General features: G+C 67.3%; 51 protein-coding genes and 2 pseudogenes (1 of these 53 cut by a window edge). 29 read left to right on the top strand and 24 right to left on the bottom strand.

Going from position 1 to position 55,769, the window contains the following annotated elements; translation table 11 throughout:
- Positions 1–62 precede the first annotated feature (62 nt).
- Entirely contained in the window at positions 63–617 is a 555-nt protein-coding gene (locus OV287_RS54520) for a hypothetical protein (protein WP_267542013.1), read from the top strand.
- Between the two features lie 9 nt (positions 618–626).
- Here the strand turns inward: OV287_RS54520 and OV287_RS54515 are convergent, their stop codons facing one another.
- The 5 genes from OV287_RS54515 to OV287_RS54495 all read right to left on the bottom strand — a co-directional run bounded on the left by OV287_RS54515 (position 627) and on the right by OV287_RS54495 (position 3,666).
- A complete protein-coding gene (locus tag OV287_RS54515) occupies positions 627–1,778 on the bottom strand; it encodes a site-2 protease family protein (protein ID WP_267542012.1) in 1,152 nt (383 codons plus the stop codon).
- A gap of 152 nt (positions 1,779–1,930) precedes the next feature.
- Positions 1,931–2,338 (bottom strand): hypothetical protein, encoded by a 408-nt coding sequence (locus OV287_RS54510; protein WP_267542011.1) that lies wholly within the window; start codon positions 2,336–2,338, stop codon positions 1,931–1,933.
- A 29-nt stretch (positions 2,339–2,367) separates the two neighbouring features.
- A complete protein-coding gene (locus OV287_RS54505; RefSeq protein ID WP_267542010.1) occupies positions 2,368–2,802 on the bottom strand; it encodes a CBS domain-containing protein in 435 nt (144 codons plus the stop codon).
- A 159-nt stretch (positions 2,803–2,961) separates the two neighbouring features.
- Positions 2,962–3,111 (bottom strand): sensory rhodopsin transducer, encoded by a 150-nt coding sequence (locus OV287_RS54500; RefSeq protein WP_267542009.1) that lies wholly within the window; start codon positions 3,109–3,111, stop codon positions 2,962–2,964.
- A gap of 144 nt (positions 3,112–3,255) precedes the next feature.
- Entirely contained in the window at positions 3,256–3,666 is a 411-nt protein-coding gene (locus tag OV287_RS54495) for a hypothetical protein (protein WP_267542008.1), read from the bottom strand.
- A 338-nt stretch (positions 3,667–4,004) separates the two neighbouring features.
- Between OV287_RS54495 and OV287_RS54490 the strand changes: the two genes are divergently transcribed.
- From OV287_RS54490 to OV287_RS54475, 4 genes are all read left to right on the top strand, one after another.
- Positions 4,005–5,009, top strand: coding sequence for a hypothetical protein (locus OV287_RS54490; RefSeq protein WP_267542007.1), 1,005 nt, complete (start codon positions 4,005–4,007; stop codon positions 5,007–5,009).
- A gap of 41 nt (positions 5,010–5,050) precedes the next feature.
- Positions 5,051–5,605, top strand: a complete 555-nt coding sequence (locus OV287_RS54485) for an RNA polymerase sigma factor (protein WP_267542006.1) — start codon at positions 5,051–5,053, stop codon at positions 5,603–5,605.
- Positions 5,602–6,396 (top strand): hypothetical protein, encoded by a 795-nt coding sequence (locus tag OV287_RS54480; protein WP_267542005.1) that lies wholly within the window; start codon positions 5,602–5,604, stop codon positions 6,394–6,396. The genes OV287_RS54485 and OV287_RS54480 overlap by 4 nt, the downstream gene beginning before the upstream one ends.
- A gap of 203 nt (positions 6,397–6,599) precedes the next feature.
- Positions 6,600–7,526, top strand: a complete 927-nt coding sequence (locus OV287_RS54475) for a UbiA family prenyltransferase (protein ID WP_267542004.1) — start codon at positions 6,600–6,602, stop codon at positions 7,524–7,526.
- Between the two features lie 25 nt (positions 7,527–7,551).
- Here OV287_RS54475 and OV287_RS54470 read toward each other — a convergent pair whose 3' ends face one another.
- The 3 genes from OV287_RS54470 to OV287_RS54460 form a co-directional block, all read right to left on the bottom strand.
- Positions 7,552–8,286: a hypothetical protein gene (locus tag OV287_RS54470; RefSeq protein ID WP_267542003.1), complete on the bottom strand. Its 735-nt coding sequence runs from the start codon at positions 8,284–8,286 to the stop codon at positions 7,552–7,554.
- Positions 8,283–9,431 carry an AAA family ATPase gene (locus OV287_RS54465; RefSeq protein ID WP_267542002.1) on the bottom strand — a complete coding sequence of 383 codons (1,149 nt, stop codon included), beginning with the start codon at positions 9,429–9,431 and terminating at the stop codon, positions 8,283–8,285. Before OV287_RS54465 ends, OV287_RS54470 begins: the two co-directional genes overlap by 4 nt.
- A gap of 168 nt (positions 9,432–9,599) precedes the next feature.
- On the bottom strand, positions 9,600–10,160 hold the full coding sequence (locus OV287_RS54460; protein WP_267542001.1) for a hypothetical protein: 561 nt from the start codon (positions 10,158–10,160) through the stop codon (positions 9,600–9,602).
- 350 nt (positions 10,161–10,510) lie between these two features.
- Here OV287_RS54460 and OV287_RS54455 point away from each other — a divergent pair, with 350 nt between their 5' ends.
- From OV287_RS54455 to OV287_RS54405, 11 genes are read left to right on the top strand one after another with little or no spacing between them, the layout of a single operon-like run.
- Positions 10,511–11,158, top strand: a complete 648-nt coding sequence (locus OV287_RS54455; RefSeq protein ID WP_267542000.1) for a cytochrome c3 family protein — start codon at positions 10,511–10,513, stop codon at positions 11,156–11,158.
- Complete coding sequence (locus OV287_RS54450; RefSeq protein WP_267541999.1) at positions 11,146–14,163, top strand: TAT-variant-translocated molybdopterin oxidoreductase; 3,018 nt, start codon at positions 11,146–11,148, stop codon at positions 14,161–14,163. Before OV287_RS54455 ends, OV287_RS54450 begins: the two co-directional genes overlap by 13 nt.
- Positions 14,156–15,565 (top strand): NrfD/PsrC family molybdoenzyme membrane anchor subunit, encoded by a 1,410-nt coding sequence (gene nrfD, locus OV287_RS54445; RefSeq protein WP_267541998.1) that lies wholly within the window; start codon positions 14,156–14,158, stop codon positions 15,563–15,565. Before OV287_RS54450 ends, nrfD begins: the two co-directional genes overlap by 8 nt.
- A gap of 3 nt (positions 15,566–15,568) precedes the next feature.
- Positions 15,569–16,102, top strand: a complete 534-nt coding sequence (locus tag OV287_RS54440) for a DUF3341 domain-containing protein (RefSeq protein ID WP_267541997.1) — start codon at positions 15,569–15,571, stop codon at positions 16,100–16,102.
- Positions 16,099–16,689, top strand: a complete 591-nt coding sequence (locus OV287_RS54435; protein ID WP_267541996.1) for a c-type cytochrome — start codon at positions 16,099–16,101, stop codon at positions 16,687–16,689. Before OV287_RS54440 ends, OV287_RS54435 begins: the two co-directional genes overlap by 4 nt.
- The gene (locus OV287_RS54430; protein ID WP_267541995.1) at positions 16,686–17,864 is read left to right on the top strand and encodes a hypothetical protein; all 1,179 of its coding nucleotides are present in this window, start codon (positions 16,686–16,688) and stop codon (positions 17,862–17,864) included. Before OV287_RS54435 ends, OV287_RS54430 begins: the two co-directional genes overlap by 4 nt.
- A complete protein-coding gene (locus tag OV287_RS54425; protein ID WP_267541994.1) occupies positions 17,861–18,262 on the top strand; it encodes a hypothetical protein in 402 nt (133 codons plus the stop codon). Before OV287_RS54430 ends, OV287_RS54425 begins: the two co-directional genes overlap by 4 nt.
- 29 nt (positions 18,263–18,291) lie before the next feature.
- Positions 18,292–19,413 (top strand): cytochrome c oxidase subunit II, encoded by a 1,122-nt coding sequence (gene coxB, locus OV287_RS54420; RefSeq protein WP_267542600.1) that lies wholly within the window; start codon positions 18,292–18,294, stop codon positions 19,411–19,413.
- Complete coding sequence (locus tag OV287_RS54415) at positions 19,391–21,013, top strand: cbb3-type cytochrome c oxidase subunit I (RefSeq protein ID WP_267541993.1); 1,623 nt, start codon at positions 19,391–19,393, stop codon at positions 21,011–21,013. Before coxB ends, OV287_RS54415 begins: the two co-directional genes overlap by 23 nt.
- The gene (locus tag OV287_RS54410; protein ID WP_267541992.1) at positions 21,003–21,641 is read left to right on the top strand and encodes a cytochrome c oxidase subunit 3 family protein; all 639 of its coding nucleotides are present in this window, start codon (positions 21,003–21,005) and stop codon (positions 21,639–21,641) included. Before OV287_RS54415 ends, OV287_RS54410 begins: the two co-directional genes overlap by 11 nt.
- Positions 21,642–21,654: 13 nt before the next feature.
- On the top strand, positions 21,655–22,023 hold the full coding sequence (locus OV287_RS54405) for a cytochrome C oxidase subunit IV family protein (RefSeq protein ID WP_267541991.1): 369 nt from the start codon (positions 21,655–21,657) through the stop codon (positions 22,021–22,023).
- 133 nt (positions 22,024–22,156) lie between these two features.
- Here OV287_RS54405 and OV287_RS54400 read toward each other — a convergent pair whose 3' ends face one another.
- Both OV287_RS54400 and OV287_RS54395 read right to left on the bottom strand, forming a co-directional pair.
- The gene (locus OV287_RS54400; RefSeq protein ID WP_267541990.1) at positions 22,157–22,960 is read right to left on the bottom strand and encodes a hypothetical protein; all 804 of its coding nucleotides are present in this window, start codon (positions 22,958–22,960) and stop codon (positions 22,157–22,159) included.
- 86 nt (positions 22,961–23,046) lie between these two features.
- Positions 23,047–23,790 carry a hypothetical protein gene (locus OV287_RS54395; protein WP_267541989.1) on the bottom strand — a complete coding sequence of 248 codons (744 nt, stop codon included), beginning with the start codon at positions 23,788–23,790 and terminating at the stop codon, positions 23,047–23,049.
- A 396-nt stretch (positions 23,791–24,186) separates the two neighbouring features.
- Here OV287_RS54395 and OV287_RS54390 point away from each other — a divergent pair, with 396 nt between their 5' ends.
- Positions 24,187–25,428, top strand: a complete 1,242-nt coding sequence (locus OV287_RS54390) for a choice-of-anchor D domain-containing protein (protein WP_267541988.1) — start codon at positions 24,187–24,189, stop codon at positions 25,426–25,428.
- Positions 25,429–25,505: 77 nt separating this feature from the next.
- Here OV287_RS54390 and OV287_RS54385 read toward each other — a convergent pair whose 3' ends face one another.
- Complete coding sequence (locus OV287_RS54385; protein WP_267541987.1) at positions 25,506–26,516, bottom strand: hypothetical protein; 1,011 nt, start codon at positions 26,514–26,516, stop codon at positions 25,506–25,508.
- A 477-nt stretch (positions 26,517–26,993) separates the two neighbouring features.
- Entirely contained in the window at positions 26,994–27,884 is an 891-nt protein-coding gene (locus OV287_RS54380; protein WP_267541986.1) for a LysR family transcriptional regulator, read from the bottom strand.
- 79 nt (positions 27,885–27,963) lie between these two features.
- Between OV287_RS54380 and OV287_RS54375 the strand changes: the two genes are divergently transcribed.
- The 3 genes from OV287_RS54375 (at position 27,964) to OV287_RS54365 (ending at position 30,929) form a co-directional block, all read left to right on the top strand.
- Positions 27,964–28,770, top strand: coding sequence for an SDR family NAD(P)-dependent oxidoreductase (locus OV287_RS54375; RefSeq protein ID WP_267541985.1), 807 nt, complete (start codon positions 27,964–27,966; stop codon positions 28,768–28,770).
- Between the two features lie 192 nt (positions 28,771–28,962).
- Positions 28,963–30,324 (top strand): AHH domain-containing protein, encoded by a 1,362-nt coding sequence (locus OV287_RS54370; protein ID WP_267541984.1) that lies wholly within the window; start codon positions 28,963–28,965, stop codon positions 30,322–30,324.
- A 35-nt stretch (positions 30,325–30,359) separates the two neighbouring features.
- Positions 30,360–30,929, top strand: a complete 570-nt coding sequence (locus OV287_RS54365; RefSeq protein WP_267541983.1) for an imm11 family protein — start codon at positions 30,360–30,362, stop codon at positions 30,927–30,929.
- 66 nt (positions 30,930–30,995) lie between these two features.
- Here OV287_RS54365 and OV287_RS54360 read toward each other — a convergent pair whose 3' ends face one another.
- Entirely contained in the window at positions 30,996–31,472 is a 477-nt protein-coding gene (locus tag OV287_RS54360) for a hypothetical protein (RefSeq protein ID WP_267542623.1), read from the bottom strand.
- Positions 31,473–31,499: 27 nt separating this feature from the next.
- On the opposite strand from OV287_RS54360, the pseudogene OV287_RS56685 reads away from it, so the two are divergent.
- From OV287_RS56685 to OV287_RS54340, 4 genes and pseudogenes are all read left to right on the top strand, one after another.
- Positions 31,500–31,918, top strand: a pseudogene (locus OV287_RS56685) (transposase); the annotation flags it as partial.
- Positions 31,919–32,004: 86 nt separating this feature from the next.
- Positions 32,005–33,024 carry an SMEK domain-containing protein gene (locus OV287_RS54350; RefSeq protein WP_267541982.1) on the top strand — a complete coding sequence of 340 codons (1,020 nt, stop codon included), beginning with the start codon at positions 32,005–32,007 and terminating at the stop codon, positions 33,022–33,024.
- Positions 33,025–33,111: 87 nt separating this feature from the next.
- Positions 33,112–33,714, top strand: a complete 603-nt coding sequence (locus tag OV287_RS54345; protein ID WP_373371895.1) for an imm11 family protein — start codon at positions 33,112–33,114, stop codon at positions 33,712–33,714.
- Positions 33,715–33,914: 200 nt separating this feature from the next.
- Positions 33,915–34,790 carry a S41 family peptidase gene (locus OV287_RS54340; protein ID WP_267541980.1) on the top strand — a complete coding sequence of 292 codons (876 nt, stop codon included), beginning with the start codon at positions 33,915–33,917 and terminating at the stop codon, positions 34,788–34,790.
- A 187-nt stretch (positions 34,791–34,977) separates the two neighbouring features.
- Here OV287_RS54340 and OV287_RS54335 read toward each other — a convergent pair whose 3' ends face one another.
- Positions 34,978–36,216 (bottom strand): lipase family protein, encoded by a 1,239-nt coding sequence (locus tag OV287_RS54335; RefSeq protein WP_267541979.1) that lies wholly within the window; start codon positions 36,214–36,216, stop codon positions 34,978–34,980.
- Between the two features lie 365 nt (positions 36,217–36,581).
- On the opposite strand from OV287_RS54335, the gene OV287_RS54330 reads away from it, so the two are divergent.
- Entirely contained in the window at positions 36,582–37,607 is a 1,026-nt protein-coding gene (locus OV287_RS54330) for an SRPBCC domain-containing protein (protein ID WP_267541978.1), read from the top strand.
- Positions 37,608–37,658: 51 nt separating this feature from the next.
- Here OV287_RS54330 and OV287_RS54325 read toward each other — a convergent pair whose 3' ends face one another.
- On the bottom strand, positions 37,659–38,156 hold the full coding sequence (locus tag OV287_RS54325; protein WP_267541977.1) for a hypothetical protein: 498 nt from the start codon (positions 38,154–38,156) through the stop codon (positions 37,659–37,661).
- A gap of 185 nt (positions 38,157–38,341) precedes the next feature.
- On the opposite strand from OV287_RS54325, the gene OV287_RS54320 reads away from it, so the two are divergent.
- The 3 genes and pseudogenes from OV287_RS54320 (at position 38,342) to OV287_RS56770 (ending at position 40,706) form a co-directional block, all read left to right on the top strand.
- The gene (locus OV287_RS54320) at positions 38,342–39,001 is read left to right on the top strand and encodes a glutathione S-transferase family protein (protein WP_267541976.1); all 660 of its coding nucleotides are present in this window, start codon (positions 38,342–38,344) and stop codon (positions 38,999–39,001) included.
- 328 nt (positions 39,002–39,329) lie between these two features.
- Positions 39,330–40,070 (top strand): annotated as a pseudogene (locus OV287_RS56775) (AHH domain-containing protein); the annotation flags it as partial.
- A gap of 63 nt (positions 40,071–40,133) precedes the next feature.
- Complete coding sequence (locus tag OV287_RS56770; RefSeq protein ID WP_444546342.1) at positions 40,134–40,706, top strand: imm11 family protein; 573 nt, start codon at positions 40,134–40,136, stop codon at positions 40,704–40,706.
- Between the two features lie 86 nt (positions 40,707–40,792).
- Here OV287_RS56770 and OV287_RS54310 read toward each other — a convergent pair whose 3' ends face one another.
- From OV287_RS54310 to OV287_RS54290, 5 genes are all read right to left on the bottom strand, one after another.
- The gene (locus tag OV287_RS54310; protein ID WP_267541974.1) at positions 40,793–43,858 is read right to left on the bottom strand and encodes a serine/threonine-protein kinase; all 3,066 of its coding nucleotides are present in this window, start codon (positions 43,856–43,858) and stop codon (positions 40,793–40,795) included.
- Positions 43,855–44,751 carry a transcriptional regulator gene (locus OV287_RS54305; RefSeq protein ID WP_267541973.1) on the bottom strand — a complete coding sequence of 299 codons (897 nt, stop codon included), beginning with the start codon at positions 44,749–44,751 and terminating at the stop codon, positions 43,855–43,857. Before OV287_RS54305 ends, OV287_RS54310 begins: the two co-directional genes overlap by 4 nt.
- Before the next feature lie 140 nt (positions 44,752–44,891).
- A complete protein-coding gene (locus OV287_RS54300; protein ID WP_267541972.1) occupies positions 44,892–46,487 on the bottom strand; it encodes a cache domain-containing protein in 1,596 nt (531 codons plus the stop codon).
- A gap of 30 nt (positions 46,488–46,517) precedes the next feature.
- The gene (locus OV287_RS54295; RefSeq protein ID WP_267541971.1) at positions 46,518–50,561 is read right to left on the bottom strand and encodes a protein kinase domain-containing protein; all 4,044 of its coding nucleotides are present in this window, start codon (positions 50,559–50,561) and stop codon (positions 46,518–46,520) included.
- Positions 50,562–50,763: 202 nt separating this feature from the next.
- Positions 50,764–51,654, bottom strand: a complete 891-nt coding sequence (locus tag OV287_RS54290; RefSeq protein ID WP_267541970.1) for a LysR family transcriptional regulator — start codon at positions 51,652–51,654, stop codon at positions 50,764–50,766.
- 105 nt (positions 51,655–51,759) lie between these two features.
- Between OV287_RS54290 and OV287_RS54285 the strand changes: the two genes are divergently transcribed.
- Entirely contained in the window at positions 51,760–52,344 is a 585-nt protein-coding gene (locus OV287_RS54285) for a glutathione S-transferase family protein (protein WP_267541969.1), read from the top strand.
- Between the two features lie 23 nt (positions 52,345–52,367).
- Here OV287_RS54285 and OV287_RS54280 read toward each other — a convergent pair whose 3' ends face one another.
- The 4 genes from OV287_RS54280 to OV287_RS54265 form a co-directional block, all read right to left on the bottom strand.
- Positions 52,368–53,819, bottom strand: a complete 1,452-nt coding sequence (locus OV287_RS54280; RefSeq protein ID WP_267541968.1) for an NAD(P)/FAD-dependent oxidoreductase — start codon at positions 53,817–53,819, stop codon at positions 52,368–52,370.
- A gap of 112 nt (positions 53,820–53,931) precedes the next feature.
- Positions 53,932–54,087, bottom strand: coding sequence for a hypothetical protein (locus OV287_RS54275; RefSeq protein WP_267541967.1), 156 nt, complete (start codon positions 54,085–54,087; stop codon positions 53,932–53,934).
- The gene (locus OV287_RS54270; RefSeq protein ID WP_267541966.1) at positions 54,084–55,541 is read right to left on the bottom strand and encodes an aKG-HExxH-type peptide beta-hydroxylase; all 1,458 of its coding nucleotides are present in this window, start codon (positions 55,539–55,541) and stop codon (positions 54,084–54,086) included. The genes OV287_RS54275 and OV287_RS54270 overlap by 4 nt, the downstream gene beginning before the upstream one ends.
- A protein-coding gene (locus OV287_RS54265; protein WP_267541965.1) for an aKG-HExxH-type peptide beta-hydroxylase crosses the window boundary here: on the bottom strand, positions 55,538–55,769 show its 3' portion. Its footprint extends 1,271 nt past the window's final position; the window shows 232 of its 1,503 coding nt (coding positions 1,272–1,503); its start codon lies off the right edge, out of view — the gene reads right to left on this strand; it ends in the stop codon at positions 55,538–55,540. The genes OV287_RS54270 and OV287_RS54265 overlap by 4 nt, the downstream gene beginning before the upstream one ends.

The raw sequence follows: 55,769 nt of genomic DNA, 5'->3' as shown, positions 1-55,769 counted from the left end.
TGCCCGGAATGGACGTGGGCGGGGGGGCGGCTGGAAACCCAGACATGTCCAGGGGGGAGCACATGGACCACGGGGTCTGGCCAGTCCGATCGCGACCGGGGGACGCGCTGTCGTTCCTCGTCCAGCAGGAGGCGGCGAGCGAGGAAGCGCAGGCGGTGGTGCACGCCTTCCACCGGTGCGGCTTCACGCAGGAGGAGTGGCGGCTCCTCGAGGACGCGCCGCTGAGGGCCTTCCTGTGGGTGGCCACGGTGGACGGCCCGGTGCGCGAGCGCGAGCGCGAGGCGTGCAGGGCGGTGCTCGGGGCGGGCCGGTTCTCGCGCAGCCCGCTGGTGGGCCGCATCTGCGGCGAGTCCTTGCGCCAGCTTGACGCCCTGGGGCTGGAGCGCCTGAGTGAGGCGCCGGACCTGGAGCCGCTGCGTCCACTGGGCTCGCGAGTGGCGGAGCGGCTGGGACTGGGCGAGGCCGCGCGCTTCCACGGGTGCCTGCTGGAGGTGGGCTGGCGTGTGGCGAGGGCCTCCAACGGGTGGTTGGGGCGAGTGGGCCGGGTGCGCGCGGAGAAGCGGCTGGCGCTCGAGACGCTCACGGAGACGTTGGGGCACTCGAGCCCGGGAGGTTGAGCGGGCCGCTCAGGTCGGCGACTCGCGCTGGCCTGGGCCGAGCCCCCACGGGCCGTGGCGCTGGGAGTCCTCCAGCTCGCGCAGCTCCAGGCCGCGCATGATGTCCTCCTGGGTGACGGTGCCCACCAGCAGGCCGTCCTCCACCACGGGGAGCTGCGGCAGCCGGCGCTGGCCCATTTGACGCAGGGCCTCCCAGGCGGTGGTCCTGGGGGTGAGCTCGGACACGGGGAGGGCCACCTCTCGCACCCGTACCTGTCCGCGGCGTGGCGCGGGCATTTGCCGTACGGCCGCCAGCGTCACCACGCCCACCACGCGTCCGCCGTCCAGCACGGGCAGGGCCCGCCGTCGCTCGGATTGCATGCGCGTGGCCACCTCCTCCAGCGAGTCCTCCGCCGACACGGAGGAAGTGCGAGGCACCATCAGCTCGCGCACGAGCACCCGGTTGAGCAGCGACTGCATGAGCACCTCACGCGACTCGGCCTCGGCGCCCATGAAGACGAAGAAGGCGATGATGAGCAGGATGAAGTTGCCGCCGAAGAGGCCCAGCAGACCGAAGAGCAGGGCGAAGCCCTTGCCGATGGCTCCAGCCGTCTGGGTGGCGCGCACCCGGCCCAGCTTCCCGGTGAGGAGCGCGCGCAGCACGCGGCCGCCGTCCATGGGGAAGGCGGGCAGCAGGTTGAAGAGGCCGAGGAAGATATTGAGCGAGCCGAGGTAGAAGAAGGCGAAGCGCAGGTTGAAGGAGCGCGCGCCCTCCAGCAGCACGTAGATGCCCAGGAAGAGGCCGCCGAGCAGCAAGCTGGTGACGGGGCCGGCGAGGGCCATGAGGGCCTCGTGGCGGGGCCCATCGGGCATGCGGGTGATGCGCGACACACCGCCGATCATCAACAGGGTGATGTCGGAGACCTCGCCGCCCTTGCGCAGGGCATAGAAGGAGTGGGCCAGCTCGTGGATGAGCACGGAGAGGAAGAGGGCGACGGCGAGGCCCAGGCCCCACAGCATGGGGTGGCCGATGAGGCGTTCGGGGGGGATGTCGGCGGCGAGGGCCGCGCTGCGGAAGGCCTGGCCGAAGAGGAAGGCCAGGAAGGGCAGCACGAGCAGGAAGGAGTAGTGCACCCGGATGGGAATGCCCCGCAGGGTGGCGATTTTGAAGGCTCCGCGCACGGTGACACCTCGCTGGGGCAAAGGTGGGGACCGTCACGAACAGAACCATCCGGCGGGGGGACGACGGGCCGTCTCCCGGTCCGGCTCCGAGGAGGCGGACGGGCGCTTGCCTCGACAGGCTACTCTGGCCACTCCTGAGGCCGGGCCAGGCCTTACGTGCGAGCGCGGGCCTCGCGCCGGCCCAGCAGGGTCCACAGGCCGTAGATGCCGAGGGCGGTGCCGACGGGGAAGGAGAGCAGGGCCAGCGCGCTGAGGACGATGGCGGGAACGCGGGCCTGGGGGGCGTGACGGCGCAGCAGGTACCCCACGCCGCCGTAGGCGAGGGCGGACAGCAGGAGGGGGACCCAGAAGAAGGGGGGAACGGCTCCCTGGTACGGGGCGACGGTCAGGGCTACCCCCAAGACGATGACCTGGGCCACGGCCCAGGCGAGGAAGAGGCTGCCCAGCAAGCGCGGAGGGTCCTTCATGGGAGGCTCGTCGTTGAGGCTCGTCGTCGAGGCACGGCGGGCGGGCCGGTGGGGCTCGCGCGGTGGAACGGGGGCCAGGGGCCGGAGCGCCACGCGGACGCCGGCCCCTGAGGCCAGGCCCGTCAGAAGTTGGGGCTGGAGGGCTCGGAGATGCCCTCGAGGGTCTCGCCCACCTTCTGTTCGCTGACCTCGCCGGACAGGTCGCCCAGCGAGACGATGCCCACCAGCTTCTTGCTGCGGTCCACGACGATCATCCGGCGGATCTGCTTCGCCTTCATCCGGCGGAGCACATCATCGGTGTTGTCGTCGTCGAAGCAGTACTCGATGCCGGAGCTCATCGCGTCAGCGACCTGGGTGGAGTTGGGGTCGCGTCCGAGGGCAATGGCGCGCACGACGATGTCGCGGTCGGTAATCATTCCCAGGATGCGCTGGCCGTCGCAGACGGGGAGGGGACCGACGTTGAGGCTGCGCATCTTCTCGGCGGCATCGCGGAGGGTGTCATTGGGGTTGATGACCTCCACGTCGCCCGACATCACTTCACGAATCATCTTGGCCATGGCCGCTCCTTTGGGTTGCCGCACGTAGGTGCCGCGGTAGGGGTGCCGCGGGGCGCGCCGGGCACCGTCTCCTCCGGAGAACCGTGGGGAGCATCCCGGCGAGGGGCAACGCGGGCCGGGGCCGTCCACCCGGAGAGTGCGCGGTCGGCCGAGGGCCACTTAGGAGGGCACGGGGAAGGCCATGGTGGACAGGAGGGCGTTCTCGGCCTGCCGGGAGTCCAGCCGGGTGTGCTGCACGACGATGGGCACGTCCGAGGTGAAGACGCTCGAGTAGCCGGTGTCTCGCGGGACGGGCGCCGGGTGCTTCAAGTCATTGTGCGAGCAATTCCCTGGTGAAGTGGGAAGTGACCGCGAGGAGCGCAAGCAAGGCAGGAGAGGGCTCGCCCGCTGACTCCCTCTCCCTCTGGGAGAGGGCGGGGGTGAGGGTCTTCCCCCACCGAGCACCCGAGGACCTCAGGCCGGAGCGACCCACTGTCCGGGCTGGGGCGCGTCGCGCCAGACATGACGGCCGGAGTCCGGGTCCTTGTGGAAGCGCATGAAGTCTCCCAGCCCGGTGTCGAGCGCACGCGCATCCAACGCTTCGGCCACCTTGCCAATCAAATCGAGCACTTCATCGCCGGTGCCATGGACGATGAGCTTCACGCGAGGCGTTGGCTCCCAGGGGCCGAGCTCGAAGGTGATGGAGAAGCCGTCGCCGTGGAAGGAGCCCTCGGCGAGGTGGGGGAAGAAGATGCCGGGGAGGACCTCACGCAGCTTGCGGATGACGACCTCGCGGGGGCCGAGGGTCGGAGGCGACCAACCTTCGGGGAAATCCCTCACCGAATCGAAGCCCGCTGCGCCCATCAGGTAGATGATCCAGCTCATGCCGCACCTCGTGATCCACCAGCTTGATGAGAAACACAATACGCGGGGTGTCTGACGTTGCCGGATGAGGGGATTCAGGGCAGTTGAAGTGTTCGCTCGCCGCCGGACCCCCCGACTGTGGTGCAACCCCGCGATCCGACGCAGGAAATATCGATTCAGAAAGACACACGGGAGCCCCCATTCAGGAAGGAACCAGACACGAAATGCGGAGGGGTTCGCGGGGGTGTGCCATGCCGTGAGGAGGGCCGTGGCCTGCTGCTGGCGGAGAGAGGGGCATGGTGCTGCGCAGGACGCCGCCAGCGTCGCCTTGAGGCCCGGTGCGTGGTTTAAGGCCGCGCATGGGAGTGCTGTCGCGGTGTGGGGTGGTGTTGCTGTTGGCCAGTGGCCCGGCGCTGGCAGGGCCTGGCTCCGAGTCTCGCTGGGGACTGCGCTGGAACGCCGGGCCCGGGTGCATCCAGGCCGCGCCGCTGGCCCGAGCGGTGGAGGAGCGGCTGGGGCGCACGGTATTCGGGCCGGAGCCGGAGTACCTCGTGGACGGGGTGCTCGAGCGGGGAGGGCCCTCGGGGTGGAAGGCGAGGCTGTCGCTCGTGGACGTGCGCGGCAACGTGCTGGGCAGTCGCGAGGTGTCCACACGGGAGGAGGCCTGCTCCGCCATCGAGCCGCGCCTGCTGCTGGTGATGGCGCTGATGATCGACCCCACCGCGGCGCTCTCGGGCCCCGCTTCGACGAGCCCAGCCCCTGCGAGCCCTCCGGTGCAGGAGCCGCCACCCGAGCCATCACCACCCGAGTCACCGCGTCCACGGCCCGAGGCACCCGGTCCACGCATGGGTGGGAGGGCGAACACGCTGGCGGCGACGGTTTCGGCGGGAGCGGGCTTTGGGGTGGTGCCGGGGTTGGCGGGCACGGTCTGGTTCGTGCCTGGAGAGTGGACGTGGCTCGTTCGGATGAGCCTGTACCCCTACGAGTCCTACACGAAGGACGGAGGGCGACTGCTGCTGGTGAGCACGGGGGCGGAGACAGGCGTGTGCCCGGTGTCGGTGGGCGAGGGGGCCTGGTCCGTGTCGGGCTGCGCGACGGCGGGGTTCTCGCTCGTGTTCGCCTACAGCCAGGGATACGAGCAGGGCCGGATGGAGCCGCTGCTTCGGGGGGACCTCGGCTTGAGAGCCCGGCTGGAGAGGCGGCTGACGCATGGCACGGCGCTGCAGGTGGGCCTGGGGGCGGGGTATGGCTGGCTGCGGCCCACGGTGCGGCTGTTGAAGCCGGACGGGACGGCGGAGGACCTGGGGTTGGGGCTGCCCGTGCAGGGGAGCGTGGACGTCGGAGTGTCGTTCCTCGGCCCATGAAGGGGGATGGGATAGAGTCACGGGAGCAGGTTTCCCCGCCGATGCCGCCTTCCCCCTTGGCGACGCGCCCCTCCGCGCGGCCGACCCTTCCGAGCTTCCAGCAGGTGTACGCCGAGAGTGCGGCCTTCGTGTGGCGCACGCTGCGCCGGCTGGGCGTGAGGGACGCGGACCTGGAGGACGTGAGCCAGGAGACGTTCGTGGTGGTGCACCGGAAGCTGGCGGAGTTCGACGGCGGCGCGGCGGTGCGCACGTGGCTGTTCGGCATCTGCCGGCGGGTGGCGTCGGACTACCGGAGGAAGGCGCACGTCCTGCGGGAGACGACGGTGGCCGAGCTGCCGGAGGGGACACAGGCGCCGGAGCAGGTGGAGGTGGTGGCGAGGAGGCAAGCGCGAGCGCTGTTGGACCGGCTGCTGGACGAGCTGGACGAGGACAAGCGGGCGGTGTTCGTGCTCTTCGAGCTCGAGCAGTGGCCGATGGCGGAGGTGGCGCAGGCGGTGGGGTGCCCGGTGCAGACGGCGTATGCGCGGCTGTACGCGGCGCGCGAGTGGGTCCAGCGAGCGGTGGCCCGGGCTCGGGCGGAAGGAGGCGAGCGATGAATCCGCGCGAGCCGGTGCGACTGCTGGAGGAGGGCTCGGAGGCGTCGGCGGAGCTGCGGGCGCTGCTGGGGGCGGCGAGCCTGGACGAGCCGTCACCCGAGCAGCTCGCCGCGCTGGCGGGGAAGCTGGGGCCGCTGCTGGAAGCGCCGGAGGCCCCTGCGTCGAGCGCGGCATCGGAGCCCTCGAGTGACGTCGCTCCGATAACCGGGGGAGGGCTGAAGACGAAGGTCCTGGCCGGGCTGGCGGTGGCGGCCATCGCGGGAGGCAGCTTCCAGGCGGGCCGTGTCTTCGAGCGCGAGCGCGCCGTGGAGCGCCCGGTGGAGACGGTGGTGGTGGCACCCGTGCCCGTGGAGGCTCCCGCGCCAGCGCCGGCACGAGTGGAAGCCGCGCCGGCTCCAGCTCCAGCGGTGGCCGCCGAGACACCCGCGCCCGAGACGAAGGCCGTACCGGCGCCACGAGTCCCTCGCGCGCGTGCACCCGATGCTCCAGCAACCGCGCCGGCGATGGAGGCGCGGGAGACGATGGACGAAGAGCTCGCGCTGCTCGAGTCGGCGTACCAGGCGGTGAGGCGAGGGGATGCGGGAGGGGCGCTGGCGGAGGCGGAGCGGCACGCCACGCGTTTCCCGGAGGGGGCGCTGGCGCAGGAGCGCGAGGTGTTGGCCATCGACGCCCTGGTGAGACTGGGCCGGCGCACGGAGGCCGAGGCGCGAGCGGAGCGTTTCCGAGCGCACTATCCGACCTCGACGCATGGAGTCCGCATCCAGGGCCTGCTGTCAGGCACGAGGCCCTGAGAGGAGCCAAACGCGGCAGCCAGGGTGTGCACTTGCAGCGAGGCGGGAGCGGACTGCGAGTGCGACATCGGGATGTCTGAAAAGTCCCAGCGTCGCTGGATGCGGGGCTGACTGTTTGGCCATGAAGTACAGCCTTGTCGCACCTTGAGTTATGATTGGGCAAAGACTCGCACGGCCAGGGGGCGAGCCGGGGGGAGGCAACGATGCAGCCCAGACTCATGATGCGGAGCACGATCGAGGGGATGCACCTAGCCGAGCCGATGGCGTGGCCCCGGTTGATGATGCGAGAGCTCTGGGTGAGCTGGCGCTTCATCGGGGGAGACGTGTCGTCGGCGGTGATACCACCGCTGTTGTTCCTGGTGGCGGCGAGTGGCCATGAGGGATTGGGAGCACTCGAGGTGGCGTGGGGGCTGTGTCGGGGGCTGCTCTACTTCTGGCTGTTCACGTATGCGTTCAACCTGTCCAACCAGCTGGTGGGAGTGGAGGAGGATCGGGTGAACAAGCCGCACCGGCCGCTGGTGAGGGGCGAGGTGACGGTGAAAGGGACGCGGCGGCGCTGGTGGGTGAGCATGGCGCTGCTCTCGCTGGTGGGGTGGGGCTTTGGAGTCTGGGAGTGGGCGTTGCTGTGGCAGGTGCTGCTGGTGGTGCACAACGAGGCGGGAGCGGCGAAGCACTGGTGGGCGAAGAACCTGCTGATTGCTTTGGGGGTGGTGACGCAGCTGGCGGCGGCGTGGCAGCTGGTGGGGCCGTTGACGGCGGAGACGTGGCGGTGGATCGCGGTGCTGGCGAGCGTGGTGTTCCTGCTGGTGTCGTTGCAGGACCTGCGGGACCTGGAGGGAGACAGGGCGAGCGGTCGCAAGACGTTCCCGCTGGTATTCGGGGAGAAGCGGACGAGGTACGTGCTGGGGACGCTGTTCGGGGTGCTGCCGCTGATCATCCACGAGGCGCTGATGAAGCCGCAGGGGCTGACGCCGGTGGTGGCGGCATGTGACGCCGGGCTGGCGCTGGTGAGCTGGGTGATCGCAGTGCGAGTGGTGGGGTGGAGGACGAAGCAGGAGGACCACCGGACGTACCTGCTGTTCACCTACTGGTACTGCCTGGCGCTGCTGAGCACGATCGTCGTGCTGTGAGAGGAGCGGCGGGCCCGTGAGGGCTTCAGGAGGCTGACAGTCCAGCCTCCACGTCGTAGCGGCCACCCAGGGCGCTCCACGTGTCCCAGAGCAGGCGGAAGCTCGCGAGATGGGCTGGAGCATGAGCCGGGTCGAGGCACCGGTCGCGGAGGGCCGCGAGGTAGTTGGCCTCTACGGCGATGCCTGGCCGCTCCTTCGTGTACGACTGGCCGTGATGCCAGAAGACCTGGCGCAGGTACTCGTGGTGGAACCTCGCCCTCTCGAGCGGATGGCCCGAGGGGCAGCCCATCCGCTCCGGGTCATTCTGGGAGACGTCGTAGAAGCGTTTGAGCTCGGCGAGTTTGGCGTCGGCGGGTTGCCGGGGGACGAGCCTGCGGTGTCCCAGCAACCAGCTCTCGATGCAGCAGTCCGCGACGATGACGTGGACCTGGCCCCGGTACTGGAGTCCCTGGTGCTGCAGGACCGCGTTGGCGCTCGCCAGGATGCTGAGCACTTCCTCCCGCTTCTCGCTGTAGGAGCGCTCCTCAGAGTCGATGCAGATGAAGAGATGGTCGACGCCTTGCCGGGCGGAGTCCTCGAGCGAGCCGGGAATGCGCTGGAGGTAGGAGGGGTAGCCCAAGCCGGCGAGGATGAAGAAGGAATCCTCTGCCAGGTCCGCGGCCTTGGCGACTTCACGGAGCTGCGGGAAGCAGTAGCCCAGCCAGGCCTTGTAGAGCTTCTTCTCGGTGCGCCGGCCCTCGACGAGGAAGTAGAGCCTCACTCCATGCCCTCCTCGAACTCGGGCGAGTTGATGAGCCGGATGAAGTCGTCCTGGGCGGAGGGACCCTGCAAGGCGGGAATCTCCGAGGCGGGTGTGACGCGCACGGTGCTCCCCTTGCGACGCACGAGCTTCCAGTAGCTCTTGGGAATGTTGTTGATGATGTAGGGGTGGTGGCTGGTGATGATGAACTGCAGGTCATCGGCGCGCGACAGGATGAAGTCGGTCAGCGGGCCCATGCAGTTCACTCCGAGGCTGTTCTCGAACTCGTCGATCAAGAACACGGTCCCAGCGGGGGCGAGCATCAGGTCCACGAGGTGGTTGAGCGTGCGCGCCATTCCGGAGGAGATGTCCCTGGCCTCGATCCAGGTGGGAACACCCCGCTCCTTGAGCTTGAAGGAGAGGTACTCGCGAATTCGCCTCCCCAGTCCCATTGTTGCCCGGCGATCCACGCGCACATCTTCCACTGTGGGAAAGATATCGATGAAGAGCTGCTTGAAACGCTCGAACCGTTCAGCGGAACCTTCCTGCAGAATGAAGGCCTTCACGACGGGATGCAGGCCAGTAAGGCCGCGAAACGATTCGAGCGTAGGGAATCCCTTCGCGACCGGGCCCGGCGTCGTGTTGACAATCTCCGTCGAGCCTTGAGCCCCCATCGCGCTTGAAAAGTACTCCGCGAACGCCTGGCGCAGATGGTGGATGGAGGGCTCATCCAGGAGTTGAAGGGCGCTTGAGGAGCGATTGAGCGTCGGAAGTTCGGTACTCCTGAACAGGAACCTGTCCTGGTTTCGCTCGACGAGCAGTCCCTCGTCGCTGATGTGCAGGCGCTCTGAGAGAACAACCGAACTGCTGTCCTCGAGTGGGTCTCCTTCCTCGTCTTCGCCAGGAGCAAGGTCGCGAGCCGCGCTGTCGAATTGCCATGCGTAGTCTCGCTCCTCATGTTCGAACCGGACATCGAAGCGGACGCCTTGCTTGGGATACGGTTCGTCAACTCCACGACCGAGGTTACGGACGGTCTGAATCGCCCGCAGGATTCGTGTCTTGCCCACTCCCGAAGCGCCCACGAGGAGGTTGAAGCGATCCAGGCGCAGATTTTCCAGCCTCCAGCCGGTTCGCTTGTCCTCGAAGGTGAGACTCTTCAATCGCATCGTGGTGCTCCGCTCGACCCGTCTCCGCTGCCCGGGTTCACTCCTCGCTTCCCGCTTCTTCTAGCACCTGCTCCACGCGGAGACAGAAACGAACACGGGCTCCTTGTTCGTTCCCAGCTCTGAATACGGAGATGCCCGTCAGTGCTCGTGGACAGGGCCCGCGAGGGCTCAGCGAGGCTCCAGCGTGCGCACCATCTCATCGAGGACGACCTTGTTGCCCGCGTAGTCGAGCCCGCGCACGGCGAGGGTGCTGGCGCGGATGACGGAGTCCCCATCGCCGATGACGTAGAGGTACTCGCGGGTGCCTGGGGGCAGCAGCGGAGACTCGGAGGTGGCGCGCAGCTCCAGGCGCACGGCGGGGCGGCCGGCGAGGGTGAGCCGCTCCTGCTGGAGGATCTCATAGCTGGAGCCCGTGTTGCCCTGGACGAAGGTTGAGAGCGTCATGGGCTCGCGCTTCACGGAGACGGCGACGAGCGGCTCCTCGCTGTGGGGCTGCACCTCGAAGCGAGTGGGGTGGAAGAAGCGGCATGGCTCCACGCCATTGCCCGCGTTCGTCTTCCACGAGGAGGGATGACCAATCGAGTACCGGCCTGCGGGGTTGGAGCACCGGGTGAGCGAAGGCTCCTGAGGACGCGCCGACTCCAACTGCGGATGCACGCACCCACCCAAGGCGAGCACGGCGAGACACAGCGCGACCAGGGAGCACCGATTCGAGAGCACCATCCGCATGGCCACACTCCTGGCCCGAGGGCCGTATGGGGGGAAGGGGCATGGTAGGCGAGCACGCTCTGACGGGAAGCGTCCCGGAGGCGCTCGTCACGAAGTTGTCCAACAGTTGGACAAGTTTGGGAAGAACGCGCCAGACACCCCTCTCCCTTCGGGAGAGGGACGGGGTGAGGGTGCCACGGGCCCCGGGTTCCACCCTCGCGAGCCCCCGCGCGATTCCAGACAGTTGCCGTGCAGTCAGGGTTCACAACTGGAAGGCCACGAAACGCGGTGATTGTTGCACTGGCGGGTGCTCTCCTAGGGTCAAAAGCCCTGGGAACCGGGCGTTCGAGCGCGGTCATCCAGGGCGCTCTATGGCCTGGATCTTCACACCTCGCGCGAACACCGTGGCCCGAGTCGTTGCCGCGGGGTTGCTGGCCACACCGGTGCTCGGGGCACTGGGGCTCTGGGGGTACGCGCGCAGCCCGCTGGCGCAGAACCTGAGGCAGCCCGTCCCTCAGCCGGTGCAGTTCGACCACCGGCACCACGCGGGGGACGAGGCCATCGACTGCCGCTACTGCCACAGCACCGTGGAGGTCTCCTCCAGTGCGGGCTACCCCTCGCTGGCCACGTGCCTCGGGTGCCACGGACAAATCTGGAACCAGAGCCCGCTGTTGGAGCCGGTGCGCCAGTCCTACTTCGCGGACCGGCCGATTCCCTGGGGCCGGGTCCACGACCTGCCGGACTTCGTCTACTTCAACCACTCCATCCACGTGAGCAAGGGGGTGGGGTGCGTCACGTGCCACGGGCGGGTGGACCTGATGCCCACCATCGAGCAGGTGCAACCGCTGTCCATGGGGTGGTGCCTCGACTGCCACCGCAACCCGGTGCCGAACCTGCGTCCGCGGGAAGCCATCACCTCGCTGCGCTGGCAGAGGGGGCCGGAAGACCCGAGGCCCGAGGAGCTGGCGAGCCGCTACGACGTCCAACCGCGAACGAACTGCACGACATGCCACCGGTGACCGACCGCTACCCATTGCCCGTGCTCCAGGACTCGCCGAGGGCGGGAAGCGCGGAGCGTCCGCGAGCCTGGCGTAGCCTGGAGGAGCTCCAGGGCTCTCTGGAGCTGGAGAGGGCAGCTCATCGCGAGTTCCCCCCGGGAGCGGCCGAGCCCCCTCGAGGCCTGGACCGGCGCCGCTTCCTGCAACTGGCGGGGACGACGGCGGCGCTTGCGGGACTGGCCGCGTGCAAGAAGCCGGCGGAGAAGGTGATGCCGTACACGCACCAGCCGGCGGACGTGAAGCCGGGCCTGCCCAACACCTACGCGACGGCGTGGGAGCCAGAGGGCTACGCAGCGGGGCTGGTGGTGACGAGCTGGGAGGGCCGGCCGACGAAGGTGGAGGGCAACCCGGACCACCCGGCGAGCCTGGGGGCGACGAACCACGTAGCGCAGGCGCTGCTGGTGGACCTCTACGACACATCGCGAGTGCGAGGAGTGAAGCTGCGAGGCACGTCCCGCTCCTTCAAGGAATACCTCCAAGAACAGACGGAGCGAGCGAGGCGGCTGGAGACGAACGGAGGAGAGGGACTGTGGCTGCTGCTGGAGCCCTCGGCGTCGCCAACGAGACGCGAGCTGCTCGAACGCATCCGCCAGCGTTTCCCGAGGGCGCGAGTGGAGACGTACCACGCGCTCTCGCGGGACAACGTGCACGAGGGCGCGAGACTCGCATACGGCCGGCCGCTGGAGACGCGGGTGCGCTACGACCTGGCGCGCGTAGTGCTGTCGCTGGACGCGGACTTCCTCACCCAGGGCCCCTTCTCACTGAGCGAGGCGCGCGAGTTCTCCCGCTCGAGGACGCCGCTGCGAGGGGAGATGAGCCGGCTGTACGTGGCGGAGTCCCACTGCAGCGTGACAGGGATGAACGCGGACCACCGCTTCCGGATGAAGCCCTCGGAGGTGGAGCGCTTTGCCCTGGCGGTGCTGGGCGAGCTGTCGACAACGCACCACCTGGCCGGACTTGAACACTACGGAGAGCTGAAGCTCGGCTGGCCGGAGAGGGCGAGCGAGGTGCGAGCAGTCGCCGCGGACCTGGCGAGGAACGGGGCGCGAGCGGTGGTGGTGGTAGGCGAGAGACAACCGCCGAGGGTGCACGCGGTGGCGCACCTGCTCAACGAGACACTCGGGAGCCAGCGGCGCCTCATCACGTTGCACGAGCCCGGAGTGGAAGCAGGGCGGAGTGGGCCGGAGGTGCTGCGCGAACTGGCGGAGGCGGCGAGCGCGGGCCGGGTGGACACGCTGGTGGTGACGGCCTTCGACCCTGCGTACACGGCGCCAGTGGGAGTGACACTGGGGGCGGCACTGATGGCGGTGCCGAACACGGTGTACCTGGCCTTCCGCGAGGACGAGACGTCCAAGCACAGTGCCTGGGTGCTCCCGGCGGCGCACGTGCTGGAGTCCTGGGGGGACACGCGGGCGGTGGACGGGACGGCGAGCATCATCCAGCCGCTCATCGAGCCGCTCTTCCACGGGCTGACGGAGCTGGACGTGCTCTCCCCGTTCGCGGGAGTGGCGGAGCAGACCCCCTACCAACTGGTGAAGGCTCACTGGCAGCGGAGGGAGGGAGCCGCGGGAGCAGCCTTCAACGACACCTGGGACCAGTGGCTGGCGGTGGGGACGATTCCCGGCACCCAGAGCTCAGGTGTCACGCCCACGCTGGACACGAAAGCGCTGGATACGAGCCTCCAAGCCTTCGCACCCAAGTCTGCACAGGGCCTCGAGCTGAACCTGCTGCCTGGCTACAAGGTGCGAGACGGGCGGTACTTCCACAACGCGTGGCTACAGGAGATGCCGGACCCGCTGACGATGCTCTCCTGGAGCAACGCGGCGCTGCTGAGCCCGCGCACGGCCGAGCGTCTGTCCTTGAAGGCTCGGGACAAGGTGAAGCTGACGCTCCGGGGGCGCGAGCTGGAGGCCCCGGTGTACGTGCTGCCGGGGCACGCGGACGACACGGTGTCACTGGAGCTCGGCTGGGGGCGCGAGTGGGACGAAAGCCCGGAGCCGCCAGTGGAACTGGGAGTCAACGCATACCTGCTGAGGCACGCGGACGCGCCGTGGTTCGCGGAGGGGCTCCAGGTGGAGAAGGTGGAGGGGCGAGGGAGCTACGCGACATCGCAGGACCACTGGGCGATGGAGGGCCGGGAGATCGCCCTCCAGGACACGCTGGAGGACTTCGAGAAGAAGAAGCCCGAGTACCTGAAGCACCTGAAGGGCCCGGAGGCGGCGCTGTACGAGCCCTTCAAGTACGACAAACCCAACCAGTGGGCGATGGCGGTGGACCTGAACCGGTGCATCGGCTGTGGAGCCTGCGTGGTGGCGTGCCAGGCGGAGAACAACATCCCGGTGGTGGGGCGCGAGCAGGTGGAGCGAGGGCGGGAGATGTACTGGCTGCGGGTGGACCGGTACTTCGAGGGTTCGCCGGACGAGCCGCGGATGATTCCGCAGCCGATGATGTGCCAGCACTGCGAGGCGGCGCCATGCGAGTACGTGTGCCCGGTGAATGCGACGGTGCACTCGGACGAGGGCCTCAATGAGATGGTCTACAACCGGTGCATCGGTACGAGGTACTGCAGCAACAACTGCCCGTACAAGGTCCGCCGGTTCAACTACCTCGACTATCGGGGGACGGTGACGGAGCTGGAGAAGCTGGGCTTCAACCCGGACGTCACGGTGCGGATGCGGGGGGTGATGGAGAAGTGCACGTACTGCGTGCAACGGATTGAGCGAGCCCGCATCGAGGCGCGCAAGGAGCGGAGGCCCATCGACACGGAGGCGCTCGAGTCCGCGTGCGAGCAGGTATGCCCCACGGAGGCCATTACCTTCGGCTCGCTGCACGAGAGGGACTCGGAGGTGGCGCAGCGCCACGGGGACCCGAGGCACTACGCGGTGCTGCACGAGCTGGGGACGAAGCCGCGCACGGCGTACCTGGCGCGCATCAAGAACCCGAACCCGGAGCTCGAGCATGGCTGAGCGCGGGGCTTCGGAGACACCGACGCAGGACCCTCTGGAGCCCGTGCCGCTCATCGAGGGAGCGCAGAGCGCGGAGAGCCTGACGGGCTCGCTGCTGAAGCCCATCGAGCGAGCACCAGGCCGGGTGTGGTGGGCACTGTTCCTGCTGACGCTGGGAGGCACAGGCCTCTTCGCGCTGGCCATCACGGTGACGCTGGTGAAGGGAATTGGGGCGTGGGGCAACAACATCCCGGTGGGGTGGGCGTTCGGAATCATCGACTTCGTGTGGTGGATTGGCTTTGGCCACGCGGGGACGCTGATCTCCGCCATCCTGGTGCTCTTCCAGCAGAAGTGGAGGGCGTCGGTGAACCGCTTCGCCGAGGCGATGACGCTCTTCGCGGTGATGCAGGCGGCGCTGTTCCCGCTGCTGCACTTGGGGAGGCCATGGCTCTTCTACTGGCTGGTGCCGTACCCGAGCACCATGGACGTATGGCCTCAATTCAAGAGCGCGCTGCCGTGGGACATGGTGGCCATCACCACGTACTTCCTGGTGTCGCTGATGTTCTGGTACCTGGGCCTGCTGCCGGACCTGGCGGCGGCGAGGGACAGGGCGGCCACGCCGCGGAGACAGTTCTGGTACGGGCTGTTCTCACTGGGGTGGACGGGCTCGGCGAGACACTGGCACCACTGGCGCACGGCGTACCTGCTGCTAGCGGGGCTGGCGACGCCGCTGGTGCTGAGCGTGCACACCATCGTCAGTTTCGACTTCGCCATCTCGCAGGTGCCGGGGTGGCACTCGACCATCTTCCCGCCGTACTTCGTGGCGGGGGCCATCTTCTCGGGGCTGGCGCTGGTGCTGACGCTGCTGTTGCCGGTGCGCCGGCCGCTGGGCCTGCACCACGTGATTACGACCAGGCACGTGGACATCCTGACGAAGCTGCTGCTGGCCACGGGGCTGATGGTCTCGTACGGCTATCTGCAGGAGCACTTCTTCGCCTGGTACAGCGGCGACGAGTACGAGCTGGCCGCGTATGCCTTCAAGCGTACGGGGACGTGGGGCTGGCTCTTCTGGCTACAGATGTGCACGAACGTCCTGGTGCCGCAGCTCTTCTGGTTCCCGAAGCTGCGCGCGAACGTCGTGGTGGTGTGGTTCGCCGCGCTGGCGGTGGACGCGGGCATGTGGCTGGAGCGCTTCACCATCATCGTGCCGTCGCTGGCACATGACTACCTGCCGAAGAGCTGGGAGCACTACTCGCCCACGTGGGTGGACTTCGGGCTGCTGTTCGGCTCGGTGGGCTTCTTCGGGATGCTGTTCCTGCTCTTCCTGCGGTTCATCCCGCCGGTGCCCATCAGCGAGGTGAAGGAGCTGCACCACGAGCTGACCGAGGCGCTCGACCACCCTCTGCGGGAGAAGGAGGCCTGAGCCATGCGCTACTGGGTGGTGGGAGAGTTCGGCTCGGGGGACGAGGCGAAGAAGGCCCTGCGGAGACTGGGCGAGCTGGGCTACGCGAAGGAGACGCTGGATGCCTTCTCGCCCTACCCGGTGGAGGGAATCGAGGAGGTGCTGGAGCTGAAGCCCTCGCCGCTGCGTGGCTTTGCCTTGGTGGCGGGGCTGACAGGGGCTGCGTTCGCATACTGGCTGCAATGGTGGACGAGCGCGGTGGACTCCCCGCTCAACGTGGGCAACCGCCCGCCACATTCGGGGCCGACCTTCGTGCCCATCACCTTCGAGTCGATGGTGTTGTTCGCCGCGCTGTCGCTCTTCTTCGGGCTGATGTGGCTGTTCCGCTTCCCGAGGCCGCACCATCCACTCTTCGAGCTGGAGTCCTTCCGCACAGCCTCCACGGGGAGCTTCTGGGTGAGCGTCACCACGAAGCAGCGAGAAGAAGCGGAGCCAGTGCTGAGGCACCTGCGCGAGCTGGCGGCGAGGAACACCGCGGTGGTGGAGGAGAAGGAATGAGGTGCCTGCTCCTCATCCCGGTGGCATGGGTGCTGACCGGCTGCTCCGTGGACTTCCAGGGCTGGGGAGGGATGAAGCAGCAGCCGAAGGCGCTGCCCTACCGGGAGAGTGCCTTCTTCGCGGACGAGCGGGCGATGCGCCAGCCGCCGGTGGGGACGGTGCCGAGGGACAGGAGGGGAAAGGACCGGTTCCTCCTCACGGGCAAGGACGCGCCGGATGGCGGATACGTGGACTCAATCCCTCTCACGGTGACACGAGAGTTGGTGGAGAGCGGGGGTAGGTCCTTCGACATCTACTGCGCGACGTGCCACGGGGTGTTGGGGGACGGGGTGTCGCAGGTCGCGAAGAACATGGGCCTGCGCGAGCCACCGTCGCTGGTGGACATGCCGCCGTACCCGGACGGGTACTACTACGACGTCATCACGCAGGGGTTCGGGCTGATGCCGGCGTACGCGGAGAAACTGACGCCGGAGCAGCGGTGGGCGGTGGTGGCGTACGTGCGGGCGCTCCAAGAGAGCCAGCGAGCGAGGCTCGAAGACGTGCCGCCCGAGGCTCGGCCCCAGCTTGAGAAGGGGGGCCCTCCATGAAGGTGATGGAGCGCTTCACGGGAGGGCGAGGGCCCATGCTGGCCTCCGCGGCGGTGGGCGCGGTGGGGCTGGGGGTGACGGGAGTCGGCTTCGCGGTGGACACGCGGCGAACACTCTTCGGGTACCTGTTCGCCTTCGCGTACTGGGCGGGAATCGCCGTGGCGTCCCTGCTGCTGCTGGGGGCGTGGCACGCGTCGAAGGCGCGCTGGCCGGTGGTGCTGCGGCGCATGCTGGAGACGATGGCTGCGACGTTGCCGCTCTTCGCGCTGCTCTTCCTGCCCATCCTCGTGGGGGCGAGCCACCTCTACCCGTGGCTGGGCGAGCCGCCGTTGTCCGAGAAGGACCTGAAGAAGCTCGAGCACAAGCGGGCGTGGCTCAACCTGCCGTTCTGGGTGGGACGGTCGGCCGTGTACTTCGGCGTCTGGACTGCGGTGGGAGAGCTGCTGCTGCGCTGGTCGAGGCGACAGGACGAGACGGGCGAGCTGAAGCTCACACGGTGGCAGTGGTGGCTGGGGGCGGGGGCGCTGCCGGTGATGGGGCTGGCGATGTCGTTCGCGTCGCTGGACTGGCTGATGTCGCTGGAGCCGCTGTTCGTCTCGACGGTGTATGGGTTGTATTGGTTCTCGGGGGCGTTCGTGGGGGCGCTGGCGATGCTGACGCTGGCGACGAGCCTGGCGAGGGGGCCGAACCTGTATGGCGAGCTGGTCAATGACTCGCACCGGGCGAGCCTGGGCAAGTTCCTGTTCGCCTTCAGCATCTTCTGGGCCTACATGGCCTTCAGCCAGTTCTTCCTCATCTGGATAGCGGACCTGCCGCACGAGGTGCCCTGGTACGTGCTGCGCGCGAGGGGGGCCTGGGAGCCGGTGGCGTTGTTCATCGTCAGTGCGCGCTTCCTGCTCCCGTTCTTCGTGTTGCTGTCGAGGCCCTTCAAGCAGCACCGGCGGACGCTGACGGTGGCGGCGGTGTGGCTGCTGGTGGCGCACGCGGCGGACACCTGGTGGCTGGTGGTGCCGGTGGTGAGCCCGAAGGGCCCAGGGCCGCACTGGGCGGACGTGTCGGCCTTCCTGGGAGTGGGGGGAGCAGCGGTGGCCTTCACGCTGTGGAGGCTGAGGGGACACGCCACGGTGCCGGTGGGAGACCCCTACCTGCACGAGTCCCTGAGGTACAGCAAATGAGCGGCGAGGAGGGGCCCAAGGTGGAGTGGAAGACGCCCGAGCGCGACCCGCAGCCGGTGAGCGGGAGGTGGGTGAGCGGGGTGCTCGCCGGAGCGCTCATCGTCTTCACGGTCTTCGTGGTGATCACCTGGGTGCAGCTCCAGCGGCGCGAGAAGAACCTCAACCCGGCGGGCCCCTCGGAGCCCCAGGAGCTGGGCAAGGCGGAGCTCAACATCGTCAACACGGGGCTCTTCCCGTTGGACACCCGAGCGGAGGACGAGAAGGCCGAGCAACAGAAGAGACTGCACGGCTACGGCTGGGTGAACCGGGACGCGGGAGTGGTGCACATCCCCATCGAGCGGGGCATCGAGCGCGTCGTGAGCGAGCAGCAGCAGCGACGAGACGGGGGCGTGCGATGACTCCGGGAGAAGACTCCTTCGGGGGCACGGTGAACGAGGTGTTCCGGCGAATACTCTTCCTGCCGGAGCAGGCGTCCACCATCGCGAAGGACGTGGACTCCCTGCACTACGTCATCATCACGACGGCGATGGTGGTGGCCACGCTCGTCCTCGGCCTGTCGGCATACTTCATCATCCGGTTCCGGAGGCGTTCGGAGACGGACGTCACCCCCAAGATACAGACGACGCTCGGGTGGGAAGTGCTGTTCGTGGGAGTGCCGCTCACCACGTTCCTGGCGTGGTTCTTCATTGGCTTCCACGACTTCATCCGGATGCAGACGCCGCCGCCGGACGCGATGGACGTCTACGTGGTGGGCAAGCAGTGGATGTGGCAGTTCACCTATCCCGAGGGCCCCAACGCCATCGGCGTCCTCCGGGTGCCGGTGGGCAGACCGGTGAGGCTGCTGCTGACGAGCCGGGACGTCATCCATTCCTTCTACGTGCCGGCGTTCCGCATCAAGCAGGACGCATTGCCGGGCGCCTATACGCAGACGTGGTTCGAGGTGACGAAGCCGGGCAGCTACCGGGTGATGTGCGCGGAGTTCTGCGGACTGAAGCACTCGGAGATGTGGGCCGAGGTCGTGGCGCTCTCACCGGAGGACTACGAGGCATGGATGCAGGAGCAGCGGAGAGGCCCGGTGTCGCGCCGGGACGCGACGCCGAGCGCCCCCGAGCGGGAGGAGTCCCAGAAGCCCGCGCGGCAGGCGGTGCGTTACGACGCGCAGGAGCCGCACGGCGAAGTCATGTACGGCGAGAGGGGAACGCTGGCGGCGCGGGGCGAGCGCGTGGCGGCGGAGAGGGGTTGCCTGAAGTGCCACACGGTGGATGGGACGGCGCACATCGGGCCCACGTGGCTGGACCTGTACGGGAGACGAGAGCGGCTGGCGAGCGGGGAGACGGTGGTGGCGGACGAGGCGTACCTGACGGAGTCGATGATGAATCCGCGGGAGCAGGTGGTGGCGGGGTTCGAGCCGGTGATGCCGGCGTTCCTGGGAGTGCTGGAGGCGGCGGAGGTGGCGGCGCTGGTCGAGTACATCAAGACGCTGCGCAGCGCGCGGCTGGAGACCATCCGGTCGGAGGGGCCCGTGTATGAACCCATCGGCGGGAAGTAGTCAGCCGGAGGTCACCTATCTCAACCACGAGACGACGGTGGGCTCGTGGCTGCTGACGCGAGACCACAAGCGAATCGGGGTGATGTTCCTGGTGCTGGTCATCCTGGCGCTGCTGCTCGGGGGCGTCTTCGCGATGGTGCTGCGAATCGAACTGCTCACTCCGGGGCCGACCATCATCAGCGCGATGACGTACAACCGGATGTTCACCCTGCACGGGGTGACGATGGTGTGGCTGTTCATGATTCCGGCGATTCCCTCGGCGTTCGGCAACTTCGTGCTGCCCATCATGCTGGGGGCGAAGGACGTGGCGTTCCCGAGGCTGAACCTGGCCTCGGTGTACATCTACGTGGCGGGAGCGGCACTGACGCTGTTCGGCATGTTGTGGAGCGGAGCGGACACGGGGTGGACGTTCTACACGCCGTACAGCACGACCTCGCCGACGGCGGTGACCCCCATCCTGATGGGGGTGTTCGTCATCGGGTTCTCCACCATCATCACGGGACTGAACTTCATCACCACGGTGCACACGCTGAGGGCGCCGGGGATGCACTGGAGCCGCATTCCGCTCTTCGTCTGGGCGCTCTACGGCACCTCGGTCATCCAGGTGGTGGCGACGCCGGTGCTGGGGATGGTGCTGCTGCTGGTGTTCTTCGAGCGGGTGCTGGGAGTGGGCATCTTCGACCCCTCGAGGGGAGGAGACCCGGTGCTGTTCCAGCACATGTTCTGGTTCTACTCGCACCCGGCGGTCTACATCATGGTGCTGCCGGCGATGGGGGTCATCACCGAAGTGGTGTGTGCGTTCAGCCGGAAGAACATCTTCGGTTACAAGATGATTGCGGTGTCGACGTTTGGGATTGCCTTCGTGGGGTTCTTCTCGTGGGGGCACCACATGTTCGTGTCGGGGCAGTCGACGTTTGGCTCGGGGTTCTTCGGGGTGTTGAGCATGCTGGTGGCCATCTTCACGGCCATCAAGATCTTCAACTGGGTGGCGACGATGTACGGGGGAAGCATCGACCTACGAGTGCCGCTGCTCTACGTGCTGGGGTTCATCTTCCTGCTGATTTTCGGGGGGATGACGGGGGTGGCGGTGGCGACGACGTCACTGGACGTGCACTGGCACGACACGTACTTCATCGTGGCGCACTTCCACTACATCATGGTGGGGGCGGTGCTGATGGCGTTCCTGGCGGCGCTGCACTACTGGTGGCCGAAGATGTTCGGGAGGGTGTACCCGGAGCGCTGGTCGTTCCTGTCGGCCATCACCATCATCTTCGGCTTCATCGTGACGTTCCTGCCGCAGTTCCTGTTGGGGAACCTGGGGATGCCGAGGCGTTACTACCAGTACCCGGCGGAGATGCAGTGGCTGCACGTGCTGAGCACGGCGGGGGCGTCGCTGCTGGCATTCGGCTTCGGGCTGATCGCCATCTACCTGCTGTGGTCGCTGAGGTACGGCCCGGAGAGCACACCGAATCCCTGGGGCTCGAGGGGATACGAGTGGCACAGCGGCTCGCCGCCGGCGCCGCACAACTTCACACAGGCCCCGCGCTTCGAGCGCGAGGTCCACGACTACACCGTGCCCGAGGCGCCCCGTGTCTACTGAAACGTCGCCGTGGGAAGAGCACTTCGGGAGCAGGGAGAACCAGAGCCACGCGGCGCAGCTGGGGATGTGGATCTTCCTGGGCTCGGAGGTGCTGCTCTTCACGAACCTGTTCGTGGGGTACGCGGTGTACCGGTACTACTACCCGGAGGTGTTCGTCGAGGCGAGCAAGCACCTGGAGACGGGGTGGGCGACGGTGCAGACGCTGCTGTTGGTGACGAGCAGCCTGTTCGTGGCCTTGGCGGTGCACTCCATCCGGCAGGGAAAGCAATTCCTGACGGCGCTGGTGCTGCTGGTGGCGATAGGAATGGGAGTGGGCTTCCTGGTCATCAAGGGCTGGGAGTACTGGAAGCACTGGACGGACGGAGCGTTGCCCGGGGCGTACTACCGGCTCGAGGACCTGCCGGTGAGAGGGGGGAGCCTCTTCTTCACGCTCTATTTCCTGCTCACGGGGGTGCACGCCGTCCACATGCTGGTGGCGATGGGGTTATTGGGATGGCTGGTCTGGGGAGCGGTGGCTGGGAAATACACGGCCGAGTACCACATCCCAGTCGAGGTAGGAGGGTTGTACTGGCACCTGGTGGATGTCTTCTGGCTGTTCATCTACCCGCTGCTGTACCTGGTGGAGTGAAGGGGGGCGCACCATGGCGGAGAAGAAGAAGTCCACCTGGGGTTACGTGGCTGTGTGGATAGTGCTGGTAGTGCTGACAGTGCTGACGTGGGTGCTGGGGACGAAGGTGAAACCAGGCCCGTACTCGCTGCCGACGTCGCTGGGAATCGCGGTGGTAAAGACAGTGCTGGTGGCGATGTTCTTCATGCACCTGGTGGAGCAGCGAGGGGCGAGGAGGGTGGTGCTGCCAATCTCAGTGCTGTTCCTGGGCTTGCTGCTGGGAGTGTCGCTGCTGGAGGCGATGACACGAATCCGGATGGCGAGGCCGGACGGAATCCAAGAGGAGCTGGAGCCGAAACGACCTGCATCGACGAGAACAGCACCCCTCGGGTCAGACCACTGAGCCCAATCTCCCCTCGCCCTCCGGGAGCGGGACGGGGTGAGGGTTCCGGAAGGACGCGGGTTCGAATCCCGCCGCTGCCACTAGAGGCTGCCCGCCGCTTCGAGCCGTGCCCTCTCCTGTAGGGGGAGCCGCTCTAATACCGCCCCAGCTCCCTGTCCCAGTCCGACAACTGCGTGGACACCGCGTATTTGTAGGCGCTGGAGATATCCTCGAACTTCTTCGGGGGAAGCGCGGAGAGGCGCTCACGCAGAAAGTCCGGATTGCTGAGCACCTCGCGGTTCTTGAGATCGGTGTCCACCTCGACGATGCCAGAAATCACCCGGAGTACGGCCTCCATGCAATCCTCCCGGGTCGCGTGAGACATGCGCTCCACCGTCAGGGCCAGATGCTCGCGCACAGGGGCAGGGCCTCCGGGGCACCAGGCCTCCAGGGTCCTGCGGTAGATGTCATCCATGAGCTCCTCCAGCGTGTACTTCTGATCGAACGACCAGAACGCGTAGCGAAGGCCCTGGAGCACCTCCCAGAAGCGGAGCAAGGCGGCGAGCCGGTTCGCCATGCGCTCAGCGCTATGCGGCGGGGGCGGAGACACGACATGGTCGAGAGCCCCCCAAGGGGTGCTCAGACAGAAGGACTCGAAGGCGTCACTCATGCGCGGGCGCTCCTCCTTCGGGACGCCTTCATCCAAGCCCATGAAGACCTCGATGAACATGTGCATCCGCCAGCGGGGGTCGCCCGTGTCGAAGTCGGCCACCGAGTGCATCACCAGCACTTCGCCGGGTGACACCTGTCGCATCTGCCGGGGCTGGGGAAAAGCACCAGTCTTGAGATACTCCCGAGCCCACCAGTGTCCCTCGGCTCTCCCCTTGCGGAGGATGGCGGCTTTGGTGCCGTAGAGCCACGCTGGAAACTCGAGCACCTGGGAGTGTTCAGGGTTCATGGCCTTGCGCCCTACCATAGCGGTCAGATGTGCCTCAAGCGCCAGGCACTTCGCGCGCGCCAAGAGCGCAAACGCCGCCCGCCCGCTCAGCGGCATTCCGCGGGCAAATAGACCTGGCCCTGGAAACCCTTGGGGCGTTCGCATCCTTCATAGGCAGCCCGGATCGCCTGCTCGGCCAATTCGCCGCGCTGCTCTACCTCTTCCCTGGGCACCTCCTCTTCCTTCTGGGCCGCCCGCTCCTTCCAGGAGGCACCGGGCTTCTTGCACCGGTAGCTCCAGCGGTACAGCGTCACTCCGGGCTCTGGCGTGCGCCAGGACAACTTCCAGAGTGCTCCCCCATTCTCGAATTCGAGGAAGAGGGTCCCCTCGAAGCCGGTGCCTCTTACGAGTTGCTTGCCAGGGTCGACAGCCTCATTCAGGGCCGCCAGATAGCGCTCCACCTGCTCTCTCCCTTCACTGCGCGACTCTTCATCGTCCGGCTTGAGCTCGAACAGCACGAGGAGACGGGTATCGGTGATGTCCGGACGCAAGCGCCTCACGAACTCCGAAAGGCGCTCGGGGTCCCCCAATTTGCCCCTCTTCACAATGCTGTAGAGGTTGACGTTGTCGAGGAAGACGACGCTGGAGGGGTGCCGCACGCTGTACTCCCTGCCAATGGCGTAATGTGCGGCTCGGCCAAGGAACGCGTCCCAGGGCTCCCTGGAGTCTGGCTTACGGCCAGGGAGCTTGGATGAGGGCGGCTGCGCCTGGGCACCGAGGACCGCCACGAGCACCAGGAGAAAACCCGCCAGCCCCAAGGTGCTCATCGTCCTGCTTCCACTGCTTTTCATGGCCAGCATGCTCCTCCTGGTGCGGTGTGCCCGGCGGGCCCGGAGCATATCTACGAGGTGCAACTCGAGGACGCGGGAGTCAGCAGCGGGCCGCTCTACTTCATTTCGACGGCGGACGGGGGCTGCGTCGGGGGGAACACGAGGAGCTACCGGCAGCTCGGCGCGGAGGTGCCACACGAAACGTTCGGCAGGTTCGACGTCGAGCTCCGGTAGCTCAACGCCGACTGCCTCCACCCCGGCTCCGCCCCGGCTTGGGTGACGCGCCTCGAGCCCCTCGCCCCGGGACCTCCGAAAGCGCTTGGCCTCCGCACGAGGGCGGGTAGAACCCGCCACCTGTTCTCCCGTGGGGGCCGGCTCATGGGGCGGAGAGGGTGTGTGATGTCGAAGAGTGTGTTTTTGGAGCGTTGGCTTCTGGGACTCGTGTGCGTCGTGGTGGTGGCCGGGTGTGGGGGGGCGCTGCCTGGTGCGGGTGGCAACGGAAACGAGGGGGGAGAGAGCCTCCAGGATGCGGGCACCGGGAAGGACGGGGGCGGCACGGGGACGGGCGGGGACTCCCTCGAGGATGGGGGGACGGATACTTCGGAGCTGGCGCTGCTCGAGCTCACCGAGGCCTCCGGAGCCGGCGAGGACGCGACCTTCATCGGGAGCACATCCACGCAGTGGTTCTTCCTGCACAACCGGGGAACGGGCGCGGCGCAGCAGCTCGTGGTGACGCTGGAGGGCGCCGCCTTCTCGTTCACGGGTGGCGTCTTCCCGGGCCTGGGCGGCACGTGCGGGAGCGAGCTCGCCGCCGGGGCCTCGTGCGTGTTCCCGGTGTCTTTCGCGCCCACCGAGCGCGGGCCGGCGAGTGGAACGCTCTCGGTTCGGTTCGGCGGTGGGCCGCTGCAGGTGGCCCACGTCCGGAGGCTCTCCGGGACGGGGCGCGCGCGCGCGCAGGTGCTCGTCGCGCCAGCGACAGTCGATTTCGGCGGCGTGCTCCTGACGGTGAACGCCTGGAACACCGTGACCCTGACGAATACCGGCGACGTGGATGCGCTCCAGCTCTCGGCTCGCCTCCCTCCCGCGCCCTTCTCCTTCAAGGGAGGCCACCCGCCCGGGGCGGGGGGCACGTGCTGGAGCACCCTGGCCGCCGGGGAGAGCTGCACCCTCGTCCTGGGCTTCCTGCCCTTCGAGGCGGGGACGCATAAGACCACGGTGTCGCTCTCCTATGAGGATGGGCTCTCCTCCCGGAGCATCCCGCTCGTCCTCCAGGGAGAGGGGTTGCTCCCCGCGTCGATCGTCTTCGCCGAGGGCAGATCGTTCGACTTCGGTGCCGCCGCCGTCGGAACGGGGGTGGATCACACCTTCACGCTCACCAACCAGGGAGGGGTGGCCGCCACCCAGATGTCGGGACGGAATCCCGGGGGACCCTTTACCTTCAAGGGCGGGGCGTATCCCGGTACGGGCGGCACCTGTGGCACCGAGCTCGCGCGGGGTGCGAGCTGCACGGTGGTCGTGACGTTCGCACCGACCTCGGAAGGCCCGAGCCATTATGTGGTCGGGGTCGACTTCGCCGATGGGCGGGGCGGGCCGACGATGTCGTCGAGCGTCAACATCACCGGCACCGGGGTGAGCGCGCTGCAGGGCTTCCGCTGGTGAGCTGAGCGTCGGACGCCTGGTCCGGACACGGGGTAGGGGAGACCGTTCCTCCCCCCCTTGCGTGTCGTCCGAGGCGTTCAGGCCACGGGCCGGCGACGGACGCGCCACACGGTGAGCATCGCGCCCAGGAGTACCAGGAACGCCGTGCCCCGGGAGCCCCGCGCATCCTGGGCCACCGAGCATCCGAAGATGGAGCTCGGGGGCTCGACTTCCTCCTTCAGACAGACCGGCTCGCCCTCGCGTGCGTTCCCCGCGGAATCGATCACGCGCCAGGAGAAGCACGGGGTGTATTTGGCGTCATGCCGGGGCATCTCGAAGGTGGAGTCGGTGGGCTCGCCCGAGGTCTCCACCCCCCAGACGCCCCAGAGGACCTTGTGCTCCAGCTGCTGGTCCGGCTCGCCGAAGCGGTAGGGCGTGTTGTCCGCCACCCAGAGCTCGAATTCATAGGAGCCGAGGGAGCTTCCGCCCTGGACGCCGGGGACCCGGACCCGGGCGCGGGTGCTCACCTCCCGGCCGATCCTCTCGCAGGAACAGAGGCCGGGCGAGCAGTCGAACTTGTCCGTCTCGAAGGGCTCGAGCGCCACGTACAGCCCGCCGAGCAGCTCGAGTGGCGGAGACAGCTGCGCTCCGGTCGTGAAAGAGCCGCGCAGCTCCGTGGGTCCCTGGGCCCAATCGGGACGGGACTCACTCTGTTGCAGGGCCGCGACGAACGTGTAGCGCCGGTTCGGGAGCAACGGGGCGTCGGGCCGCCAGGCTTCACCCGCGGGGTAGCCCCACCAGGAGCGCACCCGTCCGGGAGCGGGCTCACCCGTGTCGGAGTCCGTCACGGTGACGGAGAGGACGTCGTGGACGGTGACGGGGACGGTCGCCAAGGTGCCGAGTGTCCAGGTTTGCGACGTGAACAGCACCACCGCGTCGAGAGGCACATTCGAGGCCCCGTCCGCGGGGAAGCTCTCGGTGAGTGTGTAATAGGAATGCTGTGTCCCGAGCGGATCGCAGGCCTCGGCGGGTGACGCGTGCAGTGACACCGCGAGGACCAGGGGCAATTGGAGCAGACAGGCAACGAACAGGAAGGGCTTGAGGCGCATCGGAGCTCCCGGTGGAAAGGATTGCGCCGGAGCGGCTGTGCAAGGCGCGAACCACACGCGCGCGGGGGGAGTCCCAGGGGGCGTGACGCGGAACCGCGACAAGGGCGTCAGGGAGGCCCCGGATTTGGACGTGTCCACCGGTGGCAGCATCCGCTTCACGGCCACGCCCTCCCCCTGCATCTCCAGACGGATTTCAGCAAACACCTCTCCGTCCGCAGGAATGCCTGCTTCTAGCCCACGTCATCCGATGGAGGTCGGGCAGGGCTGGCAGCTCTGTCGGGCTCGGCCTTCAGAAAGTTGTCCAACAGTTGGACAACTTTGCGCAGCGCGCGACCGGGAGGTCGGCCTGCCGTCGCTTCAGACGCAGTGCGGAGGCCACACGATTGTGTCGGGAACTTCTGCGCACCTGGCTTCCCTCGACACTCCCGGGTCAGACCACTGAGCACAATCACCCCTCGCCCTCCGGGGTGGGCGTGCTCAGCTCAGCGCGTGACGCAGCGCCGCTTCGAGCGCGCTCGCCACCACGCGGATGCGTGGCACCTGCCGCAGCTCGCGATGAAACACGAGGAACACCGGCACTGAGGGCAATGGCACATCCACGTCGAGTCTCACGAGGCCTTCGAGCTCGCGCCCCAGCGCTTCGGCCAGCAGACAGATGCCCTGACCACGCTCGGTGGCCGTCTGCAGGGCGAAGTCGGAATTGGAGCGGAACGGAAACCGCGTCGCACCCTGCTCCACCAACCATTGCTCCTGCGGCAGCGTGCGCAGCGGACCGTCGTAGCCGATGAAGTCGTGACGCTCGAAGTCTCCCGCCCGGAGCTGACCCCCGCGCAGTCTCCGCTCGACATAGCTCTGTGACGCGAAGAGCGCGAAGCGCAGCCGCCCCACGGACTTCTCCACCAGCACCGGTGACGAGGAACGCGTCTTACGGATTCCGATGTCGGCCTCGCGGCGCGAGAGGTCGCTCATGCGCGACTCGGAGATGAGCTCGAAGTGCATCTCCGGGTGTTTGCGGCGCAGCTCCGAAAGCAGCTGCGTCAGCGGGCGTACGAAGCCCTCACCCACCGAGAGGCGCACCGTGCCCGTGAGACTCGAGGTCGCATTCCCTTCATCTCGCCGCGCGGCTTCCAGCCCGTGCTCGAGCTGCTCGGCGAGGAACACCAGCTCGAGCGCGCCGGGTTCCACCGAGGTGCCTGCGCTGCCGCGGTGCACGAGCGGGCGACCCAGCGCTACTTCCAGCGCCTCGATGCGCCGAGCCACGGTGGAGGTGGACACGCCCAGCGCACGCCCTGCCGCCAGGAAGCTGTTGTTCCGGTGCAGGGCCAGCAGGACGCGGAGATCATCCCAGGTGGGCGCGAGGGTTTGCATGGATGGAAAACAGGTTACCAACAATGCCCGTTCCTGGGAACCGACCGGACTCGCATCATGGGCGCAGAAGGAGATACCCATGTTCGATTTCGCTGACAAGACAGTGGTGGTGACGGGCGGTTCCACGGGCATCGGAGCGGCGTTCGCTTCGGAACTGGCACGCCGCCGGGCGCGACTGGTGTTGGTGGCGCGAGGTGAGGAGCGGCTTCGGAGTCTGGCGGCCTCGCTGACGAAGGCGCACGGGGTGAAGGTGGAGGTGCTGGCCGAGGACCTGGCGAAGCCGGGCGCGGCGAAACGGGTTCGCGACGCGGTACACGGCCTGGGACTCACGGTCGATGTGTTGATCAACAACGCGGGCTTCGCGAGTTACGGGCCCTTCGAGGCGGTCTCCCTGGAGACTCAGCGGGAAGAGATCGATCTCAACATCGGCGCACTGGTCGAGTTGACGCATGTCTTCCTGCCCGACCTCGAGCGCCGCCAGGGAGGAGTCATCCAGGTGGCGTCGACGGCGGCCTTTCAGGCGGTACCGTTCATGGCGGTCTACGCGGCGAGCAAGGCCTTCGTGCTGTCGTTCAGCGAAGCGCTCTGGGCCGAATACCGCGAGCGCGGCGTGCGCGTGCTGGCGCTGTGCCCGGGTGCGACCGACACGCCGTTCTTCGCGCGAGCGGGTGAAGAGGCGGCGTTCGGCAAGAAGGCGTCGGCGGAGGATGTGGTGCGCGTGGGGCTCGAGGCGTTCGACGCGAATCGGTCACACGTGGTGCATGGCCTGGGCAACTACTTCACCGCGCTGTCGAGTCGCTGGTTCACGCGCGAGTTCGTGGCGCGTTTGTCCGCGCGGCTGATGCGTCCGCGCACGCCGAGCCTCGCGGCGCAGAACCCGCGCTGAAGGTGCGGTCAGGCTGCGTGCCTGGTCCACTCGCGGCGTTCACTCATTCTGGGCGGCGGGTTGGAGCAGGGCGGCGGAGGAGGCGGCGGCTGGGGCCAGCAAGGCCGAGCGCTGCGCAATTGACGGGGCCGAGCTGGGCCGGGTCTGATCCCCCTCCACCGCCCTGGCTTCGAAGGGCCGGAGGAGCCGGACATGGAGCCGAGAGTTGCTCACGCCTTCTGCCTGGCGTTGCTGGTGGCGCTGGGGGGCACACCAGCAAGGGCCAAGGACGAGCTGCCGGTGCCGGTGCTGGAGGAGGTGGGGGTGAGCGGGTACCAGGGGGACGAGGGGCAGGGGCTGAGGCTGAGCTTCAAGAGGTTGAAGCCGAACCCGGCGCTGGGGCTGTGGAGGAAGGAAGAGGCGAGGGAGGTGGTGGAGGCGCTGGAGGAGGAATTCCAGCAGGCGAGCAGGAGGAAGAAGGAGAAGCCGCACCCGGCGGCGATGTTGGCCCTGGCGGGCCATGTGCCAGCGGAGGAGGCGAGGCCCTCGGCGTTGGAGAGGAGGGTGAGGGAGGAGTACGAGGAGCTGCTGGGGCCGGCGCAGGTGCAACTGCCGGGGACACTGGAGAGTGCCAGGTGGTTTCAGGCGCTGAAGCTCTCGCCGCGCTACATGGGGGACGGAGTGAGGGAGGCGGCGCTGGAGCTGTTCAGCTCGCCCGCCGTCCTGCTGTCCGTGGGGACGTCCATGATGCTGTACATGCTGGCGTGGGCGGTACCGGAGCCGGTGTTCAGCAAGGCGTTGGCGGGAGCCGTCACGGTGGGACTGCTGCTGACGTACAGCGCGGCGGAGCTCTACAACGTGGGGCAGGCGTGCCTGAGGCTGTACCAGGAGGCGGAGGCGGCGAGGACGAGGGAGGAGTTGGAGGCGGTGGCCGAGAGGTTTGGGAAGGCGCTGGGAGGAGTGGGGCTGAGGGTGCTGGTGACGATGGCGGGGGCGAAGCTGGCGAGGAGATTGCCAGAGGTGCCGAAGGGAGGGCTATGGGCGAGCCTGTCACCGCCGCGCTTCGCCATGGCGGGAGGAGGGGCGAGGGGAATCGTGAGGGTGGTGGCGGGGACGAGGGCGCAGGTGAAGGTGGCGGATGGGACGGTGGTGCTGATGGGGGTGACGGGGAGCACGGCGGCTGCGGCGGTGACGTCGGCGGTGTCCGCTGCACGGACGACGGGGGCATGTGCCGAGTCGGGGCAGGACGGCCACCATCGCCACCACCTGTGCACCAACAAGAATGACATATCGGAGAGCAATGGTGGCCCTTGGACGCCTCGTTTCGAGGAGTTCTTCGAACGAGCGGGGATGACCCAGGATGACCCGGTGAACATCGTCTACCTGCGAGACCACAAGGGGCCCCACCCCGAGGCGTACCACCGTGAGATTTTCGAAGGATTGAGAGGCGTGCTTGGCACCTGCAGGACTCACGCTGAATGTCGAGCGAAGCTCGTGGATGAACTTGACAGGATCGCAAGGGAAGTCTGTACGCCAGGCTCCATTCTCAACAAGCTGGCCACGAGGACGCCATGACGGAGCAAGTAAGGTATTTCAAATTATATGATGACATGTACGTCCCAGGGCGCTGGCTGCTGAGGTTTCCTCTCTTCAAGGATGGAGGGGGCTCGGGCGCGCGTGAGGACGATGACGAGCGCGAGTTATTCGACACCTGGCGATTCAACGAGGGGCGAGTCCTGGAAATCGAGAGGCCGATTCGCTTGTCCATGAAGCCGGCGGGCGTCGCGCTCGAATTCAGCGAGGCCATGGGGATTCCTATCGTCCACCGGCGGGTGGTCTCACTCTTCGAGCGTCTGGGGCTCCAGAAGGAGGTGCAGTTCATCCCCGTGGAGGTGGAGGGGCAGACGCAGCCCTGGTTCATCCTCAACGCCCTGCAGGTCATCCGATGCGTCGACGATGCCCGGTGTGACGAGGTGTTTTATTGGGGACCAGAGGATGGGGAGCCAGACAGAGTAGGCGAATACCGGAATGTTCGAGGGCTGAAGGTGGACCCGGCGAAGATTGGGAGGGCCCATATCTTCCGGCCCTGGGGATGGCTGGTGGTCCTCATCGTCTCCGAGCACGTCAAGTCAGCCATGGAGGCCGAGGGCATCACCGGTATCAAATTCCTCGAGGTCTGAGCTCCGGGAATGAGTCGAAGGACTCGTACCGGCGCATTGCCCCTAGCGAGAGCCTGCTCGCGCCCTTTACTGCCCGAGTGACGAGGGCGGTGGCTTGGCACTGAACGAGGGTAGGTAGCACTCCCCTTGGTACTCGAAGAGGTCCTCCGGGCACGGGGCCTTGAGCTTGTGAGGTGCCCAGCAGCCGCCGACGAGCTCGACCTCGGTGTAGCGAGTGCAGGGAGGGCGCTTCTGTCCTTTGAAGGGCTCTTTCGGGAGAGGTCGGGCGAGCACGAGTTGCCCCGGGGGGGTGGTGTCCGCGAGCCATGAGCGGAAGTCCGACGTCTCGACTGCCGTGAGCACCTCGTGGCTCGGGGGCGCTGGTAGGGTGCTCGGGGGTTGGGACACAGGGGCCAGACGCATCAGCGCGAGGAGCAGGGCGCATACCGTGACGGCGCTCACCACGCCCCATCCCAGACGCCACCGGAAGCGGGGCTCGTGGGGGTCAGACACGGCGTGGATCATGCGCCGCGCTTCCTCGAGCACCCCCTCCAACGTGAGCATCAGCGACTCCGCCGACTGCCTGTCCTGAGCCCTGGCCCAGTCGGTGTGCTCCACGAGTGGCCCAAGCAGGAGAAGGCCCCGACGAAGTACTCGCTCTCGTCGCTTCCGGCGGACACGCCGCTCAAGGAGTTGGTGCGCTTGTCCAAGCTACGCTGGCGAGTGGAGCGTGGCTACCAGGAGTTGAAAGGCGAGGTGGGACTGGACCACTTCGAGGGGCGAACGTGGCGAGGCTTCCACCTCCATGCCACCCTCTGCATGGTGGCCCACGGCTTCCTCGCCCTGCGTCGGGCGCTTTTTCCCCGGAGCAGAACGCGGTGGCCCCTGCCCGAGGTGCGCCGCCGCCTTCAGCACCTACTGCTGCGTCGCATCGGCCACTGCCCGCTCTGCCTGCGCTCCATCGGCGCCCGCGCTCCTCCTCGAGGGCCATCACAGATCTGATCAGGTAGTGTTAGCCTGCTCGCGATTTACATGTAAGGGACGCCGGGCGGAGTGCTTACAGTTCAAGTTCGTGCCAACTACACAGGAGCCACAAATGCTTACTCGAGGTCATCTTATCGGTCAGATCGTTGATGACTTGGCGGGCATTGCAGCGCAGGCCAAGCAGCGGGCGCGGCTACACCTGTTCGACATCCACACGCATGTCGAAGGCTTCGCCAAGGAAGTGCTCAATCGGGTTCTCACCCTCGGGCTGTCCAACCTCAACGCCCAGCGTTCCAACAATCCCGGTCTTGATCTCGGAGACGCCACCAAGGGCTGGGCCTTCCAAGTCACCGCCGACAAGTCCGGTGCCAAGGTAAAGGAGACGCTGGAGAACATCGACGAGGAGCAGCGCGCGAGATATCCGAACATTCGCATTCTGATTATCGGGGAGAAGCAGGGCACCTACACCTTCACGGGTGAGCCCTATGAACGCTTCGGTTTCAAACCAGAGATGGTCTGGGACTTCAACGACGTCTGCAGCCACATCATGTCGCTTTCGATCGACGCCCTAAGGGACCTTGCCGGCTATGTGTCGAGCGAGACGCGCCGGGTTAGAATCGAGCTGGAGATACCCGACGACGAAGGTCGCTTCCCCACCAGCATCGACAATTTTATTGAAGCGCTTCCGAAGCCGCAGCTCTCGGATGCCTCTAAAATGGAGGCGCATTTTGCTGCCAAGAAAGAGCCGATAGATCGCGGCGAGGCGGAGAAGGCGATTGTCGAGCTGAGCGCCAAGCTTGCAGCGCTGCCTCGGCTGACGCGCGAGGTATTCAAGCTCCTCATTGAACGCCGGGACGAGGAATTGACGAGCTTCAGCGAGGACTTTCGGATCAGCGATCCCAAGCTGCGCCGCATCTATCATGGTGACGATCTCGACGGAGATCTGGCGCTTCTTTCGGAATCCGACCTGCTCGACTTCAACGAGCCACACGATTCGGGTGGTGCCTATTTTTGGCGCGTCCGTTTCCCCGGCCGAGGGAACGGCGTTCATCTGCTGTTCATCCAGTATGTTAAGGATCTGGGGCTCAACCTGCGCAAGTCGCTCGTCACTCTTGATTTCTCGGACTTCTAAATTCCGTGTCCATAGCGAAGAAGGAACCGAGTAGCCGATGCGCTTTGCGGTTCACGCTAGACTTCATGAGCTGGCCACGAGAAATCCATGACCGCACTGATGAAGTATTATGAATTATACGACGACGTATACATCCCAGGTCGTTGGCATTTGAGGATGCCTCTCTTCGAAGATGGCGAGGGTGAGGGCCTCCCTGAGAGCGAGCGCGAGTTGTTTGACACCTACCGGTTCAAGGAGGGACGAGTACTGGAAGTCGAGAGGCCCATCCGCTTGTCCATGAAGCCGGTGGGCAGTGCGCTCGAATTCAGTGAGGCTATGGGGACACCCATCGTCCATCGGCGGGTGGTCTCGCTCTTCGAGCGCCTGGGGCTCCAGAAGGAGGTGCAGTTCATCCCCGTGGAGGTGGAGGGGCAGACGCAGCCCTGGTTCATCCTCAATGCCTTGCGAATCATCCGGTGCATCGACGATGCCCGGTGTGAGGAGGTGCTCTACTGGCTGCCGGAGGACAACCGCCCGGACAAGGAGGGCCAGTACCGTAACGTCGCGGGGCTGAAGGTGGACGTGGAGAAGGTAGGGGACGCCCACGTCTTCCGCCCCTGGGGTTGGAAGGTCGTCCTCATCGTCTCCGAGCACGTCAAGTCAGCCATGGAGGCCGAGGGCATCACCGGTATCAAATTCCTCGAGGTCTGAGCTGGGGGCGGGAGGGGCCTGGCTGGAGGCGGCCCGCGCCTGGCTGCTCTCTGAGTGGGGGTGCTGTTGCTAAGCATTGAGGGCGCTGGATTCGAGACCTGGCCCGAGGAGCGTGTGCATCATTTCCCCGCTCGCTGGCTCACTCACCTCGGGGGTATACCCGCCCCCAACCCGAGAGGACTCCGAGCGACCTCCAGGCGGTGAGCAAGGACAAGCACCTGCGCATCCTCTACGCGCCCGCACAGCCCCCAGACCTGGAGCCCAACGCGCCCGGTGCCGCGGCCGCTCGCGAGAAGATGAACCGCGAGCTGGCGGCCATGAACTTCGGCTTCGCGAAGGTGGAGCAGCTCTCCGGGAACGTGGGTTACCTCGACCTGCGCGGCTTCGTCGGCGCGGAGCTGGCGGGGGAGACCGCCACCGCAGCCATGAACCTCCTGGCCCACTCCGACGCGGTGATCATCGACCTGCGCCAGAACGGCGGCGGCTCCCCGTCGATGGTCCAGCTCATCACCATCAAGCGGGCCACCATCGTCGGTGAGACGACCGGCGGCGGTGCTCATCCGGTCAGGCCCCACTTCCTCGCCGATGTGCACCTGCTGGCGCTCATTCCCTTCGGCCGCGCGGTGAGCCCCATCACCGGCACCAACTGGGAAGGCACCGGAGTGACGCCGGACCTCCAGGTCCCGGCGGACAAGGCGCTCGTGGCCGCCCACCGTGATGCGCTGAAGAAGCTCCACGACCAGGCCCAGGACGCGGAACGGAAGCAGAAGTTCGCCTGGGCCCTCCAGAAGGTGGAGGCGCTCGCCAACCCGGTGACGCCGAGCGCCGAGGTGCTGAAGAGCTTCGCGGGCAGCTACGGGAAGCTCACCTTGAGCTACGAGAACGGCTCGCTCTGGTTCCTCTGGCCGGGGCGCAAGCTCCGCGCCGTCCCGATGACGGCGGACACCTTCACACTCGACGATGGTCGGGACGTCCTCCGCTTCCGCATGGAGACGGAGGCCTCCGGCAAGGTGACCGGGCTGATCGAGCTGTACGACGATGGCCGCACTGAACGGTCTCCGCGCACCGGAAGCTGAGCGGAGCCTGGATGGACCAGGGCACGTCCACCGCGTGTCCTCCGAACGGTGGAGCCGCCATGAGGGCCTGGGTCAGGCGATCGGCGAAGGCCCGGCCCTCGCGGGCGTAGGCGGCTGGCTCCTGCTCGTCCAGCCGGCCCCGCACCACCGACATCGCGATGCCGCCCACTACGACTCCTGACTGAGCTTACCCCGCGTTGCGGACTTTCTTGTCCAGGCGCTGAATCATGTCCTCCACGGCCGCGCGGCGCTTCGGCTTCTCGGCCATTCGCTTGATGGCGGCCATCATCCCCGCGCTCCTCTGGCGAATGCCCTCCTGCGCGACCGAGGTGACCTGCTCGTGGACGCTGAAGAATTTCGCGTAGGCATCGACGTGCTGGTAACCGACCTGCGCCATGAAGGCGGCGCTGAGGGCATCGGAATCGTTACCGGTGATGGGGTACTGCTCGTTGAAGGTGCCCTTCACCTGGATGTTTGGGAGCATCGTGAAGGGGCTGAGGGCGTTGATGCCGAAAAGCAGCGAGGACATGGTGGCTCCCTCGAGCTGCTTCTGGAGACCCGAAGGCATCGGCTGCGGGGGAACGCCGGTCGTTCCCGTCACCCAGGGCGCGGGATAGAGGGAGGGAATCTCGCTGATCATGGAGGTGACCCATGCGTGCGGCACGGCGTCGAGGCTGTTCCAGATGTTCTGGTTCCAGGCGAAATAGTCCTGTGCCAGGCCCAGGCTGACCGGCGGGAACACCTGCTGGAAGAGCTTGGAGAAGTTCTCGTCGCCAGGAGTGGGGCCGGCCGTCGGGAGCACGTGCACCTGGCCCCAGTTCGTGGTGCTGAACCTCGTGCCCTTCGAAGTCGCGAGGGCCAGGGCGAGCGTCGGCGCAAGCGCGCCACCGAGACTGTGGCCGGTGAAGATCAGCGTCTTCGAACTGCTCGAGCCCACCGAGCACAGGAAATCCACCAGGCTCTTCTGGGTCAGGTTGTCGACCATGTTCAGCAGGGTGTTGACGCCAAGCTGGGTCCCTTGCGAGATGTGCGGAGTGTCGAAGCCGGAGGGCCCATTGCACCCACCCAGCGACGGGAACGCCTGCGCCCAGGGGATCGCGCCGATGACGCAGTTGTCCTCCAGGATGACGTCACTCAGGAGGGCATTGAAGTTGGTCCCCGCGATGGCAACGAAGTAGGCGGACCGGTCGGGATTCGCCGCGACGTACATGGCATTGGCTGGGACGCCCAGGGGAGCGTAGACCACGGGGCCCCAGGCGAGCGACCACTTACCGCCCAGATTGGGAAACACGGCTTTGTTGAGGTGCTCCGCCAACTCGAAGGCCAGCGCGAAGGGAAGGCCCGACTCGTTGGCGTTACCCAGGTAGTTGGCCTCATGAGAGAGGATGAAGGCCTGCTGACAGAGATTGAGGGTAGGGAGTTGCATGGTAGTCCTTGTCGGGTGACTCGTACCGACTCGAGGGCACGAGGCGGGTGTGGGATTCCTGGCTTCCTTCTGAGCACCCGCGCAGGGACTGATAGCAATTCATGAGCCAGGTCCGGTCCGTGCCACCTTCCTCGGAGCGGGCGCTGTCACACCGTGGCGGCTGACATGTCGAGCCACGGTTGACGCGTCAGGCAGGAGGGCTGGCATGTCAATCACCGCCAGAGCAGAGCGCGTAGATGGCTCCTCCGGGGGCATGACTTCCCGCCTGGGAGCGGCTCATTCTATGTTCCACACAAAGGAACGTGGTCCGGGCGGTGGGAATCGAACCCACCTCGTTCTGAGAACACCCAAGGGGCTCGAAGCGCATGGCGACGAATCCGAGAGAGTTGCAGCCCATCGATGCATACCTGGCGGAACTGAAGGACCCGGCGGCGAAGAAGACGCTGGGGGCGCTGCGCATACAGCTCCGCAAGCTGCTTCCGGGGGCGGTCGAAACCATCAGCTACCAGATGCCCACCTTCAAGGTGGACGGGAAGGCCGTGGCCGGTTTCGCCTTCTTCAAGACCCACTGCGGCTACTACCCCTTCAGCGGCAGCGTGGTGCCGGCGCTGAAGGCGCAGCTGGACGGCTATGCCACGTCGAAGAGCGGCGTGACCTTCCCGCCCGACAAGCCGCTCCCGGCGAAGCTGGTGAAGACGCTGGTGCAGGCGCGGCTCGAGGAGATTGCCGCGAGCGGGAAGAAGCCCGCGGCCACGAAGAAGGCGGCCACGAAGAAGGCGGCCACGAAGAAGGCGCTCATCACCGAACGCGTGACCGACAGCGCCGTGAAGGAGGCGACCGGGCGGGACTGGAAGGGGTGGATGCGTGTGCTGGACGCGGCAGGGGCAGGTGAGCTGAACCACAAGCAGCTCGTCTCGCACCTGGCCCGAGAGGTGGAGTCCGGGTGGTGGCAGCAGTCCATTGCCGTGGCGTACGAGCAGGCCCGCGGCAAGCGGATCGTGGGCGAGACGGCGGCGACGGGCTTCCAGGTGGGAGTGGTCCGCACGCTGCCGGTGAGTGCCCATGACATGTGGGAGCGGGTTGCAACACAGGCGGAGCGATGGCTCGGTGTCGGCGCGACGCTGACGCTCGAGCCGGGGGCGAGCTACGAGGTTCCCAAGCGCCGTGGAGTCCCCGGAGTACGCGGCGAGGTCCGGGTGGTAAAGCCCGGGCAGCGCATCCGCATGACCTGGCAGCCAGATGGATGGAAGAAACCCGCGACACTGCAGCTCACGCTGGTACCGAAGGCGCGAGGCGTCTCCTTCCACGTCCATATGGAGAAGCTGCCAGACGCGAAGGCCCGCGAGGCGATGCGCCAGCACTGGTCCAAGGTGCTCGAAGCGCTCGCGTAGGGTGAGCGGGGGGTTCTTCAGTGAGGCCCTGACCAGGCCCGGCCCGCCTTCCTACTTGTTTCCCCGTTTGTGATAGACCCCCGCGTAGTCACCGCCAAAGTCTCCATACGACTGCTTTTCTTTGCTTCCAGCTTTCTTCGTGAAGCCAAGCCATTTCACCTGGAGGGTGTTCTTGTCGACGCCGGACGCGTCGATCATGGCGATGGGCTTCTTTCGATCGAACTCATCCCATGGCAGCAACGCTCCTCCGGTCCCCAGATCGGTGGGCTCCTTGAAGTAGATGGCCACCCTCTTGTTGGCTTCATCCAGCTCGTAATAGGCGCTGACGGAGATCTGATTCGACTCGACGCAGAGGCTGTCGTCGGTTTTATCGAACTGGATGTTCAGGCATCTTCCGCAGAAGCAGCCGTCTATTTCATGGGCATCTTCCTCGGCGCTTCCCGGAAACCATCGTCCTGTCAGCCGGGTCTTCAAGTCGGCAGTTCGGCCGCTTTCAGTGCAGCCCGGCAAGACCACCGCGAGATGGAGAACCACCAGGAAGACTCGCATACGACCCCTTCTACTCGAGGAGCACCCGTACTCCCGCCAGAAAGCGGCAATGCTCCTGTCTGCCGGTGTTCCGGAGCGCGTCGTCGCGTCAGCAGGCCGGACGTGGTCAGCCCCTTCGGCCGGTCTGCGAGGAGAGAGATAAACCGGTTGCAAACTGCAATCGGTTTGGATTAGGAGGTCACACAATGTCACTCGCGCTCTATGGTCATCCCTTCTCCTCGTACACGCAGAAAGTGCTCATCGCGCTGTACGAGAACGGCATTCCCTTCGATTTCCGCTGCATCGGGCCGGAGACGCCGCAGCACTCGGCGGAGTGGCTGCGGCGCTGGCCGCTGCGCAAGTTCCCGCTGCTCGTGGACGGCGAGCGCGACATCGCCGAGACCAGCATCATCATCGAGTACCTGCAGCTCGTGCATCCCGGGCCGGTGCGCCTGTTGCCCGCGGACCCAATGGCCGCGCTGGACGTGCGCTTCCTCGACCGCTTCTTCGACCTGCACGTCATGAACGCGGCGCAGCACGCGGTAGACGGTGCGCTGACAGGTGACCCGGTGAAGCGCCAGGAAGGACTGGCGCTTGCTACGCAAAAGCTGGAACGCGCCTACGCGTGGCTCGAAGGGCGGCTGGCTGGCAGGACCTGGGCCGCTGGCGCTGACTTCACTCTGGCGGACTGCGCGGCCGCGCCCTCGCTGTTCTACGCGGACTGGACGCACCGGATTTCCGAGGCGTTTCCCGTGTTGCGTGCCTACCGCGCGCGGTTGCTTGCCCGCCCGTCCTTCGCCCGGGCGGTGGAGGAAGCGCGGCCGTTCCGGCCACTCTTTCCCCTCGGGGCGCCGGACCGGGATTGAAGCCCCGCTCCGCAAGCACCTGACGGGGTTTACGGTGACGCTCGGTGCCGACGTGACAGTGCGGCGCTCGCGCGAGCTGGCTGGGGAAAGCGAGGCCCGCGCGGCGCCGGTGTAGGGGTCTGAGCACCCCCATGGGGCACTCGGTGTTACGGCGTGCAGCGTCGCGGGTGCGTCCGCCTCGGGCAAACCTAGCGACGGTGTGAAAGCCGGGCCGTTGCGGCGGTGAGGCCGCGAGCCCCGGGTCAGAGTTGTGTCTGGCACCCCACCTCCGAGGTGAGGGACACTGGCCGCCACGGCCTTGCATTCCGAAGGGCCGGAGGAGCCACACGTGCAGCCAAGAGTCCTTCAACCCATCTACCTGGTGTTGCTGGTGGCGATGGCGCTGGGGGGCACTCGAGCAAGGGCCGAGGACAAGCTGCCGGTGCTGGAGCCGGTGGGAGTGAGCGGGTACCAGGGGGACGAGGGGCAGGGGCTGAGGCTGAGCTTCAAGGGGTTGAAGCCGAACCCGGCGCTGGGGGTGTGGAGGGAGGAAGAGGCGAGGGAGGTGGTGGAGGCGCTGGAGGAGGAATTCCAGCAGGAGAGCAGGAGGAAGAAGGAGAAGCCGAACCCGGCAGTGATGTTGGCCCTGACGGGGATGCTGCCAGGGGATGCGAGGCCCTCGGCGTTGGAGAGGAGGGTGAGGGAGGAGTACGAGGAGCTGCTGGGGCCAGCGCTGGTGGAACTGCCGGGGACACTGGAGAGTGCCAGGTGGTTTCAGGCGCTGAGGCTCTCGCCGCGCTACATGGGGGAAGGAGTGAGGGAGGCGGCGCTGGAGCTGTTCAGCTCGCCCGCCGTCCTGCTGTCGGTGGGGACGTCCATGGTGCTGTACATGCTGGCGTGGGCGGTACCGGAGCCAGTGTTCTCCAAGGCGTTGGCGGGAGCGGTGACAGTGGGGCTGCTGCTGACGTACAGCGCGGCGGAGCTCTACAACGTGGGGCAGGCGTGCCTGAGGCTGTACCAGGAGGCGGAGGAGGCGAGGACGAGGGAGGAGCTGGAGGCGGTGGCGGAGAGGTTTGGGAAGGCGCTGGGAGTCGATTGCAGGGGACGTCTGTACGCCGGGCTCCACGCTCAACAAGCTGGCCACGAGAAATCCATGAGCGCGCTGATGAAGTATTATGAAATGTATGACGATGTGTATGTTCCGGGGCGCTGGCATCTGCGATTGCCTGTCGATGAACAAGGAACATGGATAGACACCTGGCAGTTCAAGGAGGGAAGAGTCTTGGACATCAAGAGTTCAATTCGCTTCCCTGTGAAGCCGGAGGGCGTTGCGCTCGAATACACAGAGACCATGGGGATTCCCATCGTCCACCGGCGGGTGGTTTCGCTCTTCGAGCGTCTGGGGCTCCAGAAGGAGGTGCAGTTCATCCCCGTGGAAGTGGAGGGGCAGACGGAGCCCTGGTTCATCCTCAACGCCCTGCAGGTCATCCGATGCGTCGACGATGCCCGGTGTGACGAGGTGTTTTATTGGGGACCAGAGGATGGGGAGCCAGACAGAGTAGGCGAATACCAGAACGTTCGAGGGCTCAAGGTGGACCCGGCGAAGATAGGGAAGGCCCATGTCTTCCGGCCCTGGGGATGGCTGGTGGTCCTCATCGTCTCCGAGCACGTCAAGTCAGCCATGGAGGCCGAGGGCATCACCGGTATCAAATTCCTCGAGGTCTGAGCTGGGGGTGGGAGGAGTCGAGCCGGCCCCTCCAAGCACCAGGGTGACCTTGAGCAGCGCTTCAACCAGGCACTCGCGCGTCTCTGCTACCCTCGACAGCGCCCGAGCTCGGCCCGCGCCTCCGTCGTCTCCTGGGCATAGGCCTTGCTCCAAGGGGTCAGCTCCCCCCAGGCGCGCCGCGCCTGCTCGCAGGCCTCTTCCACCGCGCCCGTCAGTCGGAGCGCCCGCGCGAGCCGACGACGCACCCTTGGGACGCGCGCGGAGACCACCTGCCGCGCCGTGAGCACCTCCAGCGCGGTCCTCAGTGGCGCCAGGGCCTCGGCGGGTTGGCCGCGTGCGAGCTGGACGTCCCCCAAGAGGAGCAGCGCCTCGATGCGCTCGGACGACGAAGGCCCCAGGTCTTTCTCCATGCTCGCGAGCGCCTGCTCCACATGACGCCGGGCGTCGTCCACCCGCCCCAGGAAGAGGAGGGCATCCGCCAGGGCGCGCAGCCCCGCGCCATCCACCTCGCCTTTGGAGACCAGGGGCTCTTGGATCGAGACGCCGCGTGCGTGGAAGCCTCGCGCTTCGTCCGGACGCCCCAGGAGGCGCAGCAGCCTCCCTACTTCGTGTACGTCCAGAGCCACCTCCGGGTGTGAGGCGCCATAGACGCGCTCGCGATGCGCCAGGACGCGCCGCACGTGCGCCAGCTCTTGCGCACGCTCGCCTTGCTCTCCGAGGACGCCGAGCCGGTTCGACGCCATCCCCATCAGCACCGGGCTGTCGGCGGCCACGCTCTTGCGTGCCACGGCCCAGCTCTCCTCCGCGGCCTCCCGCGCCTGGGCCCCATGTCCCCACTCGAAGTAGACGAGGGCCAGGTTGGACAACGTCCGGGCCACCGACAGGTCCTCCTCGCCCAGCGTCTGGCGAAGGATTCCGAGCGCCCGCTGGAGGACGGCCTCGGCGCTCGCCAGCTCGCCCAGGAGGGCCAGCGTGGCGCCCAGGTTCACCAGGGCCCGTCCCGTGTCCCGGTGCGTCGGACCGAAGTACTCCTCATGGAGCCGCAGCGCCTCCTCCTGCCAACGCTTCGCCTCCAGGAGCCGCCCCTGTTTCCGGGCCAGCAGGCCCAGCCGACCGCTCAGCTCCGCGTGCGCGTGCTTCTTGCCCCGCGCGCTGGCGGTCTCCAGCGAGGCACGCAGCAGCGGCTCCGCCTCGGAGAAGCGGCCCTCCTGCTCCAGGAGCTCCGCCTGCCCATGGTCCAGCAGGGTGTCCAGCTCGGCGTCTCGCAGCGTCTCCGCCACGGCCCGGGCGCGCTGGAGGAAGGGCCACGCCTCCGGGGTGCGCCCCAAGCCGTACCCGTGAACCCACGCCTGGGAAATCAGCACCCGTGCGAGCACTCCCAGATGTCGCCCCGCTTCGGCTGCCAGCGAGGCCTGGGCCAGGGACTTTCGAGCGTCCTCGAACGCGCCCGCGTCCTCCTGCAAGCGCGCGCAGAGCTGATGCGCCTCCGCCTCCAGGGGCCGGTGACGGGTGGCGAGCGCACGCTCCCGGGCGGGCAGCGCGATTCGCAGCGCCTCGGGGGTATGGCCCGCGAGCAATTCCGCGTTCGCCCGCGCGAGCTCCACACGCACCGCGTCCACCTCCGCGCGGACCGTCGGGTCTTCCGGCGGAGACACGGCCTCCTGCAACGTGCGCACGTCCGCGCATCGGGCCACGCCTCCGAGCGAGGCCCCCAGCCCGAAGCCCCGCTCCACCGTCCGCGCATCCGCGCCCTGGAGCGCCACCGTCAGTCGCGACAGCTCTCCCAGCCGCTGGTCCAGACACGTCATCCGAAGCTCCAGCGCCGCCTCCGACTGTTCGCCGAAGACGTGTGTCGCCTCGCAGGCGGACTGATGCGCGTGCGTCCAGTCCTGGGTCCACCGCTCCAGCGTGGAGGCCACGGCCTGGAACGAGGCCTCGGCCGCGGGGTCCTCCGTTCTCAGGAAGGCCTGATGCGTGGACTCCCGCACGGACGCGTCCCAGATGCCCACGAGGTGCCGCTCACTGCCCTGGCAGGCCTCGCTCGGCGTCGCCGATGAAGGCCCCAGCACGAGGAACCCCAGGCCCACCAGTCCTCCCGCGAGCACCGCCGCGGCGGCGCTGCGCTTCCAGGCCCCTACCTCTCGCGAGAGGCGAGCCCGCAGCACCTCCATGGACTCGAAGCGCCGCGACGGGTCCACGGAGAGCCCTCGTCGGACCACGGCCTTGAGCCACGAGGGCACGCCCCGCTTCTCGGGACGCACCTCCTGTCGCCGCATGGACGACAGGAGCTCCTCGCGCGTGGCTCCCGCGAAGGGGCGCTGCCCGTTGAGCGCCTCGTAGAGCGCGACGCAGAAGGCGAACTGGTCCGAGCGGGCATCCCCCCGCTCTCCACGGAGCTGCTCCGGCGCGGCATAGCCCGGGGTCCCCAGGAACGCCCCGGTGACGGTGAGGGGTTCTCCGCCGGAGACGAAGGCCGCGTCCTCCCGAGGAGGCTCCAGTGCCCCCGCCGCGTTGGCCAGGCCGAAGTCGGTGATGCGCACCTGGCCGTCGCGGGTCAGCAGGACGTTGTCGGGCTTGAAGTCGCGATGGATGACTCCCAGCGCGTGGGTGGCCGCCAGCCCATCCGCCGCCTGGATGAAGCGCGCGAGGATTTCCCGGCGCGTGCGCGGCTTCTCCGCCAGCCACTGCCGAAGCGTGCCTCCCTCGACGAGCTCCATCACCAGGAAGAGCTGCCCCTGGAGCTCCCCCACGTCGTGCAGTTGGGCGACATGGGGGTGCGACAGCCGGGCCATCGTGCGGGCCTCGCGCTCCAGTCGCTGACGCGCCTGGGCCAGAGAGCCCTCCCCGAGCCTCGCGAGGTTCAGCAGCTTGAGCGCCACCTTGCGGTCCAGCTCCGGGTCATAGGCGGCATGGACGCGCCCCATGCCTCCTTCGCCGAGCAGCCCGAGCACCATGTAACGCCCCACGCGCGCGCCGCAGACGAGCAGCCCCGTGTCGACCAGCGGTGGAGGCATCTCCAGCCCGCTCAGTGCGGCGAGCACGCTCCGGCACTCCGAGCAGCCGGCGACATGCTGGCGCACGGCCGCCGTGCCCTCGGGGTCCAATGCTCCACTCACATAACCGGTGAGCGTGTTCTCATCCGGGCAGCTCAAGCCCGTCTCTCCAGCAGACCGGAGAGGCTCAGGTCCAGCCGTCCATGGATGGCGCGCATCAGGCTGTCCACTTCCGGCTCGGGCAGCGACAGGCGTTCGGCGAGCGCGCGCCGCGTCCGCTTCTCCAGCAGTGCCTGCACCGCGGAGAGCCGGCGGGAGAGGGTGGACTTGTGCAGGCCGAACAGGTCGCCCATGCGCTCCAGGGAGAGGCGCTCGACGAAGTGCAGTCGCAGCAGCTCCCGGTCCTCGTCGTCCAGCGAAGCCACCGCCCGGATGAAGGCCGCGCGCACATACCCCCGGGCTTCCTCCCGGACGAAGCCCAGCTCCAGTCCTCCCGGCGCGGGGTGCTCGGCGAGCACCTCGGCCTCGACCTGCGACTCTTCCCCGAGCGCCTTGCGCATCCTCAGCGCGAGCCGCACCGCGGAGATGCTCACCCAGTGCAGCAGTGGGCCCACGCCCGCGTAGCCGAGCAGCCGCGAGGGCGCCTCCGCGCGTGGCATCAGGAGGTTGGCGCGGAGCGCCTGTAGCACCTCGTCCACGAACACCGGCGAGGGATGGATGCGAGACAGCGGAACGCGCAGCTTGAGGAAGACCTCCTGCTCCAGGAGTGCACGGGCCGCCGGCAGCCCCTGCGCGCAGGAGAGTGCGAGCGCGAGATCCCTGGCATGCAGTCGCTCCAGCGCGAGCATCGGGTCCACCGCCCGCGAGAGATGGGCCCCGAGGTGTCGCGCGAAGACACTCGGCTCGGGCGCGGCGTCGCGGAGGGCCGCGGCCTGGGAGACGGCGCGCTCCACGGCCTCTCTGGCTCCAGGCGCCTCACGAAGGCGGACGGCGGACGACTCGCCGGTGGACTGCAACACCCACTCGAAGGACTCGGAGTTGGTCCTATGCATCCCAAGCACTCCTGACATCGAACCCGCGATTCGACGGGGCGGGGCCTCGCCCATTCACAGGACGCACCGAAGGTGTCGCGCGCGGATGCGAAGGCGCGCCATCATCCCCTGGGAAACTGGGAGAGCCCTGCCCTGACGCGTCAACCGGTTCGTGGAACCGGGTACTCGCCAACCCCCGGCTCCGGGTGCTCCGTGCGCTGCTCCTGGGCCATGCGCTTCTTGCTCGCCTGAAGCGCCGCTGCTTCTTCCTGCCGGCGGCTGGTGATGTCACGGATGACAATCAGCCCGAGAATGATCTGCCCGGATGCATCCCTGACGGGAGCCCCATTGCTGCTGAGCAGGAGCTGTCTCCCATCCTGGCTGCGGAGGCGCATCGTCTCGCCGGTGAAGGTCTCACCCGCCAGCGCCCGGACGATTGGCAGCTCTTCCGGTTCCATCGGCTGGCCCGCCAGATGCCGGATGTCGTAGCGCTGGAGGTACTCGGGCAAGGACATGTTCAGCTCGGCGTTGCCCCGGATTCCCAGCAGCCGGAGTCCCGCGGGATTCGTGCCGACCACCCGCCCATCCAAGCTGGCGAGGAAGATGGCATCCGGAACACTGGCGATGATGGCCGCGAGCTGGAGAGCCTGTTGCTCGGCCTCCTTGTACAGGGCCTTCACCTCCGCCTCGCGCCGTGCCACCTCGGCCGCCATCCTGCGGAAGGTCGAGCCGAGCTCCTCCAGCTCATCACCCGTGTGGATGTCCACGGGCGGCTCCCTCTCTCCATGTGCCAGGGCCTGAGCGGCCGCCTGGAGTTGCTGGACCGGGCGGGCATAGGAGCGAGCCAGCCACAGGGCCAACAGGCTGTTCAACAGGAGGATGCCCGCGAAGGCGCCGAGCTGGAGGCGCAGCTGCGAGAAGAGGGGGGCCAGCGCGATGTCTCGAGGCGTGGATATGCCAACAGCCCATGGGTAGCGCGGGACGGGGGCGAAAGCGCCCAGGTGCTCGTCACCGGCGAGGGGGCTGGTGAAACGGGCCACCTGGGGCGAGAGGTCGGTCAACGCCTTCTTGATGGCGTCGATATGCATGAAGGTCCCGCTCTGCTGATAGGTCAGCTGGGAAGCCCCGGTATGAAAGGCCAGTCGGCTGTTCGAATCGGCCAGGAAGATCGTCTGCATCGGTTGGAGGTTGGCGTCGACGAACCGGTGCGCGAGCTGGTCGGAGCGGATCATGATGTTGACGACCCCGATGGGGCGCCCCTTTGGCCCACGGATGGGAATGCATGCCACCACTCCCGTGTGTTCGAGGCGCTTGAGCTCCAGCGCCTCGGAGATGACTGGAGCATTGGTCTTCATCACCTGCCGGAAGTATTTGCGGTCGCCGATCCGGAGCCTGGGGGTCGCGGGCTGGTTGGGATCCCCCCACCCGCGGTTGTCGCCGTTGACATCGTAGACGGCAATGGAGTCATACAGGGGGTAATGCTTGACCATCTCTTGGAGGTGCGGATCCAGCACACGGGGCTCCATGGTCTGCATCAGCGGATCCTGAGCCACGGCCCAGCCGAAGCCGATGGCATTGTCGAAGGTCTCGGCGATTTGCACGGACACAGACCGGGCTGTCATCGACTGCGCCTCCTGGATTGCGTCCTGGGTGCGTCGCAGATCGCTCAGGAAGCTGGCGATCAGCAGGACCAGGACGGGCAAGAGGACAATGGTGAATGCCATCAGCAGCTTGGCATGGATGCGCAAACGAGGCATGGATGCTCAGTGTGGAGAGGGTTTTGCTGGCTAGGGCCTCCTCGAGTCTTCAACCTGAAACATATCCCTGGGTTTTCGCGACCGCATTCGCCGCCCTCTTGACTGTCGTGCGAGTTGCTCGAAGGTCACTGCCCCCTGCTCGTGAGCCACCGCGAGTGCGCTCAGAAAGCTGGCCTCCGCCTCTTGCTCGCGGCCGAGCGCATGCAGACTCTCGCCCCGCAACCGATGGAGCACCGATTCGTAGGAACGCTCGCTCCCCAATCGGGCCAGGGCCTGGTCGACCACTTCCAACGCCTGTTGGGGCTGCTGCCGCCACAGGTGGATCTCCGCCAGCATTCCGAGGTTGTGGTGGTTCGCACCGGCCCGGATTCCGGAGGCCTGCCAATGCTCGAGCCCTTGCCGCATGAGTGCCAGCCCCTGAAGGGACCACCCCAGCCCGGCCAAGGCCCAGCTCCGCAAGAGCACCGACCAGCTCTGCCATAACCGGAAGCGGTGCTCGCCCGAGAGTGCCAGGCAGCGCTCCGACAGCTCCAGCGTGTTGGCCACATCCCCACGGTACTGGCAACCCAGGGCCACGGAATGGAGGGCGAAGGCGGAGGTGTGGAAGTGGCCAATCCGTCCGGCCAGCTCCAGCGCCTCTTCACCCCAGGAGCGGGCCCCCTCCAGCTCGCCTACGAAGGTGAGGATGATGGAGCCATGGGCCAGCGCCGCCACCCGCGGGTCCACCCAGTGCCGGCGTGCGAGGGCCCGGTGCTTGTCATAAGTGAAGCGCGAGCAATCGAGCGCTCTCTGGACCTGGTCCCGCGCGGCACGGCCCTGCCCTCGGGTGAGGCTCACCACGGATTCCATCCAGTACCCCAGGGCGAGCAGCTCGCGGTGCCGCGGACCCTGGCCCACCAGTCGCTCGGCCAGTTGCTGGGCCAGGTGCAGCTCTCCGCGTGCCATGTAGAAGGCGAAGGGTCCCCAGTAGGACAGCTCCAGCCGCGGCAGCACCTCGCCCACCTCATCGAACAGCACATGCGCGCGTGCGTAGGATTGTTCGGCCGCCGGGGACTGATAGCCCTGCAGCTGTACCAGGGGAAGGCCTCGCATCAACAGGAGCTGCAGCTCCTGTCCCTTGTGTTGGTCCGCGTCTGGCAGACCCCGCAGCAGCGTCAGCGCCTTCGTGAGATGGCCGATGGCCTCCTGATAAGCCGAGCGCTGGCTGGCATGCTCCCCCGCACGGGCCCACCAGGTGATGGCCTCCATATGCCATCCAGCCTCGGTGTAGTGATGCGCCAGCAGCTCGGGCTGTGACTCCGCTATCTCTGGACATCGCTCCGCCAGCATCATGGCGATGCGCTGGTGGTACTCGCGCCGGGTGCTACGCGGCAGCGATTGCCAGGCTGCCTCCTGGATGAGGGCGTGCCGGAACCGATACTCCGCTGGCCCTGCGTCCGGGTCCTCGTGCTGCAGGATGCCCGCCGCCACCAGGCCCTCGAGGTCACGGCTCCTCGCTGCTTCGGACTGCTCTATCAAGGTCGCCAGCAGCGGGCTCGAGATGCTTCGTCCTATCACCGCGCAGAACTGGGCCAACCCCTTCTGCCGCGGAGGCAGCGCGTCCAGGCGCGCGAGCAGCAGCTCGTGCAGGCTCAGGGGAATGGAGGCAGGCAGCACTTCAGTGATTTGCTGTTCCATCACCATGCGCGTCAACTCTTCCGCGAAGAGCGGAACGCCCTCCGTCCGCTTCACGAGCTGCTGAACGATTTCCGGCGCAAGGGGATGCTCCTGGGCCATCTTCCGCACCAGCGCTTTGGAGTGCTTCTCCGACAGCCGGTGCAGCGTCAGGACGTGGCAGCCAGACTGCTGCAGCGAGGGGTAACGCAGCTCGGGGCGGGAGCTGAGCAGCAAGAGCACTCGGGACTTCTTCACCGGCTCGAGCAGCCAGGCCAGGAATTCCAGGGTGGAAGGATCAACCCAGTGCAGGTTCTCCACGATGGCCAGCATGGGCCGCTCGCGAGTCAGGCCCCTCAGCAGCGCGGTCAGCGCCTCGAAGACCAGCGACTTCTGTCTCTCGGGCGTGAGCTGGGGGAAGGGCAGCTCCTCCACGGGCGGCAGGGACAGAAGAGAGGAGAGCGCCTGCAACTGCTCTTCCGAGAGGCCGTACCCATGCAGCTGCGGCTTCAACCGGAAGAGCGCGGAGGGGGAGAGGCCCTCCGGAAGGGCTTCCTGGAGCAGGCGCCGGAGCACCTCGATGACGGGGTGCAAGGGGCTGGAGGTGAACTGGGCGTCGCACTGGGCATTCAAGCGGCAGTCCGCCGAGGACGCCACCCGGACGTGCACTTCATGGATGAGGCGGGACTTGCCCAGGCCCGCTTCTCCGTAGAGAAGGATGGCGGTGCCGTGCCCCCGTCGAGCGCGCTCCCACAGGCGGAGCACCTCCCTCAGTTCCTGTTCCCGCCCGACCAGCGGTGTCAGCCCGAAGGCCGCACGCGTTCGTTCGAAGCGGGACTGCTCCTTGCGCTGGCTGAGCGCCCGGTAGACCCGCATCGAGCGGGTGGCCGGCAGCCCCTCCGGGGCTTGTGTTCCGAGCTCTTCCAGCTCGAAGGCACCGCGCACCAAGGTGCGGGTGGCTTCGGTGAGGAGCACCGTGCCTGGCCTGGCCTGCCGGGCCAGCCACGCGGCCACCTCGGGGGCTTCTCCTGCAAGGGCAGGAGCGCCTGCGCTCCGCGACTGAGGGCTCTCGTGCAGCGCCACCGTGTCCGTGTGGATGCCCACCGCCACGGAGAGCCCTGGCGGGGGGCGGCGCCGCAGCTTCTGCTGAAGCAGCTGCGGGAAGCTCTTGCTCAGGAGCATTCCAGCCTGGACGGCATGTTTGGAATCATCCTCGTGGGCCTGGGGGTAGCCAAAGCAAGCCAACACCTGGGCCCCGATGGTCGGTGTGACCGAGCCGCCATAGCGGCCGAGGAGCTCGGCGCAGACCCCGTGGATGGCGGCCTCCAACTCATCGCGGTCCTCGGGCTCGGGCAGTTCCGGGAGGCCGACAGGCATGCAGCACACCAGCGTCACCTGCCGGCGCTGGGGTGTGCTGGGGCGCGCTGGCTTGTGGTGCAGCCCGAGGTGTTCCCCCAGCTCGAACAGCTCCTCCAGCAACTCCTGGCCGGAGGGGATGCGCCGGGCCGGGTCCTTGGCCAACGCCGAGGCGAGCAGCGGCTCCACCTCCGGTGCCAGCTCCGGGTTGCGCTCACGTGCCGAGGGCATCGGCTCTGGCGAGAGCACCCGAGTGTGGAGCTGCTCGAAGCTCAGGCCTGAAAGGGGCAGTTCTCCGGTCAGCAACTCATAGAACACCACCCCCGCGGCCCAGATGTCCGCACGCTGATCCTGCGGCTCGCCGCGCCACTGCTCCGGCGCCATGTACGCGGGGGTGCCGGCCCTGGGCAGGCTGGGCACTGGCGAGGCGCTCACCACCTGATGGGCCAGACCGAAGTCCAGCAACTTCACCGTGCCTTTACGAGTGAGGAAGACATTGGCGGGTTTGAGATCCCGGTGGACGAGGTGCCGCCGGTGCGCATGAGCCAGACCGGCGGCCACCGCCTCCATGATCTCCATTGCCCGTTTCATTCCCGGCCGGCCCCGGTTCAGCAACTGCTCGAGCGACTCGCCTTGTAGGAACTCCATCACCAGGAAGGGCACCTGGAGCCCGCCATGCTCGACATTCCACTCGGCCACGTCGAAGAGCTTGACGATGTTCTCATGGTTCAGCCGAGCGACGGCCCGTGCCTCCTGCTGGAGCAGGCTGAAGGCAGCACGGTCGGGCGGTCCGGCATGGGACTGGAGAAACTTGAGCGCCACGATACGTTGCAGCGCCGAATCCCAGGCCCGGTACACCTTGCCCATGGCACCGCCGCCGAGTGACTGCTGAATCTCGAACCGCTGACCATCGGGCCCCCCCAGCCGTTCCCCAGGCACTGGGTTGGGCAGCCAGCTCTCCGTGCGCGTGACCTCCGCCAGGAAAGAGTCCGCGAAATCCGATTCGTCTTGCGGCGGTTTCGGCTGGGACTGCTCCTGGGAGGGGTGACTCCCTTTGTCCTGCATTGCCTGGCCTCGTGTCATTCGCTCGACTGCCAGCAGGCACCGGAGCGTGCGGATTGCCATTCACTCCGGACCCTCCCCTCGCCGACGGAGCCGCCGCCTGCCCATCCAGTGACGAATGTGCACGGCCACTCCGGGGAGCAACACGCCCAGGGCAAGGGCAGGGCCGCTCGCTGGCTCGGAAACAGCGTCCCCGGTCGCCTCATCACGAGCGCTTTCGCCGCGGACCGCCGTGCAGCGGCTCGGCCAGCGTTGCCAGGGCATCCACGAAGAGCCGGACCTTTGCCGGAAGATTCAGCCGGCTCGGGTAGACGACGTGGATGGCCCGCTGCATCGCGGGCCTGGGGCCGAAGAGGAGCTTCAGCCGGCCGTCACGGACTGCATCCCGGCAGAGGATGGCTGGGACTCGCGCAATGCCCACCCCGGCAATCGCTGCCTCGCACGCGAGCTCGAGATCATTCACGGTCAGGACCGGATCGATTCGAGACTTCACCCCCTCGGCCTCCCACGTCTCGAACGCACTGAAGCCAATGCAGCGTGCGGAGCGGAGCTCCCTGGCGCTCGGCGTGCCGTACTTCGACAGGAAGCGGGGGCTCGCGACGAAATGGAACGGGCTCTCGCCGAGCTTTCGCGCCACGAGCGACGAGTCGTCGAGCGGGCCGATGTGAATCGCGACATCCAGCCCTTCTTCGATGAGGTGGATACGGCGGTCTGCCAGCACCACCTCCACCCTCACCTGGGGATGGCGGGCGAGGTATTTCGCAACCACGGGGGTCAGGTATCGCCGGCCGTAGAGCATTGGCGAGGAGACCCGCAGCAGGCCGGTGGGCTCCGCCTGCCGCTGTTGCACCTCACTGTTCGCCTCGTCGATCTGTGCGGCGATGGCGGAGCAGCGCTCGTAGTACGTCGCTCCGGCCCCGGTGACCCGCAGGCGTCGCGTTGTTCGTTCGAGAAGCCGCACCCCGAGCCGCTCCTCCAGCTTGCTGATGCGCTCGCTGATGGTCTGCTTGGTGATGCCGAGCTGGCGCGCCGCCCGGGTGAAGCTCTCCTCGCGAACGACCGCGGCGAAGAGGATCATGTCCGCTGGTGAAATCATGACCGTCAAGCCTAGCCTGACAATGAGTTCGCTGGTGGCCACATTGTCAGGGACCCCCGGCTGCCGCATGTTGCCGCCTCCCGCCGCCTTCAAGGAGCGTCACCCATGAAGCTCTACTTTGCCCCCAGAACCCGAGCGATCCGTCCCCGATGGCTGCTGGAGGAACTCGGGGTCCCCTACGAGCTGGTCAAGCTCGACCTCGCTCGACAGGAGAACACCACCCCCGCCTACCTGGCGGTGCATCCGCTGGGCGAACTCCCCGCCCTGGTGGATGGGGAAGTCACGCTGCTCGAGTCCCTGGCCATCTGCCTCTATCTGGCCGACCGGTTCCCGGAGAAGCACCTGGCGCCGCCAATGGGTTCCGCCGAGCGCGGCCCCTATTACCAATGGATGGCCTTCGCCGAGGTGAGCCTCGATCCCGCGGTGATGGCGTTCTACGCCAGCGCGCACTCGAATGAAGAGCTCGCGAAGCACAGGACCCGCCTCACGGCCGTGCTCGACTTCATCACCGCGGGCCTCGGCGACCGTGAATTCCTCGTTGGAGGGGCGTTCACCGCGGCCGATGTGGTGATGGCGTCCATCCTCCACCTGGCCAACACGCTGAAGCTGCTCGACGGGCATCCGCGGCTGGTGGAGTACGTCAAGCGCCACACTCAACGTCCGGCGGTGAGGAAGGCCGTCTCGGGGTGAGACGTTGAAGGCAGGCGCGTTCGTCACGCCCAGGCCTTGCGTACCTCCGCGTAATAGTTCCGGAAGAACGGAACCATCGCCGCTCGGTTGCTGTCGACAATCGCCAGGAGCTCTGGCGGGAGAACGAACTCTTCTTCCCCCAGGGCTTCATAGAGCGAGTCCAGCATTTGCTGGTAGAAGCGCGGGAAGGCGCGGTGCCATCCGACCTTCGGCAGCCGGATTCCGTGCTCCCAGCCCATCGCCAGGTAGTGCTTGAGCGCCTCCGAGCACGCCTCCTTCAGGGTGTAAAGGGTGATGGGCTTTCGCTCCGGCAAGAAGTCGTCATGGACGAGGCCGGGCTGGCCACACAACCGCCGCGCCAGGTGCTGGCCGAGCAGCGGCGAGAGGAAGAGGCCGTCGCGGTACGTGCCGGTGAGCAACCACAAGCCGTCCACGGACGTCGGGCCGATCAGCGGGCACGTGTCGACGGTGACGGGCCTGTTGCCCGCCTGCCAGGCGACGAGCTGCGCCGCGCAGAGGTCCTGATCGATCTGCTCGAGGACGCACTCGAGCAGGAAGAACATATCGGCCGGCGTGGTATGCAGCATCGGCCGCGCCAACAGGGTGTTCGTCGCGCCGAAGTAGAGCTGGTTGCCCGCGCGGGGCAGGCCGTGCAGGCCGCAAGCAAACGCGCGGTTCGGTGTCCGCACGACGTGCTGGAGCGATGGCTTCGCCGCTTGCAGCAGAAGAGACGTGCCCCCTCCGCAGAAGATGCGCGGGATGCGGCGGGCGAGGTCCGGATGCTCATCGAGCACGGCCTGCGTCCCTACCCCCATGGCGAGCACGGCCCGTGGGGTCGCGATCGTACGCCCGTCCTCGAGCCGGACCCCGGTGACGCGCCCGCCGTGGATATCGAGTGTCTTGACCGTCCCGTCCACGAGCGACACCTTCGGGGTCTGCTCGAGCACCAGGGTGAGCGCCCTCACCAGGCGGCTGGCGTCCACCGAGCCCTCGCGAGGCAGGAACAGCGCTCGCTTGGGCCGACAGTCCTCCGCGGGGTTCAAGCCGGGGACCTGGTTCGGCTCGAGCTCCTCACAGGGCTCGTCCCCCTCCTTCACCGCTTGCTGGATGGCTGCGTAGTTCTCGTCCTCGATCGTCCCGGATTTCGCATTGCTGAACACGATCGTGCCGGGGTGGATGTGCACCTGCTCGTGGGAGGGCAGCGTGCTGTTCAGCTCCTCGAGCCACGTGGGCCAGAGGCGCGCGGCGAGCATGCCCTTCGCCAGTTTGGCGCGGCCCGGTGCCGTGCGCAGCAGCGGCGCCGTCACCTCTCCGTAGCAGCCGAGCATCGCCCCCGCGGCCACGGACGCCCCGCCGGGCCGCCCCGCCGGACCTACCACGGCGATCCGCAGCTCCGGGTCTTGGAGAGAGAGGGCACGCGCGGTCGCCAGGCCCAGCGCGCCGTTGCCCGCCACCACGATGTCATAGGTGTTCATTGGTCTCTGGCTCCGCTGGTTGGAAAAGGTCAGCCACGCGTCGGCTCTCGAAACAGGGCCCGCCGCACCCAACATGCGGGCACGGCGGGCCCTCGGGCCGACCGGATCAGCCCTACTTCTTCTTCTTCTCGTTCTTCGTCTCGACGACGTGCGGAGGCCACCACTTGCGCTCCGCGCTCGACCCGCACGTCACGCTCGGGGTCTGCATCGTCTGCTTCTCGGCCACCAGGTTCTTCACGGTATCAAGCCAGTTCGATTCGTTGTTCATACGGCTTCTCCTTTCTGCCGGGTCGGCACTACGAGGGTACTGCGTACAAGACTCTCGAGCCCCGAGCGCAATTGGCGGCGCGCTTCGTCGGGCTCGACGCGCCCGCCGATGACCTCGAGATACGCCCGCTCCATCTCGGGGAACGTGCGACCGTCGCTGAGCTCGAAGATCAACCATGCGTTCAGATCGAGCCAGTGAAGCTTCGGCGCCCCCGGTGAGAACACCATCAGGCACTCGCCCTGTGTCGCGGGGCGCGCCCGCAGGCCGGGGACCTTCTGGTATGCGGCCCGCTCGGGATCGCCCGCGCTCCCCACGGCCTCTTCGCCGAAGACCTCGCGGTCGACGGGCGCGAGGGACTCGCCCAGCCAACGCACGAAATCCCGCCCTTGCGGCGTGAGAAGATGCGACCAGGTCGTCTGAAGCTGCTCTCCGAGGTAGCGCGCCCGATCGATCGATCGCCCGAAGCGAGACCCGCCACCATTGTTCACCACCGACATCGCGTGCGGGCGCGTGGCGTATGCCGACGGGTCGCCGAAGCGCTCGGTCAGAGCACGATCCACCGAGAGCGCGGCCGCCTTGAAGAGCGAGAGGTGAACGTACACGTGGTAGGCGAACACCGTGCGGACGATGGACCAGCGGATGTTGCGCCAGGGGACCTGGATCGTCTCGGCCGGCGCGGCCGCGACCGAGACCGAGCGGGTGGCATCGAAGAGCTTCATATGGAGCCCCTCGTGCAACAGGCTCCCGGCGATGTCCCAGGGATTGCCGAGGTCGTCGAGCGACAGGAAGATCGTCGAAGGCGTCAGATCTCCCCCGGCGGCCGACAGCACGGTGCCCCCTTCGAGCCGAGCGCTGAGCAGCGCGATGGCCTCGATGTGCGTCAGCGCGGCCGCGCCCGAGTGCGGCAGGAGCATCGAGAGCAGCTCGATGGAGTCATCGATCTTCCGCTGGGCGGAAGCCTCCGGGCTCAGCAGCGTCCCTCTGCTCTTGGGGTTCTCCCCGAAGATGCCGTCGAACGCCGAATGGAGCGCCTGGGCGTAGGGGTCGGAGGGCCGGGCCACGTCCCACAACCACTTCGGCACCTTCGAGCCAACGCGCAGCCGCGACGGCATCCGCGATTCGCACAGGCCCAGGGGAAGCACCTCGAGCGCCCCGGGCAGCAGCTCTTCGAGCGGGTGGGGCGCCATCAGACGGCCGGCCTCGAGCTCGGAGAATCCCCGCTCGAGCATCAGCCGGACCAGCGGGTCGAAGAAGATGCGGCGCGCGTCGGCATCGCCGAGTTTCTCCACGGTGGCCACGGCGCGCGCGAGTGATGGCAGCCGCTCGGCGAACAGCTCGAGACCGAAGCGATAGCGAGCCAGCACCTTCGCGAGAATCCTCGGCGAGTCCCCGAAAAAGGGGTGCTCCGACAACGCCCGATCCGCCGCGTGCACGGCGCCCGAAAGGTTCATCATGGCGACACTCCTTTCGATACATGGGCCCCTTCGGGGACCCGGTCGATCATTCCGCTCGACGTGAGCCCCTCGAGGGTGGGGGCGAGCTGCGCCCAGGCGTGCTCGGCTCCGAGCCCCAGTGAGGTGGCGTACGCTGAGAGCAGCTCTTCTTCCGTCTTGCCGTCGCAGAGCTCGAACGCGAGCCAGGCCGGGAGATTCAAGGTGACGATCTTCTGCGAGCCCGGCTCC

The sequence above is a fragment of the Archangium lansingense genome, assembly GCF_026626635.1.
GTDB classification, from domain to species: domain Bacteria; phylum Myxococcota; class Myxococcia; order Myxococcales; family Myxococcaceae; genus Archangium; species Archangium lansingense.
Note: the sequence above shows the minus strand (reverse complement) of the source record. Positions and strands in the feature narration are given on the sequence as shown.

Bases quoted from the DNA above. Each gene is read 5' to 3' on its own strand.
- OV287_RS54380 (WP_267541986.1), bottom strand. From the start codon at position 27,884: ATGCAAACCCTCGCGCCCACCTGGGATGATCTCCGCGTCCTGCTGGCC.
- OV287_RS54480 (WP_267542005.1), top strand. From the start codon at position 5,602: ATGAATCCGCGCGAGCCGGTGCGACTGCTGGAGGAGGGCTCGGAGGCG.
- nrfD (WP_267541998.1), top strand. From the start codon at position 14,156: ATGGCTGAGCGCGGGGCTTCGGAGACACCGACGCAGGACCCTCTGGAG.
- OV287_RS54385 (WP_267541987.1), bottom strand. From the start codon at position 26,516: ATGCGCCTCAAGCCCTTCCTGTTCGTTGCCTGTCTGCTCCAATTGCCC.
- OV287_RS54375 (WP_267541985.1), top strand. From the start codon at position 27,964: ATGTTCGATTTCGCTGACAAGACAGTGGTGGTGACGGGCGGTTCCACG.
- OV287_RS54290 (WP_267541970.1), bottom strand. From the start codon at position 51,654: ATGATTTCACCAGCGGACATGATCCTCTTCGCCGCGGTCGTTCGCGAG.
- OV287_RS54505 (WP_267542010.1), bottom strand. From the start codon at position 2,802: ATGGCCAAGATGATTCGTGAAGTGATGTCGGGCGACGTGGAGGTCATC.
- OV287_RS54350 (WP_267541982.1), top strand. From the start codon at position 32,005: ATGCTTACTCGAGGTCATCTTATCGGTCAGATCGTTGATGACTTGGCG.
- OV287_RS54460 (WP_267542001.1), bottom strand. From the start codon at position 10,160: ATGCGGATGGTGCTCTCGAATCGGTGCTCCCTGGTCGCGCTGTGTCTC.
- OV287_RS54485 (WP_267542006.1), top strand. From the start codon at position 5,051: ATGCCGCCTTCCCCCTTGGCGACGCGCCCCTCCGCGCGGCCGACCCTT.
- OV287_RS54395 (WP_267541989.1), bottom strand. From the start codon at position 23,790: ATGAAAAGCAGTGGAAGCAGGACGATGAGCACCTTGGGGCTGGCGGGT.
- OV287_RS54450 (WP_267541999.1), top strand. From the start codon at position 11,146: ATGCCACCGGTGACCGACCGCTACCCATTGCCCGTGCTCCAGGACTCG.
- OV287_RS54345 (WP_373371895.1), top strand. From the start codon at position 33,112: ATGACCGCACTGATGAAGTATTATGAATTATACGACGACGTATACATC.
- OV287_RS54325 (WP_267541977.1), bottom strand. From the start codon at position 38,156: ATGCGAGTCTTCCTGGTGGTTCTCCATCTCGCGGTGGTCTTGCCGGGC.
- OV287_RS54320 (WP_267541976.1), top strand. From the start codon at position 38,342: ATGTCACTCGCGCTCTATGGTCATCCCTTCTCCTCGTACACGCAGAAA.
- OV287_RS54430 (WP_267541995.1), top strand. From the start codon at position 16,686: ATGAAGGTGATGGAGCGCTTCACGGGAGGGCGAGGGCCCATGCTGGCC.
- OV287_RS54305 (WP_267541973.1), bottom strand. From the start codon at position 44,751: ATGCATAGGACCAACTCCGAGTCCTTCGAGTGGGTGTTGCAGTCCACC.
- OV287_RS54475 (WP_267542004.1), top strand. From the start codon at position 6,600: ATGCAGCCCAGACTCATGATGCGGAGCACGATCGAGGGGATGCACCTA.
- OV287_RS54465 (WP_267542002.1), bottom strand. From the start codon at position 9,431: ATGCGATTGAAGAGTCTCACCTTCGAGGACAAGCGAACCGGCTGGAGG.
- OV287_RS54335 (WP_267541979.1), bottom strand. From the start codon at position 36,216: ATGCAACTCCCTACCCTCAATCTCTGTCAGCAGGCCTTCATCCTCTCT.
- OV287_RS54270 (WP_267541966.1), bottom strand. From the start codon at position 55,541: ATGATGAACCTTTCGGGCGCCGTGCACGCGGCGGATCGGGCGTTGTCG.
- OV287_RS54520 (WP_267542013.1), top strand. From the start codon at position 63: ATGGACCACGGGGTCTGGCCAGTCCGATCGCGACCGGGGGACGCGCTG.
- OV287_RS54285 (WP_267541969.1), top strand. From the start codon at position 51,760: ATGAAGCTCTACTTTGCCCCCAGAACCCGAGCGATCCGTCCCCGATGG.
- OV287_RS54440 (WP_267541997.1), top strand. From the start codon at position 15,569: ATGCGCTACTGGGTGGTGGGAGAGTTCGGCTCGGGGGACGAGGCGAAG.
- OV287_RS54435 (WP_267541996.1), top strand. From the start codon at position 16,099: ATGAGGTGCCTGCTCCTCATCCCGGTGGCATGGGTGCTGACCGGCTGC.
- OV287_RS56770 (WP_444546342.1), top strand. From the start codon at position 40,134: ATGAGCGCGCTGATGAAGTATTATGAAATGTATGACGATGTGTATGTT.
- OV287_RS54405 (WP_267541991.1), top strand. From the start codon at position 21,655: ATGGCGGAGAAGAAGAAGTCCACCTGGGGTTACGTGGCTGTGTGGATA.
- OV287_RS54280 (WP_267541968.1), bottom strand. From the start codon at position 53,819: ATGAACACCTATGACATCGTGGTGGCGGGCAACGGCGCGCTGGGCCTG.
- OV287_RS54425 (WP_267541994.1), top strand. From the start codon at position 17,861: ATGAGCGGCGAGGAGGGGCCCAAGGTGGAGTGGAAGACGCCCGAGCGC.
- OV287_RS54415 (WP_267541993.1), top strand. From the start codon at position 19,391: ATGAACCCATCGGCGGGAAGTAGTCAGCCGGAGGTCACCTATCTCAAC.
- OV287_RS54300 (WP_267541972.1), bottom strand. From the start codon at position 46,487: ATGCCTCGTTTGCGCATCCATGCCAAGCTGCTGATGGCATTCACCATT.
- OV287_RS54295 (WP_267541971.1), bottom strand. From the start codon at position 50,561: ATGCAGGACAAAGGGAGTCACCCCTCCCAGGAGCAGTCCCAGCCGAAA.
- OV287_RS54330 (WP_267541978.1), top strand. From the start codon at position 36,582: ATGGCGACGAATCCGAGAGAGTTGCAGCCCATCGATGCATACCTGGCG.
- OV287_RS54455 (WP_267542000.1), top strand. From the start codon at position 10,511: ATGGCCTGGATCTTCACACCTCGCGCGAACACCGTGGCCCGAGTCGTT.
- OV287_RS54495 (WP_267542008.1), bottom strand. From the start codon at position 3,666: ATGAGCTGGATCATCTACCTGATGGGCGCAGCGGGCTTCGATTCGGTG.
- OV287_RS54365 (WP_267541983.1), top strand. From the start codon at position 30,360: ATGTACGTCCCAGGGCGCTGGCTGCTGAGGTTTCCTCTCTTCAAGGAT.
- OV287_RS54400 (WP_267541990.1), bottom strand. From the start codon at position 22,960: ATGAACCCTGAACACTCCCAGGTGCTCGAGTTTCCAGCGTGGCTCTAC.
- OV287_RS54490 (WP_267542007.1), top strand. From the start codon at position 4,005: ATGGGAGTGCTGTCGCGGTGTGGGGTGGTGTTGCTGTTGGCCAGTGGC.
- OV287_RS54360 (WP_267542623.1), bottom strand. From the start codon at position 31,472: ATGCTCACGTTGGAGGGGGTGCTCGAGGAAGCGCGGCGCATGATCCAC.
- OV287_RS54370 (WP_267541984.1), top strand. From the start codon at position 28,963: ATGGAGCCGAGAGTTGCTCACGCCTTCTGCCTGGCGTTGCTGGTGGCG.
- OV287_RS54275 (WP_267541967.1), bottom strand. From the start codon at position 54,087: ATGAACAACGAATCGAACTGGCTTGATACCGTGAAGAACCTGGTGGCC.